This is a genomic window from Microbacterium panaciterrae, assembly GCF_039541635.1.
Taxonomy (GTDB): domain Bacteria; phylum Actinomycetota; class Actinomycetes; order Actinomycetales; family Microbacteriaceae; genus Microbacterium; species Microbacterium panaciterrae.
The window spans coordinates 111,773-167,811 of the sequence record NZ_BAABGP010000003.1 but is presented as its reverse complement, the minus strand read 5'-3'; the positions used below and the strand labels follow the sequence as shown (position 1 = coordinate 167,811).

At 71.3% G+C, this 56,039-nt stretch carries 53 protein-coding genes (2 of these 53 running past the window's edge); 25 read left to right on the top strand and 28 right to left on the bottom strand.

The features are described 5' to 3' along the window. A protein-coding gene (gene pdhA, locus ABD882_RS00830; RefSeq protein ID WP_425563306.1) for a pyruvate dehydrogenase (acetyl-transferring) E1 component subunit alpha crosses the window boundary here: on the bottom strand, positions 1-23 show its start. The gene continues 1,099 nt to the left of window position 1, outside the view; 23 of the gene's 1,122 nt are visible here — the first part of the coding sequence; it begins with the start codon at positions 21-23; its stop codon lies beyond the left edge, outside the window. A 152-nt stretch (positions 24-175) separates the two neighbouring features. Between pdhA and ABD882_RS00825 the strand changes: the two genes are divergently transcribed. Continuing rightward, positions 176-613, top strand: coding sequence for an Lrp/AsnC family transcriptional regulator (locus tag ABD882_RS00825; protein WP_345183389.1), 438 nt, complete (start codon positions 176-178; stop codon positions 611-613). A gap of 58 nt (positions 614-671) precedes the next feature. Next, positions 672-1,181, top strand: coding sequence for a phosphoribosyltransferase (locus ABD882_RS00820; protein ID WP_345183388.1), 510 nt, complete (start codon positions 672-674; stop codon positions 1,179-1,181). Between the two features lie 83 nt (positions 1,182-1,264). Here the strand turns inward: ABD882_RS00820 and ABD882_RS00815 are convergent, their stop codons facing one another. Further along, entirely contained in the window at positions 1,265-2,032 is a 768-nt protein-coding gene (locus ABD882_RS00815; protein WP_345183387.1) for an IclR family transcriptional regulator, read from the bottom strand. 242 nt (positions 2,033-2,274) lie between these two features. Between ABD882_RS00815 and dhaK the strand changes: the two genes are divergently transcribed. Genes dhaK through ptsP form a run of 3 tightly spaced genes read left to right on the top strand, consistent with a single transcriptional unit; the run spans position 2,275 to position 6,457 of the window. Then, positions 2,275-3,270, top strand: a complete 996-nt coding sequence (gene dhaK / locus ABD882_RS00810; protein WP_345183386.1) for a dihydroxyacetone kinase subunit DhaK — start codon at positions 2,275-2,277, stop codon at positions 3,268-3,270. A 52-nt stretch (positions 3,271-3,322) separates the two neighbouring features. Further along, complete coding sequence (dhaL, locus tag ABD882_RS00805) at positions 3,323-3,961, top strand: dihydroxyacetone kinase subunit DhaL (protein ID WP_345183384.1); 639 nt, start codon at positions 3,323-3,325, stop codon at positions 3,959-3,961. Positions 3,962-3,985: 24 nt separating this feature from the next. After that, entirely contained in the window at positions 3,986-6,457 is a 2,472-nt protein-coding gene (ptsP, locus tag ABD882_RS00800; protein WP_345183383.1) for a phosphoenolpyruvate--protein phosphotransferase, read from the top strand. 8 nt (positions 6,458-6,465) lie between these two features. On the opposite strand, the gene ABD882_RS00795 is transcribed toward ptsP, so the two are convergent. Then, entirely contained in the window at positions 6,466-7,116 is a 651-nt protein-coding gene (locus ABD882_RS00795) for an HAD-IA family hydrolase (RefSeq protein ID WP_345183381.1), read from the bottom strand. A gap of 89 nt (positions 7,117-7,205) precedes the next feature. Between ABD882_RS00795 and ABD882_RS00790 the strand changes: the two genes are divergently transcribed. From ABD882_RS00790 to ABD882_RS00780, 3 genes are all read left to right on the top strand, one after another. Continuing rightward, positions 7,206-8,357 (top strand): DUF998 domain-containing protein, encoded by a 1,152-nt coding sequence (locus ABD882_RS00790; RefSeq protein ID WP_345183379.1) that lies wholly within the window; start codon positions 7,206-7,208, stop codon positions 8,355-8,357. A 118-nt stretch (positions 8,358-8,475) separates the two neighbouring features. Next, a complete protein-coding gene (locus ABD882_RS00785; protein WP_345183377.1) occupies positions 8,476-9,909 on the top strand; it encodes an aldehyde dehydrogenase family protein in 1,434 nt (477 codons plus the stop codon). Positions 9,910-9,912: 3 nt separating this feature from the next. After that, a complete protein-coding gene (locus ABD882_RS00780) occupies positions 9,913-11,421 on the top strand; it encodes a GMC family oxidoreductase (RefSeq protein ID WP_345183376.1) in 1,509 nt (502 codons plus the stop codon). A 12-nt stretch (positions 11,422-11,433) separates the two neighbouring features. Here the strand turns inward: ABD882_RS00780 and ABD882_RS00775 are convergent, their stop codons facing one another. Then, positions 11,434-12,042 (bottom strand): TetR/AcrR family transcriptional regulator, encoded by a 609-nt coding sequence (locus ABD882_RS00775; protein ID WP_345183374.1) that lies wholly within the window; start codon positions 12,040-12,042, stop codon positions 11,434-11,436. 217 nt (positions 12,043-12,259) lie between these two features. On the opposite strand from ABD882_RS00775, the gene ABD882_RS00770 reads away from it, so the two are divergent. Genes ABD882_RS00770 through ABD882_RS00750 form a run of 5 tightly spaced genes read left to right on the top strand, consistent with a single transcriptional unit; the run spans position 12,260 to position 17,974 of the window. Beyond that, positions 12,260-13,264: an ABC transporter substrate-binding protein gene (locus ABD882_RS00770; RefSeq protein ID WP_345183372.1), complete on the top strand. Its 1,005-nt coding sequence runs from the start codon at positions 12,260-12,262 to the stop codon at positions 13,262-13,264. A 5-nt stretch (positions 13,265-13,269) separates the two neighbouring features. Further along, positions 13,270-14,052 carry an ABC transporter permease gene (locus ABD882_RS00765; RefSeq protein WP_345183935.1) on the top strand — a complete coding sequence of 261 codons (783 nt, stop codon included), beginning with the start codon at positions 13,270-13,272 and terminating at the stop codon, positions 14,050-14,052. Further along, positions 14,049-14,885: an ABC transporter permease gene (locus ABD882_RS00760; RefSeq protein WP_345183370.1), complete on the top strand. Its 837-nt coding sequence runs from the start codon at positions 14,049-14,051 to the stop codon at positions 14,883-14,885. Before ABD882_RS00765 ends, ABD882_RS00760 begins: the two co-directional genes overlap by 4 nt. After that, on the top strand, positions 14,882-15,664 hold the full coding sequence (locus tag ABD882_RS00755) for an ABC transporter ATP-binding protein (RefSeq protein WP_345183368.1): 783 nt from the start codon (positions 14,882-14,884) through the stop codon (positions 15,662-15,664). Before ABD882_RS00760 ends, ABD882_RS00755 begins: the two co-directional genes overlap by 4 nt. Continuing rightward, the gene (locus tag ABD882_RS00750; protein WP_345183366.1) at positions 15,665-17,974 is read left to right on the top strand and encodes a sulfatase-like hydrolase/transferase; all 2,310 of its coding nucleotides are present in this window, start codon (positions 15,665-15,667) and stop codon (positions 17,972-17,974) included. It abuts the gene before it with no gap. Between the two features lie 24 nt (positions 17,975-17,998). Here the strand turns inward: ABD882_RS00750 and ABD882_RS00745 are convergent, their stop codons facing one another. The 4 genes from ABD882_RS00745 to ABD882_RS00730 all read right to left on the bottom strand — a co-directional run bounded on the left by ABD882_RS00745 (position 17,999) and on the right by ABD882_RS00730 (position 22,760). Further along, positions 17,999-19,171, bottom strand: coding sequence for an acyl-CoA dehydrogenase family protein (locus ABD882_RS00745; protein WP_345183364.1), 1,173 nt, complete (start codon positions 19,169-19,171; stop codon positions 17,999-18,001). Next, on the bottom strand, positions 19,168-20,466 hold the full coding sequence (locus tag ABD882_RS00740) for a beta-ketoacyl-[acyl-carrier-protein] synthase family protein (protein WP_345183362.1): 1,299 nt from the start codon (positions 20,464-20,466) through the stop codon (positions 19,168-19,170). The genes ABD882_RS00745 and ABD882_RS00740 overlap by 4 nt, the downstream gene beginning before the upstream one ends. After that, positions 20,463-21,971, bottom strand: a complete 1,509-nt coding sequence (locus tag ABD882_RS00735; RefSeq protein WP_345183360.1) for a class I adenylate-forming enzyme family protein — start codon at positions 21,969-21,971, stop codon at positions 20,463-20,465. Before ABD882_RS00735 ends, ABD882_RS00740 begins: the two co-directional genes overlap by 4 nt. A gap of 207 nt (positions 21,972-22,178) precedes the next feature. After that, a complete protein-coding gene (locus tag ABD882_RS00730) occupies positions 22,179-22,760 on the bottom strand; it encodes a TetR/AcrR family transcriptional regulator (protein ID WP_345183357.1) in 582 nt (193 codons plus the stop codon). Between the two features lie 112 nt (positions 22,761-22,872). Here ABD882_RS00730 and ABD882_RS00725 point away from each other — a divergent pair, with 112 nt between their 5' ends. Further along, entirely contained in the window at positions 22,873-24,120 is a 1,248-nt protein-coding gene (locus ABD882_RS00725) for an FAD-dependent oxidoreductase (RefSeq protein ID WP_345183355.1), read from the top strand. Between the two features lie 359 nt (positions 24,121-24,479). Here the strand turns inward: ABD882_RS00725 and ABD882_RS00720 are convergent, their stop codons facing one another. The 3 genes from ABD882_RS00720 to ABD882_RS00710 all read right to left on the bottom strand — a co-directional run bounded on the left by ABD882_RS00720 (position 24,480) and on the right by ABD882_RS00710 (position 28,493). Continuing rightward, the gene (locus tag ABD882_RS00720; RefSeq protein ID WP_345183353.1) at positions 24,480-26,126 is read right to left on the bottom strand and encodes an amidohydrolase; all 1,647 of its coding nucleotides are present in this window, start codon (positions 26,124-26,126) and stop codon (positions 24,480-24,482) included. A 1-nt stretch (position 26,127) separates the two neighbouring features. Continuing rightward, positions 26,128-26,970, bottom strand: coding sequence for a molybdenum cofactor biosynthesis F family protein (locus ABD882_RS00715; RefSeq protein WP_345183351.1), 843 nt, complete (start codon positions 26,968-26,970; stop codon positions 26,128-26,130). Positions 26,971-27,050: 80 nt separating this feature from the next. Continuing rightward, positions 27,051-28,493, bottom strand: a complete 1,443-nt coding sequence (locus ABD882_RS00710) for an APC family permease (protein WP_345183349.1) — start codon at positions 28,491-28,493, stop codon at positions 27,051-27,053. A gap of 244 nt (positions 28,494-28,737) precedes the next feature. On the opposite strand from ABD882_RS00710, the gene ABD882_RS00705 reads away from it, so the two are divergent. Both ABD882_RS00705 and ABD882_RS00700 read left to right on the top strand, forming a co-directional pair. Continuing rightward, positions 28,738-29,484: an SDR family NAD(P)-dependent oxidoreductase gene (locus tag ABD882_RS00705; protein ID WP_345183347.1), complete on the top strand. Its 747-nt coding sequence runs from the start codon at positions 28,738-28,740 to the stop codon at positions 29,482-29,484. A 33-nt stretch (positions 29,485-29,517) separates the two neighbouring features. Then, positions 29,518-30,324 (top strand): SDR family NAD(P)-dependent oxidoreductase, encoded by an 807-nt coding sequence (locus ABD882_RS00700; RefSeq protein ID WP_345183345.1) that lies wholly within the window; start codon positions 29,518-29,520, stop codon positions 30,322-30,324. 74 nt (positions 30,325-30,398) lie between these two features. Here ABD882_RS00700 and ABD882_RS00695 read toward each other — a convergent pair whose 3' ends face one another. Further along, positions 30,399-31,175: a potassium channel family protein gene (locus ABD882_RS00695; protein WP_345183343.1), complete on the bottom strand. Its 777-nt coding sequence runs from the start codon at positions 31,173-31,175 to the stop codon at positions 30,399-30,401. A gap of 73 nt (positions 31,176-31,248) precedes the next feature. On the opposite strand from ABD882_RS00695, the gene ABD882_RS00690 reads away from it, so the two are divergent. Continuing rightward, positions 31,249-31,734, top strand: a complete 486-nt coding sequence (locus tag ABD882_RS00690; RefSeq protein ID WP_345183341.1) for a DUF3465 domain-containing protein — start codon at positions 31,249-31,251, stop codon at positions 31,732-31,734. A gap of 45 nt (positions 31,735-31,779) precedes the next feature. On the opposite strand, the gene ABD882_RS00685 is transcribed toward ABD882_RS00690, so the two are convergent. The 9 genes from ABD882_RS00685 to ABD882_RS00645 form a co-directional block, all read right to left on the bottom strand. Continuing rightward, positions 31,780-32,208 carry a VOC family protein gene (locus ABD882_RS00685; RefSeq protein WP_345183339.1) on the bottom strand — a complete coding sequence of 143 codons (429 nt, stop codon included), beginning with the start codon at positions 32,206-32,208 and terminating at the stop codon, positions 31,780-31,782. A 169-nt stretch (positions 32,209-32,377) separates the two neighbouring features. Next, a complete protein-coding gene (locus ABD882_RS00680; RefSeq protein ID WP_345183337.1) occupies positions 32,378-33,070 on the bottom strand; it encodes an ABC transporter ATP-binding protein in 693 nt (230 codons plus the stop codon). Beyond that, positions 33,067-34,881 (bottom strand): branched-chain amino acid ABC transporter ATP-binding protein/permease, encoded by a 1,815-nt coding sequence (locus tag ABD882_RS00675; protein WP_345183335.1) that lies wholly within the window; start codon positions 34,879-34,881, stop codon positions 33,067-33,069. Before ABD882_RS00675 ends, ABD882_RS00680 begins: the two co-directional genes overlap by 4 nt. Further along, positions 34,868-35,728 (bottom strand): ABC transporter permease subunit, encoded by an 861-nt coding sequence (locus tag ABD882_RS00670; protein ID WP_345183333.1) that lies wholly within the window; start codon positions 35,726-35,728, stop codon positions 34,868-34,870. Before ABD882_RS00670 ends, ABD882_RS00675 begins: the two co-directional genes overlap by 14 nt. Before the next feature lie 80 nt (positions 35,729-35,808). After that, complete coding sequence (locus ABD882_RS00665; protein ID WP_345183331.1) at positions 35,809-36,978, bottom strand: ABC transporter substrate-binding protein; 1,170 nt, start codon at positions 36,976-36,978, stop codon at positions 35,809-35,811. Between the two features lie 57 nt (positions 36,979-37,035). Further along, positions 37,036-37,425 carry a nuclear transport factor 2 family protein gene (locus ABD882_RS00660; RefSeq protein WP_345183329.1) on the bottom strand — a complete coding sequence of 130 codons (390 nt, stop codon included), beginning with the start codon at positions 37,423-37,425 and terminating at the stop codon, positions 37,036-37,038. Positions 37,426-37,462: 37 nt separating this feature from the next. After that, entirely contained in the window at positions 37,463-38,293 is an 831-nt protein-coding gene (locus ABD882_RS00655; protein WP_345183327.1) for a MoaF C-terminal domain-containing protein, read from the bottom strand. A 182-nt stretch (positions 38,294-38,475) separates the two neighbouring features. Further along, entirely contained in the window at positions 38,476-39,432 is a 957-nt protein-coding gene (locus tag ABD882_RS00650) for an AraC-like ligand-binding domain-containing protein (RefSeq protein ID WP_345183325.1), read from the bottom strand. Between the two features lie 135 nt (positions 39,433-39,567). Further along, positions 39,568-41,319, bottom strand: a complete 1,752-nt coding sequence (locus ABD882_RS00645) for an FAD-binding protein (RefSeq protein WP_345183323.1) — start codon at positions 41,317-41,319, stop codon at positions 39,568-39,570. Between the two features lie 77 nt (positions 41,320-41,396). Here ABD882_RS00645 and ABD882_RS00640 point away from each other — a divergent pair, with 77 nt between their 5' ends. Continuing rightward, positions 41,397-42,326: a LysR family transcriptional regulator gene (locus tag ABD882_RS00640; RefSeq protein ID WP_345183321.1), complete on the top strand. Its 930-nt coding sequence runs from the start codon at positions 41,397-41,399 to the stop codon at positions 42,324-42,326. Between the two features lie 98 nt (positions 42,327-42,424). Here the strand turns inward: ABD882_RS00640 and ABD882_RS00635 are convergent, their stop codons facing one another. After that, positions 42,425-44,437: a primary-amine oxidase gene (locus ABD882_RS00635; protein ID WP_345183319.1), complete on the bottom strand. Its 2,013-nt coding sequence runs from the start codon at positions 44,435-44,437 to the stop codon at positions 42,425-42,427. A 98-nt stretch (positions 44,438-44,535) separates the two neighbouring features. Beyond that, positions 44,536-45,120 carry a TetR/AcrR family transcriptional regulator gene (locus ABD882_RS00630; RefSeq protein ID WP_345183317.1) on the bottom strand — a complete coding sequence of 195 codons (585 nt, stop codon included), beginning with the start codon at positions 45,118-45,120 and terminating at the stop codon, positions 44,536-44,538. A gap of 68 nt (positions 45,121-45,188) precedes the next feature. On the opposite strand from ABD882_RS00630, the gene ABD882_RS00625 reads away from it, so the two are divergent. From ABD882_RS00625 to ABD882_RS00600, 6 genes are all read left to right on the top strand, one after another. Further along, positions 45,189-45,767 (top strand): hypothetical protein, encoded by a 579-nt coding sequence (locus ABD882_RS00625; protein ID WP_345183315.1) that lies wholly within the window; start codon positions 45,189-45,191, stop codon positions 45,765-45,767. Positions 45,768-45,809: 42 nt separating this feature from the next. Next, a complete protein-coding gene (locus tag ABD882_RS00620; RefSeq protein WP_345183312.1) occupies positions 45,810-46,712 on the top strand; it encodes an N-acetylglucosamine kinase in 903 nt (300 codons plus the stop codon). Continuing rightward, on the top strand, positions 46,702-47,682 hold the full coding sequence (gene murQ / locus ABD882_RS00615; protein ID WP_345183310.1) for an N-acetylmuramic acid 6-phosphate etherase: 981 nt from the start codon (positions 46,702-46,704) through the stop codon (positions 47,680-47,682). The genes ABD882_RS00620 and murQ overlap by 11 nt, the downstream gene beginning before the upstream one ends. 196 nt (positions 47,683-47,878) lie before the next feature. After that, on the top strand, positions 47,879-49,330 hold the full coding sequence (locus tag ABD882_RS00610; protein WP_345183308.1) for a glyceraldehyde-3-phosphate dehydrogenase: 1,452 nt from the start codon (positions 47,879-47,881) through the stop codon (positions 49,328-49,330). 78 nt (positions 49,331-49,408) lie between these two features. Continuing rightward, the gene (locus tag ABD882_RS00605) at positions 49,409-50,077 is read left to right on the top strand and encodes a response regulator transcription factor (protein ID WP_345183306.1); all 669 of its coding nucleotides are present in this window, start codon (positions 49,409-49,411) and stop codon (positions 50,075-50,077) included. After that, positions 50,074-51,069 carry a sensor histidine kinase gene (locus ABD882_RS00600; protein WP_345183303.1) on the top strand — a complete coding sequence of 332 codons (996 nt, stop codon included), beginning with the start codon at positions 50,074-50,076 and terminating at the stop codon, positions 51,067-51,069. The genes ABD882_RS00605 and ABD882_RS00600 overlap by 4 nt, the downstream gene beginning before the upstream one ends. Positions 51,070-51,099: 30 nt before the next feature. On the opposite strand, the gene ABD882_RS00595 is transcribed toward ABD882_RS00600, so the two are convergent. The 4 genes from ABD882_RS00595 to ABD882_RS00580 are packed head-to-tail and all read right to left on the bottom strand — an operon-like array spanning position 51,100 to position 53,682. Continuing rightward, the gene (locus ABD882_RS00595) at positions 51,100-51,933 is read right to left on the bottom strand and encodes an FAD:protein FMN transferase (RefSeq protein WP_345183301.1); all 834 of its coding nucleotides are present in this window, start codon (positions 51,931-51,933) and stop codon (positions 51,100-51,102) included. Continuing rightward, positions 51,930-52,448 carry an FMN-binding protein gene (locus ABD882_RS00590; protein WP_345183299.1) on the bottom strand — a complete coding sequence of 173 codons (519 nt, stop codon included), beginning with the start codon at positions 52,446-52,448 and terminating at the stop codon, positions 51,930-51,932. The genes ABD882_RS00595 and ABD882_RS00590 overlap by 4 nt, the downstream gene beginning before the upstream one ends. Positions 52,449-52,478: 30 nt before the next feature. Next, positions 52,479-52,991, bottom strand: a complete 513-nt coding sequence (locus ABD882_RS00585; protein WP_345183296.1) for a ferric reductase-like transmembrane domain-containing protein — start codon at positions 52,989-52,991, stop codon at positions 52,479-52,481. Between the two features lie 4 nt (positions 52,992-52,995). Continuing rightward, complete coding sequence (locus tag ABD882_RS00580) at positions 52,996-53,682, bottom strand: ferric reductase-like transmembrane domain-containing protein (protein WP_345183294.1); 687 nt, start codon at positions 53,680-53,682, stop codon at positions 52,996-52,998. Between the two features lie 163 nt (positions 53,683-53,845). Here ABD882_RS00580 and ABD882_RS00575 point away from each other — a divergent pair, with 163 nt between their 5' ends. Further along, positions 53,846-54,910: a winged helix DNA-binding domain-containing protein gene (locus tag ABD882_RS00575; RefSeq protein WP_345183291.1), complete on the top strand. Its 1,065-nt coding sequence runs from the start codon at positions 53,846-53,848 to the stop codon at positions 54,908-54,910. Between the two features lie 38 nt (positions 54,911-54,948). Here ABD882_RS00575 and ABD882_RS00570 read toward each other — a convergent pair whose 3' ends face one another. Continuing rightward, positions 54,949-56,039: the 3' portion of a helix-turn-helix domain-containing protein gene (locus ABD882_RS00570; protein WP_345183289.1), read on the bottom strand. Its footprint extends 349 nt past the window's final position; only the last 1,091 of its 1,440 coding nucleotides appear in the window; the start codon falls outside the window, past its right edge; the stop codon is at positions 54,949-54,951.

Sequence of the window (56,039 nt, the reverse complement as noted above, 5' to 3'; positions counted from 1 at the left end):
TCGCTCGGGGTCATCTGCTGCATCGGGTCCGCCTTCCTTGCCGAACGGGATGTATCCAGTGTGCGCGCGAGATCGCAGTCATCCAACAAAATGCAGCGGGATGTGGACGAATGCTCGTCAGGTGCGAGATGATCGCACGAAACGTCACTCAGAAGCACCGTCGGAAGGGGTGTCCATGAACGGTCTCGACGACGTCGACCACGCGATCCTGAACGAGCTCCGCCAGGACGCCCGCTCATCGATGACGGCCATCGCCGACGCCGTGCACATCTCCCGTGCGGGTGCGCACGCGCGCATCAAGCGCCTCACCGACGCGGGGATCATCACGGGTTACACGGTGCGCACGGATCCGGTGCTGCTCGGCCACCACGCCTCGGCGTACGTGATGCTGTCGCTCGAGCAGCCGGCCTGGCAGGACGTGCGCGATCGGCTGCAGCAGATCCCGGAGGTCGAGCACATGGCGCTCGTCGGCGGCGACTTCGACGTGATCCTGCTGGTGCGGGCGAGCGACGCCAGGGACCTGCGCCGGATCGTGCTGGAGGACATCCAGGCGATCCCGGCCGTCCGCTCCACGCGCACCACCTTGATCTTCGAGGACTTCCCGCAGCGCTGAACCCCGCGGCAATCGGATCGCGTCCCGCGGGATCGGATCCGCACGGCAGAATGAGTCCATGACGGATGCGGCGATCGAGCGCGAAGTGCTCACCTGGGACGGTTTCGGCGAGGCGACGCGGGATCTGGCCCGCAGGATCCTCGAATCCGGCTTCGAGACCGAGGTGGTCGTCGCGATCGCCCGCGGCGGGCTGCTGCCGGCCGGCGCGATCGCCTACGGGCTCGGCGCCAAGAACTGCGGGGCGATCAATGTCGAATTCTACACCGGCATCGGCACGGTGCTGGATGCTCCGGAGGTGCTGCCGCCGGCGCTCGACATGGACTATCTCAACGGGCGCCGCGTGCTGCTCGTCGACGACGTCGCCGACTCGGGACGCACCCTGGCCCTCGCCGTGCAGCTACTGCGCGACAAGGGCGCCGACGTTCGCTCGGTGACGATCTACACCAAGCCGACCACCATCATCCAGCCCGACTATGCGTTCAAGGACACCGACCGCTGGATCGACTTCCCGTGGTCCGCTCGGGGCACGGTCCGCGAAGAGGACCTGGGCCTGCCGCCGACCGCCTGAGCCCCACCCCCATCCCGAGTCGTCCCCGTGAGTGCACCCTCTGGGGTGCGCTCACGGGGACGACTCGGTAGTGGGAGGGCGCTTCAGTCGTCGGCGGGGGCGATGCGCGGCGGCCAGGTCGAGGCGCCGAGCTCGCGGGAGATGTTGCGCGCGGCGTCGCGCAGCGCATGCAGTACCGCGTCCGGGGCGGGACCGTCCGCCGTGGGGAACACGACCGCCACGGCCGCCACGATGTCGCCCCGCGCATCCGCCACCGGCGAGGCCAGCGAGGACTCGCCCAGCACGGCCTCGTCGACCTCGGTCGCGAACCCGTGCTCGGCGATCGCGGGAAGAGCGCCGGCGAGCACGGCGGCGTCCGTGACGGTCTCGCCGGTGAGGCTCGGCAGCGTCTCGGCGAACACCGCGCGCTGGAAGCCGAGGTCGTGGGCGAGCAGCACCTTGCCCAGCGCCGAGGCGTGTGCGGGCAGCGCCGCCCCCGTCTCCAGCATCTGCGGGCTGTCGTCGGGGCGGAGCACGTGGTGGATCACCAGCACCTCCGCGAAATGCGGGGCGCCCAGCCGCACGGCCATGCCGGTGCGGCGCGCGAGCTCCTGCGTCCAGCGCATCGACCGCGCTCGCACGTCGAGGGAGTCGAGGTAGACGCTCGAGAGCTTCAACAGCGTGGGCCCGAGCATGTAGCGCTGGCCGCCGCGCTCCTTGGCGACGAGGCCGTGCTCGCGCAGCGACGACACGATGCCGTGCACGGTGGAGGGCGGCAGCTGCAGCGCGGCCGCGAGATCCGTGATGCCGAGATGCCGAGAGCCCTGCAGCAGTTCGAGCACCTTGGCGGCACGATCGATCGCCTGGATCATCGGGTGCGGCTCCCTCCTCGACGGCTGTGACGGCGGTGGCGCGAATCCGGGACGGATCCCCTTGACAATCCGACATCCTCATCGCATATTCGACATTAACGAAATGTATTCCGATTCTGGAGTGCGACGGCGTGAGACGCAAGGGGTCCCGACCCGAACGCGGGTGCACGCCCTGGGATGCGGATCCGGCCCGGATCCGATCGAACGGCCACAAGATCGAACTGCAACAAGGAGGTCGCAGGATGAAGAAACTCATCAATGCCCCGGAGGACGTGCTCGCGGAGTCGCTGCGCGGGTTGGCGCTCGCGCATCCGGAGCTGTCGGTCGACTTCGCGAACCGGGTGATCCTGCGCGCGACGCCCAAGGCGCAGGGCAAGGTCGCGCTGCTGAGCGGCGGCGGCTCGGGCCACGAACCGCTGCACGGCGGCTTCGTCGGCACCGGCATGCTCGACGCCGCCTGCGCCGGGGAGATCTTCACCTCGCCCACGCCCGACCAGATGCAGGCGGCGACGCAGGCCGTGGATCGGGGCGCCGGGGTGCTGCACATCGTGAAGAACTACACCGGCGACGTGATGAACTTCGAGATGGGCGCCGAACTCGCCGCGGCCGACGGCATCGAGGTGCGTTCGGTCGTGGTGGACGACGACGTCGCCGTGCAGGACTCTCTGTACACGGCAGGACGCCGTGGAGTGGGCCTCACCGTGCTGCTCGAGAAGATCGTGGGCGCTGCCGCCGAGGAGGGGCAGGATCTCGCCGCGGTCGCCGATCTCGCCGCGCGCGTGAACGGGCAGGGGCGTTCGATGGGGATGGCGCTGACCAGCGGCACGGTGCCCGCAGCGGGCAAGCCGACGTTCGACCTGCCCGACGACCAGATGGAGATCGGCATCGGGATCCACGGTGAGCCCGGCAGGCACCGCGAGCCGCTGGCCCCCGCGAAGGACATCGCGGCGCAGCTGGTCGAGCCGATCCTCGCCGACATGGACTTCACCGGGTCGCCGACGATCGTGATGCTGAACGGCATGGGCGGAACGCCGCTCATCGAGCTGTACCTGATGTACGGCGAGGTCGCGGCCCTGCTGGAGAAGGCCGGAGTGACGATCGCACGCAACCTGGTCGGCAACTACATCACGTCGCTGGACATGGCGGGCTGCTCGGTCACCGTGCTGAAGGCCGACGACGAGCTGATCCGGCTCTGGGACGCCCCCGTCATCACGCCCGGCCTGCGCTGGGGCGCCTGAGCGCCGCCACCGCCTCACCCGCAGAGACAGGATTCGAAGGAGCATCACCCGCATGACGAACACCATCCCGCTCACCGCCCTCGTCGACTGGCTGCACCGGTTCCACGATGCGGCGGTCGAGAACCGCGACTGGCTCACCGAGCTGGACTCGGCGATCGGCGACGCCGATCACGGCGCGAACATGGCGCGCGGCATGACGGCGGTCGTCGAGAAGATCGACCAGACGACGCCGGCCACCGCCGGCGACCTGTTCAAGACCGTCGGCATGACGCTGGTCTCCACGGTTGGCGGGGCGAGCGGGCCGCTGTACGGCACGTTCTTCCTCCGCCTCGGCACGGCGCTCGGACCGGTGACCGAGGTCGAGCCGGCGGCGCTCGCGGCAGGGCTGCGGGCGGGCCTGGACGGCATCGTCGCGCGCGGCAAGGCCGAGGCGGGGGACAAGACCCTGTTCGATGCGGTCTCGCCCGCGCTCGCGGCGCTCGATGCGGCCCTCGCCGAGGGCGCCGATCCGGCGGCGGCGACCGCGCGGGCGGCGGTTGCGGCGGCGGCAGGTCGCGACGCCACGATCCCGCTGGTCGCGCACAAGGGGCGCGCGAGCTACCTCGGCGAACGCAGCGCCGGGCACATGGATCCCGGATCCGCATCCGCGACCCTGCTGCTCGAGACGCTCGCCGCGGCCGTCGCCGGCTGAGCGGCAGAGGACGAGCGGGATCCGATGAGCACGACGGGGATCGTCGTCGTCTCGCACAGCCTGCGGCTGGCGGAGGCGGCACTGGAGCTGGCCGAGCAGATGGTGCCGTCCGGATCCGCGCCGATCCGGCTCGCGGCAGGTGCGGGCATGGATCCGGACGGTGCGCCGATCCTCGGCACCGATGCCACCCGCGTGGCCGAGGCGATCGACGATCTGGCGGGAGTGTGCGACGGCGTCCTCGTGCTGATGGATCTCGGTTCCGCGGTGATGAGCGCCGAGTTCGCGCTCGAGCTGCGCGCCAGCGATGTGCCGGTGCGGCTGTCGTCCGCTCCGTTCGTGGAGGGGCTGCTTGCGGCCTCCGTCACCGCGGCCCAGGGGGCGCCGCTGGCGGAGGTCGCGGCCGAGGCGGACGGCGCGCTCGTCGCGAAGTCCGCCCAGCTGGGGGAGGGGAGCGCTCCCTCGGCGGAGCCCGGCACCGAGCCCGGCACCGAGCCCGGCACGGACCCCGGCACCGTACGCAGGGTCACCGTGCGCAATCCGGCGGGCATGCACGCGCGCCCGGCCGCGCTCATCGCACAGGCGGTACAGGGAGCCGACCTGCGCCTGCGCCGGCTTCCGGACGGCGATCCCGTCCCCGCATCCAGCATGATGCGGCTGCTCGCGTTCGGCGCGCGGCAGGGCGACGAGATCGAGCTGCAGGGGGAGCCGGCGGCCGTGGAACGTATCGCGGCGCTGTTCGACGACGGTTTCGGCGAGATGGATGCGACGTCGTCCGCGGCGCCGGACGAGGTCAGCGTGGCAGGCGTCGCTGCCGCGCCGACCACCCCGTCCCGTGCGGCGACGAGCATCGCACCCGGCGCGACCCTGCACGGACTCGGCGTGAGCCCCGGGCGGGCGGTCGCCGCCGTGGCGCAGCTCGGCGCCGCGATCGCGGAGCCCGACCCCGCGGCGCGGATCGCAGATGCGGGTCGCGCGGCCGAGGCGGCCAGGATCGGCTCGGCCGCGGCCGAGGTCGCCGCGGCGCTGCGGCAGCGGGCCACGCAGGCGGGCGGCGAGGCCGCGCAGATCCTCGAGGCGACCGCGCAACTGGCCGCCGATCCGGAGCTCGTCGCGGGGGCGGAGGCCCGGGTGCGCGAGACCGGGGCGACCGCGGCCCGCGCCGTCTGGGACGAGGCGGGCGCGCAGGAGCAACTGCTGCGGGGGCTCGGCGGACGGATGGCGGAGCGGGTCGCCGACGTGCGCGCCGTGCGCGACCGCATCGTCGCGCACCTGACCGGGCAGGAGGTCCCCGGGATCCCGGACCGGACGGATCCGTTCGTCCTGGTCGCTGCGGATCTCGCTCCCGCCGAGACGGCGACCCTGGGCCGCAGCGCCTGCGTCGCGCTGGTGACCCAGGAGGGCGGACCGACCTCGCACACCGCGATCCTGGCCCGCGCGCTGGGGATCCCCGCGGTGGTCGGGGTGGCGGGCGCGACCGGCATTGCGGAGGGGACGGTCGTGCTGGTCGACGGTGCGACGGGCACAGTACGGCTCGACCCTCCGGCCGAGGAACAGACCGTCGTCGTCGAGGACGTGCCCGCCTTCGACGGCACGGGCGTGCTCGCCGATGGCACCGGGGTCGCACTGCTGGCCAACGTCGGCGGTGCGGCGGATGCCGTCGCGGCCGCCGAGGCGGGGGCGCAGGGGATCGGCCTGTTCCGCACTGAGTTCTGCTTCCTGGACCGCGCCGAGGAGCCGACCGTAGCCGAGCAGGTGGCCGCCTACCGGGGCGTGCTGGCGCCGTTCGCGGGGCACAGGGTCGTGGTGCGCACCCTGGACGCCGGTTCGGACAAGCCGCTCCCGTTCGCGACCGCCGCGGCGGAGGAGAACCCGGCGCTCGGCGTGCGCGGGCTCCGCGTCGCGCGCGCCCATCCGGCCCTGCTCGCGCATCAGCTCGCCGCCATCGCGGAGGCGGCAGCGGCGGAGGACGCGCGCGTCGAGGTGATGGCGCCGATGGTGGCCACGATCGACGAGGCCCGTGACTTCGCGGCCGCGTGCCGGGCGGCGGGGATCCGGCGCGTGGGCATCATGATCGAGACGCCGGCCGCGGCGCTGATGGCGGCGTCGCTGCTCGCGGAGGTCGACTTCGTCAGCCTCGGCACCAACGATCTCGCCCAGTACACGATGGCGGCCGACCGGCTGTCCGCACCGCTCGGGGCGCTCAACGACCCCTGGCAGCCCGCAGTGCTGCGCCTGATCGGGATGGTCGGCGAGGCGGGCCGCGCGACCGGCAAGCCGGTGGGGGTGTGCGGCGAGGCCGGAGGGGATCCCGCGCTCGCGCCGGTGCTGGTCGGGCTCGGCGTGACCAGCCTGTCCATGACCGTGCGCTCGCTGGCACGGGTCGCGGCTGGGCTGCGCGCTGTCACGCCCGAGGACTGCCGGCGCGCGGCGGACGCGGCGCTCGCCGCCACGACCGCCGCCGAGGCGCGCGAGGCCGTCGCTGCGCTGCGGCGCTGAATCGGCGTTCAGTCGAGGGTCAGCAGGAACCCATCGCCGTCGGGCGCGACCGTCACGTGCGTGAGGTCGGCGACGACCGCATCGGGGGAGTGCGCAGCGGATCCGGCGCCCACGCCGATCACTCGCATGCCCGCAGCACGCGCGGCCTGGATCCCCGCCTCCGAGTCCTCGAAGACGATGCAGTCCGCCGGGTCGACGCCGAGGCGCCGGGCCCCGAGCAGGAACCCCTCCGGATCGGGCTTGGACGCCGAGACGTGCTCGGCGGTGACCGGGGAGTCCGGCACCTCCAGCGCGGCCGCGCCCATGCGCACCCGCAGCAGGCGGTCGTCGGCGGAGGTGACGATCCCGTGCGGGAAGGGCGCCAGCGCGGCGAGGAACCCGGCGGCCCCCGGCACCTCGACAACACCGTCCACGTCGCCGCTCTCTGTCGCGAGCATCACCGCGTTCTCGGCGAGGTTCACCTCGTGCGGGCGGTCGGGCAGCATGATCGCCATGCTCTGATGGCCCTGCCGGCCATGCACCACGCTGCGCACGAACGCGGGATCCAGCCCGTGCGGCGCGGCCCACGCCAGCCACAGCCGCTCCACGACGGCGGTCGAATCGACGAGGGTGCCGTCCATGTCGAGCAGGGCGGCGCGGGCGTGGAAGGTCTGGGTCACGGTCCCAGGCTATCCGGGCCGTGGATGCCCGGGATCCGCCGGCCGCCCGCCTAGGGTGGATGCGGAGGCGGGTGGATGCGGAGGCACGGATGAGAGCCGAGTGGGGCCGTCTGATCGACCGGCTGCGTCAGTCCCGCGCCACGGCATCGCCGCGGGCGGTGCAGGAGACCGATGCGCTGCTCACCGGCGCCGGCGCCTTCGTGCTCGGCTTCCTCGTCGCGCTGGTCCTGTTCTGGCATCGTACGCTCGCGATCTCGGGCCCGTGGTCCGTGGGCGCCGTCGCCGCGGTCGGCGGTGCGCTCGTGGCCGTGGTGGCATTCGCCCTGGGGCGGATCGCAGCACGCCGGGAGACGCGGGCCGCCGCGGAGCGGGAGGCGGCCGGCCTCAGAGACGGCTTCGCCACCCCCGGCCAGCGGTTGCGCTGGTACGAGCTGACCGCGATCGCGTGCGCGCACGGCGCCGTCGCGCTGCTCGCTCTGCTCGGCCTCGCGGCGCTGCTCGAGGCCGGATTCCGCGACGCTCCCGTGTTCCCCTTTCCGGGGGCGGTGCTCGTCGGCGTCTCGCTCGCCCTCACCGCCTACGTGTGCGCGCTCAGCGCGGTCGTGCTCAGCCCCTCGTCGATCTCGCTGATCCTGTCGATCTTCCTCGTGATCGGCGCCCTCACCGCGATGCTGGAGGCGACGGATCCGCACTGGTGGCGGGACAACCTGTCGGCGCTCGGCATGGCGAGCAATGCGTCCGCACCGGCGTTCAACGGCACGCTCATCGTCGCGGGCGTCATGGTCACCACCATCGCGCGCTACGCCACAGCGGCACTGCCCGTGCGGGAACCGCGCGATCGCCGCGGTCGCGACATCGTGCGGGTGGGGCTGGTGCTGATCGGCGTGCTCCTGGCCTGCGTCGGGATCTTCCCCGTCGACAGGTTCTTCCTGCTGCACAACACCGTCGCGACCGGCATGACCGTCGCGTTCACCGTGATCGTGGTCGGGCTGCCGTGGTTCCTGCGTCGCATCTCACGCGTGTTCGTCGTGCTGGGCTGGACGTACGTGCTGGTGATCGCGCTGCTCGGCGTCTTCTTCGCGACGGGCTACTACAACCTCACCGCGGTCGAGCTCATCGCGGCCGTGCTGATCTTCAGCTGGATCATCGTGTTCCTGCGCACCGCGAGCGTCGACCACGGGCCGTGGGATGCGGAGCGGGCCGAGCGGGTGGCGCGCACGCCCGAGGTCCTCGGCGGCTGAGCCGCCGGATCCTTCGCGCCACGACATGGGCGGCGCGCTCGGCGACAAGTCGGCGCCCGGTGTGCGGACCGAGAATGGACAGGACGCCTCGTCGACCGAACGCTCGAAGGAGAGACCGATGACCGACTCGTCTGCAGTGTCCGCGCTGCTCGACCGCATCCAGGCGCCCGAGGGTGCCGGCCGGGAGATCCCGGACGCCGCCACCCGCGAGATCATCGGCCGCGCGCCCGTGCAGACCGTGGCCGATCTGGACGACGCGATCGCACGCGCCAAGGCCGCGCAACCCGCCTGGGAGGCGCTCGGACACGAGAAGCGCAGCGACCTGCTGCTGGCCGCTGCCGACGCGATCGACGCGAACGCGGAGGCGCTCGCGCACCTGCTCTCCCGTGAGCAGGGCAAGCCCCTTAACGGCCCCAACGCGCGCTTCGAGCTGGGCGCGTGCTCGGCCTGGCTGCGCACGAATGCGACCACGATGCTCGAACCGCAGGTGCTGATCGACGACGAGACGCTGCACGCCGAGCTCGTCTACAAGGCGGCGGGCGTAGTCGGTGCGATCGGTCCGTGGAACTGGCCCCTGATGATCACGATCTGGCAGATCGGCCCCGCGCTGCGGATGGGCAACACCGCCGTCGTCAAGCCGAGCGAGTACACGCCGCTGAGCGTGCTGGTCATGCTGTCGATCATGAACGACGTGCTGCCCGCCGATGTGCTGATCGGGATCTCCGGCGACCGCGAGATCGGCGCCCGGCTGAGTGCGCACCCCGACATCGACAAGATCATGTTCACCGGATCCACCGCGACCGGCCGCAAGATCGTCGAGGCCTCGGCCGGCAACCTCGCCCGGCTCACGCTCGAGATGGGCGGCAATGACGCGGGCATCGTGCTGCCCGGGACGGATCCTGCCGCGATCGCCGAGGACCTGTTCTGGGGTGCGTTCATCAACACCGGTCAGACCTGTGCGGCATTGAAGCGGCTCTACGTGCACGACTCGGTCTACGACCAGGTCGTCGACGCGCTGGCGGGCATCGCCGCGAGCATGCCGATCGGCAATGGCCTGGACGAGGACAACGTGCTCGGCCCGCTGCAGAACAAGGCCCAGTTCGACATTGTCTCGCGTCTCGTCGAGGACGCGAAGGCGCGCGGCGCCCGCATCGTCACGGGTGGGGAGGCGGCCCCCGAGCTCGGCGAGCTGTTCTACCGCCCGACGATCGTCGCCGACATCGACAACGACGCCGCGCTGGTGCAGGAGGAGCAGTTCGGCCCCGCCCTGCCGGTGATCCGCTACTCGGATGTCGATGAGGCGTTCGCGCAGGCCAACGCGGTCGACGTGGGCCTCGGCGCCTCGGTGTGGTCGAGCGATCCGGAGGCGGCGCGTCAGGCCGCGACCCGGATGCAGGCGGGAACGGTGTGGATCAACTCGCACGGCGGCCTGCACCCGATGGTGCCGTTCGGCGGGGTGAAGAGCTCGGGCTACGGCCTGGAGTTCGGCGTCGAGGGCCTCAAGTCCGTCTCGGTGACGCAGGTCGTCTCCGGTCCCGGCCGGAAGGCCTGAGCGGTGTCAGACGCGACCGTGGCCCGCTCCGCCATCGTCGTCGGGGCCGGCACCTCGGGCAGCATCGTCACCCGCCGTCTCGTCGACGCCGGGTGGGATGTGACGCTCGTCGAGGCCGGCGGGTACGACAGCAATCCCGCGATCCACGACCCGTCCCGCGCGGGCGAGCTCTGGCACGCCGCCGAGGACTGGGACTACTTCACCGTCCCGCAGGAACACGCGGCAGGACGTCGGCTGCACCTGCCGCGCGGCAAGGTCACCGGCGGATCCCACGCACTGAACGCCATGATCTGGGTGCGCGGCGCCGCGAGCGACTACGACGGCTGGGAACGCTCGGGCGCGACCGGCTGGGGCTGGTCGGCCGTCCAGCCCGTCTTCGAGGGCATCGAGAACGACCTGCTGCCCGTCACGGACGACTACCCGCTCGTGCCGATCCAGCGGTCGATCGTCGCCGCCGCCGCCGAGGAAGGGCTGGAGCACAACCCCGACTACAACGGCGGCACGCTCGACGGGGTCTCCCAGGAGCAGGTCACGATGCGAGACGGGCGCCGCGTCAACACGTGGATGGCCTACGTGCGCCCGGTCGAGCACGCGCCGAATCTGCGCGTCGTCACGGACGCCGAGGTGCACTCGGTGATCGTCGAGGATGGCGCGTCGGTAGGGGTGCGGCTCGCGGAGGACTCCGAGCTGCGCGCCGACGAGGTGATCCTGGCCGCCGGCGCCCTCGGCAGCCCCGCGATCCTGCTGCGCAGCGGGATCGGCCCGCGCGCCGACCTGGAGGAGCTGGGGATCGACGTCGTGCACGATGCGCCCGAGGTCGGAGCGAACCTGCACGATCACCTGCTCTCGCCCGTCATCTTCACGACGGACCGGCCCGTGGGCCCGCCGCAGCCGGGAGTCTCGGTGACGCAGACGCACCTGTTCTGGCGCTCCCGCGAGGACCTCGCCGAACCCGACACCCAGCCGATCCACTTCTCCGTGCCGATGTGGGGCGAACTCGAACCGCGCCCCGGGGTCAACGGGCCCGGCGACGGCTTCACCCTCATGGCCGGCCTCGTCACGCCGCACAGCCGCGGATCCCTGCGCATCTCCGGGCCGGACGTGCAGGATCCGCTGCGCATCGACCTCGGCGCCCTCGCCGACGAGCGGGACGTCGCGGCCCTCGCCGCCTCGGTGCGTCAGGCGCGCCGGATCGGCGCGCGGCCCGCGCTCGCCGAGGAATGGGGTGCAGCCGAGGCCTATCCCGGCCCGGAGGTGGCCGACGCCGACGTCGAGGACTGGGTGCGCCGCACCGCGATCACGTACCACCACCAGGTCGGGACCTGCCGGATGGGCGCGGATCCTGCCGCCGTCGTCGATCCGCGACTGCGCGTGAGCGGCATCGCCGGCCTGCGGGTGATCGACGCCTCGGTCATGCCGACGATCACCACGGGCAACACCAACGCCCCGGCCGCGGTGATTGGCGAGCTCGGTGCGCGGTTCGTGCTCGAGGACTCCGCGCCTGCGCTCTGATCCGGCCGGGAGCTAGGGACGGCCTGCGTGATCTCCGCGCAGGTCGGCCAGCAGCGCCTGCAAGCCGGACTCGATGCGTTCGTCTCCGGCGGATTCGGGCAGCAGCACCGAGACCATCTGCCAGCCGGCGTTGCGCGAGGCGACCTCGCCCGCCGCCGTGTCGACGTCGATGTGCGTGGCGAGTTCCCCGTCCTCCCTGGCCTCCAGCAGAAACCTGCGGAACTGGTCTCGCCAGTGCTGGTTGTTCTCCCGGTGGATCGCGGCGACGGTGGCGTCCTGTGAGGCGTGGTCCCAGAACGCGATGACCACTCGGGCGTACTTCGGACCGAGTTCGCCGAACGGCAGCACCTCGCGGCACATGCGCTCGAGGGCGTCGAGTCCGCGCCGGCCGGCGACTCCCGCGAGGATTCGTCCGTTCGCCTGCGTGTAGAGCCGCAGGAAGGACGCGGTGAGCAGGCTCTCCTTGGTGGGGAAGTACCGGGCGATCGCGCCGTGGCTGTAGCCCGCTTCCGCCGCGATCTGGCGCATCGTGAGTCGGTCGAATCCGTCTCGGATGATCACCTTGGTCGCCGCATCGGCGATGTGCTCCCTGCGCTCGTTGTGATCGACGATCTTGGGCACGTGTGTCCTCTCCTGGTTCTGAAGATCCTAAACGCGCGGTCAGCGCATGGTTGCAGTCTATGCGTAACCGATTGGTGACGATAGATGCTGAGTCTCTTGACAAGAACAGTCGGTTGGGTAATTCTTAGCTGACCACGTGGTGATTAAAGACGATGACGTCGCACCGAAGCGGCCCATCCGATCTGATCCCCCTCTCCAGGCCAGACAGGAAGCACACATGGCAATCACCCGTACACTCCGTGCCGTAGCCGCCGTCCTCGCGGTCGGCGCCGCCGTCGCCCTCGCCGGCTGCTCGTCCTCGTCCGGGAGCTCCGAACCCGGCAAGAACGGCTCGCTCACGACCATCAAGGTCGCCACCATCGGGCTGACCTCGGATGGAAGCCTGCTCACCGGGATGGCGAAGGGCTTCTTCGCCGCCGAGGGGCTGAAGGTCGAGACCTCCATCGTCGCCAATCCGCCTGCCGGCCTCGCCGCCGCGCAGAGCGGCCAGGTCGACGTCGCCTACTCGCCCAGCATTCCGCTGCTGAACGCGCTGAGCCAGGGGGTCAAGATGAAGGTCATCGGCGCCGCGGACGGCTACCCCGCCGCCTCGGTCTCGGCCTCCGACCCTGCCAAGTACGACGACACCGGCCTGTTCGCCAGCGCGTCCAGCGGCATCCACTCGATCAAGGAACTCGCCGGCAAGACCATCGCCGTGCCTGCGCGCAAGGCGCAGCTCGAGGTCGTCATCTCCGAGGCGCTGAAGAAGGACGGCATCGACCCGTCGACAGGCGTGAAATGGGTCGTGCTGGACTTCACCTCGGCCGTCGCCGCGCTGAAGAGCGGCAACGTCGACGCCGCCGCACTCGTCAGCCCGTTCACCGCTCAGGCGCTCGCCGCCGGCAACCCGCAGCTCTCGGCCCCCTCGATCGGCTTCTTCGAGACCGGCGCGACCGGCCTGTGGACCTCGGGCGATTCGACCGTGCAGTCCAAGAAGGACATCATCAGTGCGTTCCAGCGTGCGATCGTGAAGTCGAACGAGTACGCCACCGCGCACCCCGAAGAGGCGATCAAGGCCGGGCTCGCATACACGAAGTCGACCCTGACCCTCGATCAGGTCAAGGTTCCGGTGTGGCCGACGACGGTCGCCGAGGAAGACCTGCAGCGCCCCGACGACAAGATGGTCACACTCGGATTCCTCACAAAGCCGGTCGACCTCACGGGCGTCATCCTCTCGAAGTGATCGCCATGACCCGTTCCCGGATCCTCTCGACGCTGCTCGGCGCGGCGGGCGCGCTGACCGCACTCGCCGTGTGGCAGCTCGCCGCGACCGTGGGGCCCCTCGCACACGCTCCGCTGCCTTCCGCGCTTCAGGCGCTGGGGGCGGCGGGGCAGCTGCTCGGCACCGCCGAGCTGTGGCAGGCGACGGCCGACACCCTGGTCATGGCGTTCGTCGGCCTCGTCGCTGCGGCGATCGTCGGCGTCGGGCTCGGCGTCGCGATCGGAACCTCGCCGCTGGCGATGCACGCGACAAGAGGCCCGCTCGAGTTCCTGAAGCCCATCCCGCCGATCGTGATCCTGCCCGTCGTCGTCCTGGTCCTCGGGCCGACCTCCGGAATGGGCACGTTCCTGGTGTTCTTCGGATCCTTCATCGCCATCGCCGTGCAGTCCTCCGCGGGCGTCTTCGACACCGATCCGGTGACCCGGGCGACCGGCGCCTCCTACGGCATGGGGCGTGCCGAGATCCTGGGCAGGATCGTGCTCCCGAGCGCCCTGCCGTACATCGGGACCTCGCTGCGCGTCGCCGCGCCGACCTCCCTGGTGATCGCCGTCGTCGCGGGCCTGCTCGGGGGCGGACCGGGGCTCGGCCAGAGCCTGCTGATGTCGCAGATCTCCGGGAATCAGCCGCGGCTGTTCGGCTACGTGCTGATCCTCGGCGCGCTCGGGCTCCTGATCCAGTGGCTGAGCCAGTGGGGCGAGCGCCGGCTGCTGCACTGGCACCCGCAGTACCGGAAGGCGGATCACGCATGACCCTGACCACGTCGGTCCAGACCCGGGCGCGTCTGCGTCGCGGCCGTCGGACCAGCAGCGCCCCGAAGTGGCTGCTCATCGCCACCGAGGTCGCCGTTCCGGTCGTCCTGATCGCGCTCTGGTGGATCGTGTCCGCGGGATCGACCAACACGTTCTTCCCGCCGTTGTCGGGGATCGTGACGCGTCTCGGCGACCTGCTCGCGACGCCTGCGTTCCTCGGTGACATCGGGATCTCGGTGCTGAACCTGGTGCTGTCCTTCGTGATCGCCACGGTCGTGGGCGTCCTGCTCGGCTGCGCGCTCGGACTGATCGCGCCACTGAGCTGGTTCGTGGAGCCGACGATCCACTTCTTCCGGGCCATCCCGCCGGTCGCGCTGGTGCCGATCTTCGTGTCGCTGATCGGGTTCGGCAACGAGACCCGCATCCTGTCCATCTCGCTGGCGTCGCTCTTCCCGATCCTGATCTCCACGATCGACGGCGTCCGTGCCGGCGAGCCCACGCTGGAGATGGTCGGCCGGGTGTACCGCCTCACCCGGTCCGAGCGGCTGTTCCAGGTGGTCCTTCCCGCGGCGAGCCCGCGGATCCTGTCGGGCATGCAGGTGAGCCTCATCACCGCATTCGTCGTCATGATCGCCAGCGAGATGATGGGCTCCTCCGTGGGGCTGGGAGCGGCCACCCTGCTCGCGCAGCAGTCCTTCGCGATCACCGACATGTGGGCCGGCATCCTCGTCCTCGGCGTGATCGGCTACGTCTCGACCGCCCTGTTCACCCTGTTCCGCCGCGCGATCCTGCGCTGGTACATCGCCTCGCAACAATTGGAGAAGAGCGAATGAGCATCGCAACGCCCGTGCGACTGAGTGTTCGGGGGCTCGCCAAGACCTACCGGACCAAGACCGGCGACGTCCCGGTCATCGCCGACCTCACCTTCGACGTGCACGTGGGCGAAGTGGCCTGCATCGTCGGTCCGTCCGGCATCGGCAAGACGACCCTGCTGAAGTGCCTGACCGGGTTGCAGCCGATGTCCGCCGGCGTCGCTGAGATCGACGGTGTCGCGATCGATGGTCCGCCCGAGGAGATGGCTCTCGTGTTCCAGGAGTACACGCGCTCGCTGATGCCGTGGCTCACCGTGGCGAAGAACGTGCGCCTGCCGTTGCGGCACCTGCATCTGCCCGTCGCTGAGCGTGAGGAGCGCATCACCGCCGCCCTCGCCGCGGTGGGACTCTCCGGCGCCGAGGCGAAGTACCCGTGGCAGCTCTCCGGAGGCATGCAGCAGCGCGTCGCCATCGCCCGTGCGATCGCCTACCGGCCCGAGGTGCTCGTGATGGACGAGCCGTTCGCCTCCGTGGACGCGCAGACCCGCTTCGAGCTCGAGGACCTGTGCCTGCGGATCCGCGAGCAGTTCGGCATGACGATCCTCATCGTCACGCACGACATCGACGAGGCCGTGTACCTGTCCGACCAGGTCATCGTGCTGGGCGAGCGGCCTGCGCGGGTCACCGAGGTGATCGAGATCGACTTCGGCGGTCCCCGAGATCAGCTGCGCACCCGCGCTCTCGCGGAGTTCGCGGAGCTGCGCACCCGGATCTTCGGGCTCATCCGGAAGGCCGGCTGAATGGAGCCCGGAGCGCGCGGTTACGAAGGGTTCCGTGGCAGGGTCGGCGAGTTCGCGTCCGACTCCGAGCCCTCGTGGTCGCCGCGCGCCGCGCCAGGCGACGATGCGCCGAACATCGTGGTCATGCTCATCGACGACCTCGGGTTCAGCGATCTGGGTCCGTTTGGCGGTGAGATCGAGACGCCGCACATCGACGGCCTCGCCGACGGCGGATGGGTGTTCACGAACTACCGCACCGCGCCGATGTGCTCGCCCGCCCGGGCCGCGCTGATGACCGGGCTCAACCCGCACCGCGCCGGCTTCGGCTTCGTCGCGCACATCGACCCCGGTTACCCCGGGTACGCATGCGAGCTGCCCGCCGCGGCGCCGACGCTCGCGGAGTCGCTGCGTGCCGGCGGATACGCGACGTTCATGGTCGGCAAATGGCACCTCACCCTCGAGTCACGGCTGCACGACGGGGCGGACCGATCGTCCTGGCCGCTGCAGCGCGGCTTCGACCGCTACTACGGTGCGATGGACGGGTTCACGTCACTGCATCACCCGCACCGGCTCGTACAGGACAACTCGGTCGTCGACATGCCCGAGTACCCGGACGGGTTCTTCCTCACCGATGAGCTGACCGATCGTGCGATCGGGATGATCGACGAGCTGCGGGTGAACGACCGGCGCAAGCCCTTCTTCCTCTACTACGCGCACACTTCTGTGCACGGGCCGATCCAGGCCAAGGACGTCGACATCGACAAGTACAAGGGCCACTACGAGCGGGGCTGGAACGCCCTCCGCGAGGAGCGGTTCGCCCGCCAGCAGGCGCGCGGGATCGTGCCCGCGCACGCGATGCTGCCGGAGGATCCGATCGCGGACGGCGACCGCATCCCGGACTGGGACGGCCTCGAGCCTGCGGAGCGGGAGCTGTTCGCCCGGCACATGGAGGTGTACGCCGCCGCGGTGGACGAGATCGACCAGAGCGTCGGACGGCTGCTGACCCGGCTCGAGGAGCTCGGCGAGCGCGAGAACACCATCATCGTCATCGCGAGCGACAACGGCGGCACGGCTGAAGGCGGGCCGACCGGCACGCGCAGCTACTTCTCGCAGTTCGGCCTGCACGGCGGTGTGCCGGACGGCTGGGTCACCGACGTGCCGCGAGACATCGCGGACATCGGCGGGCCACGGCTGTTCGGGCAGTATCCGACCGGCTGGGCCCGGATGTCGAACACGCCGTTCCGCTCGTTCAAGTCGAGCACCTACGAGGGGGGAGTGCACGCCCCGCTCGTCGTCTCCTGGCCCGCGGGGGCGCACGCGCCGGGGCTGCGCGACCAGTTCGTGTTCGTCTCGGATCTCGCGCCGACGCTGCTGGAACTCGCCGGCGTCGATCGTCCGGCCCGATGGAACGGCGTCGCGGCGCCGGAGATCGACGGCGGGAGCATTGCGGAGATCCTCGCGGATCCGGCAGCGCCGGGGCGGGAGCAGCAGTACTTCGAGTGCATCGGTCGGCGCGCCATGATCGAGGGCGACTGGAAGGCGGTCTCACCCGTCGCGCCGTCGCCTGCGGAGGGTGCGTCCGGAGGATCCTGGGAGCTCTATCACCTGGCGAGCGACCCCACCGAGAGAGTGGATCGCGCGGACGAGCATCCCGAGCGCGTGCGCGATCTCGCCGAGCGCTGGAGGCAGGAGGCCTGGCGGAACACGGTCTTCCCGCTCGACGACGACGGCACGCTGCACACGGTCAGGCCCAGCACCGAAGCCCTGCTGTCCGAGCCGGTGCGGCTGGTGCCGTTCCGTCCGCCGCTGGAGCGCTACCGCTCGGCCCGACTCACCGTGCTCCGGTCCTTCGAGGTGCAAGCGGAGCTGGAACTCGGCGCCGGCGCGGCGGGAGTGATCGTCGCCCATGGCGATCAGGGCGGGGGATACCTGCTCGCCCTGGAGGGCGGGGAGCTTCAGCTCAGCTACAACGCCTACGGCGCGATGCGGCGTTGTCGCGTTCCCGGACCGGGGGCGGGGCGGCACAGCGTCGCGCTGAGCGTGCGTGCGGACGTCGGACTGCGCTGGAGCTTCGCCGTCGTCGTGGACGGGGTCGAGCGGATCCGCATGGACGACCTGCCGATGCTGGTGGGCATGGCGCCGTTCACGGGGATCAGCGTCGGACACGACTATGGCGGTCCGGTCGACTGGGAGCTCTACGAGCGGTACCGGTCGTTCCGCTTCCGCGACGGGCGGATCCTGGCGCTGGACTACGTGCCGGGCGAGCGATCCCCCGAGGACCCGACCGTGCTGCGCGCGATCGACCTCGAGATGCGCGACCTCGTCGACTGAGTCCGGGGTCGGGATCCCCGCCGATCAGTCGTCCAGCAGCGCCGCAGCGAACATCGGGCGCGCGGCGTCGACGCTCGGCGGGTGGAAGAGACCCGCGGTGGCGTCGCGGTACAGGCGGCTCAGCTCGTGGCCGTTGTCGAAGCCCGATCCGCCGGTGCACATGAGGGCGGCCTCCGCGCTGCGCCGGGCGGCCGTCGACGCGTTCAGTCGTGCGCTCACGAGCAGCAGCGGCCAGCGTGCGCCATGGTCGGCCAGCTCATCGAAGTCGCGGCAGTACGCCTCGAGCTGCGCCGGGACCGCGAGGTACTCGAGATGCGCGTCGGCGAGCCGAGTGCGGGACTCGGGCACCTCGGCGTAGGTCGCGCCGGCCTTGGCTGAGCGGCGCTTCTTCAGGCCCGCAGCGCCCAGCTCGAGCGCGCGGCGCGCGACGCCGGCGTAGACGGATCCGATCAGCAGCTGGAAATTGCTCGTGATCGCGAAGGTGAGCAGGTCCGGGACCCGGCCCACGGCGATCCGCCGGTTCACGCGTTCCGGGCGCATGCGCACGTCGGTCAGGATCGTGGCGCGGCTCTGCGACGCGCGCATGCCCATCACATCCCACTGGTCCGAGACGGTGATGCCTGCGGCGTCGCGCTCCAGGAATCCATACACGAGCATCGGGTTGTCCGGATCCGTGTCGTCACGGCCGTGCGTGATCAGCCGGGTCCAGACGGGGGAGAGCGAGGTGAAGATCTTCACGCCGCTGAGCAGGTAGCCGCCGTCTTCCTGCGGCGTCGCGATGGTGCGCGAATCCTGCATGACCCAGTCGTTCGATGGCTCGCTGATGCCGAACGCGAAGATCTCCCCGGCCATGGCCTCGGCGAATATGCCGTCGAGGGAATGATCGCCGCGATCCGCCATCGCCTTCGCGACCCCGAGGCACATGAGATGCATGTTCACGGCCAGGGCCGTCGCCGGGGCGGCCGTCGCCAGGCGCTGCTGCAGGTGCGAGACCTCCTCGAGATTCAGCCCTGGACCTCCGTGCTGCTGTGGCACGAACAGGTGCAGGTAACCGCGTGCGACGAGCTCGGCGAGGTCGTCGTCGAAGAACCGGTTCTGGAGGTCGTAGACGGCCGCGCGCTCGCGGAACCGCTCCAGCAGCTCGTCCGGCAGGTAGCGCTCGGCGAGCTCGGCATGGCGGGTGAGACGGTCGGTCATCGTGCCTCCTGAGAGTCGGTCGCGGCGAAGACGACGGCGCCGTTGTGGCCGCCGAAGCCGAACGAGGGGGAGAGGATCCGGCGGATCGGGCCTGCATCGCGCGCGGCGCCGCGCACGATGTCCCAATCGTCGAACTCCGGCTCGTCGAGGTTGATCGTGGGCGGGATCAATCCGGTGCGCAGGGTCTGGATCGAGATGATCGCCTCGACCGCCCCGGACGCGCCCAGCAGGTGGCCGGTGCTGGACTTCGTGGCGGTGATCGGGATCCGCCGGGCTCGGGCGCCGAAGACGGCGTCGTAGGCGGCGAGTTCGGCCGCGTCGCCCGCGGGCGTGCCGGTGCCGTGCGCGTTGATGTGGTCGACGGCGGTCGGGTCAGCCGGGTCCAGGCCCGCGTCGGCGAGGGCGGCGGCGACGGCCTGGGCCGCGCCGCGGCCATGCGGGTGCGGCGCGGTGGGGTGGTGGGCGTCGCTGGACTCGCCGAAACCCGCCATCACGGCCAGGGGCTCGGCGCCGCGGGAGCGGGCGCCGTCCTCGGCCTCGAGCAGCAGTGCGGCGGCCCCCTGGGACATCACGAACCCGCGGCGTGCGCGGTCGAACGGGCGGCTGGCGGCGGCCGGATCCGTCTCGTATCCGGTGGCGAGCGCCCGCAGGTTCGTGTTCGCGGCGAGGTTGACCGGGTTCAGGCAGTCCTCCATGCCGACGACGAGCACGGCGTCGGCATAGCCGTGCCGGATCCGGCGCAGCCCCTCGCCGAGCGCGATAGCGCTGGACGCGCAGGTCGCCGTCACGCCATGCGCGGTGCCGCGTGCGCCGTAGCGCTCGCTGAGCAGGGCGGCGGCGGCATCCGGGGCGCCGTGCACGACGACGCTCAGCGGCACGCCACGGGGTCCGCGGGCATCGAGGGCGCGCGTGGCGGCCTGCATCTGATCGATCGGACCGGATCCGGTCGCGGCGAGGATCGCGGTGCGGATCGCGTCCCAGGGGAGGTCCCGGCCCTGGCGGAGCGCGGCGGGGTCGACGCCGGCCTGCGCGAGCGCCTGGTCGGCGGCGGCGATCGCCCACAGCTGCACGGGGCTGAGCCGACGGATCAGCGGCGGATCGACGAGGCCGGCTGCATCGAAGCCGCGGATCCGCCCGCCGATCCGGACCGGGAGGGCGTCGAATGGCGGATCATCCAGGGTGGTGATGGCGCTCTGCCCCTGGACGACGGCGTTCCAGAGCGTGGTCACGTCGAGTCCGCTCGGCGTGATCGCGCCGAGTCCCGTGACGACGACGCGGCGTTCTGCGCCGGTCACAGCCGCACCGCCTCGCCCGATTCGACCAGCGCGGCCGTCGCAGCGCGGCGGATCTTCCCCCCGGCCGTACGCGGCAGCTCGTCGATGCGGTACCAGCGTCGCGGCACGAACTGCGGAGCGAGCCGCTCCCGCGCCCAGGTGCGCAGGGAGGCCTTCGTGGGCTCGGATCCCTCGAACACCAGGGCGACGATGCTGCCGAGCCGCGGATCCGGCAGCGCCACCGCACACACCGCACCGAGCCCCGGTAACCGGTCGAAGGCGCGCTCGACCTCGGGCAGTGACACCTTGTGCCCGCCCGTCGCGACGATGTCGCCCGTGCGCCCGGCGAGCTGCAGGCGACCGTCGAGGATCCGCCCCACATCGTGCACGGTCGCCCAGCCGTCGGGGCCGCGCAGCACCGCGTCGGTGGTGGCTGCGAGGTAGCCGTCTGAGCATGCCGCGGCGCGGATCCACAGCGTGCCGAGCTCGCCATCGGGAAGCGCGCGGCCCTCGTCGTCGCGGATCTCGGCGCCGATGCCGTCGTAGACGTCGAGCAGTGTCCCGTCGCCGCCGCAGCTGTCGCCGATGAACCCGATCTCGGCGGCGCCGTAATAGCTGATCAGCCGCACGTGCGGCAGCACGTCGGCGAGCCCGTCCCGCAGGGCGGCGGGCAGGTTGGCGCCGCCGGTGATGACGAGCTCGAGTGCGGCGAAGGACCGCGGATCCCGGCGTGCGGCGTCGATGAGCGTCTGCACCACGGCGGGCACGGCGACGACGCGGGTGATGCCCTCCGTCGCGATCCGGTGTGCGAACTGCGCCGGATCGAAGGCGTCCGCGAGGTGCGCGCCACCGCCCGTCGCGAGGCACTCGATGAGGGCATACAGGGTGAGGCTGTACGAGAGCGGCCCGGGGGCGAGCGTCTCCACGCCGGGCAGCGGCTCCAGGTGCGCGCTCGAGACGGCGACGTTCTCGCGGTACTGGCGGCGCGTCTTCAGGAACGCCTTCGGATCGCTCGTGGTGCCGGAGGAGAAGAGCAGCAGGAACGCCTCATCCCCGTCGCGCACCGCCGGCGGAGCGGCAGGCGTGGCCGCGGTCTCGCGGATCCGGAAGTCCTCGAGCGTGAGCACGGTGCCGGTCCACCCCACGGTGCGGAGAGCCTCGGCGAAGGCGCTGTCGTCGCTGATCACGAGCCCGATCCCGGCGGTCGTGACGACGCGGACCCGATGCGCGAGCGGCCAGTGCGGGTCGATCGTGGCCGACACGGAACGGTATCCGGCGAGGCCCGCGACGATCCGCGCGGCGTGGAACGCGCTGGCGATGCTGACCGCGGTGATCGGGATGCCGCCCGTCTCCGGGGCGGGAGCCGGGGGAGCGGGCTGCGCGCGATGCGCGGCGTCGACCACGGCGAACACGCGACGGGAATCCTCGACGAGCCCCGCGCAGCTCAGGGCGCCGTCCGCGCCGACGATCGCGGGCTGATCCGGATGCTGCGCCGCCGTCTGCAGCACCATCCCCGTGATCGGCATCGCGCACCCTTCCGTGGCGCCGACGCGCCCGATCCAGTCTAGGACGGGGGCGGCGTCGCCGGCCCGGCCGAGGGGTGCGCCGGGCCGGGTCCCTGCCGTGCCCCACGCTCGCCGTGCCCCACGGCACCTGCCGCGAGACTCCACTTTCTGCATGAGACACCACGTCTGCCGTGGTGTCTCATGCAAGAACAGGAGTCTCGCGAGGGCTTAGCCTGGCCCCGGTTCGTCGTGCAGCACCGCAACGGCGGCGGCGAGGGTGTCGCCATCGGGGATCCGCCCGTCCGGGCTGAGCAGCCAGAGCACGCCGAGGCCCTGGGAGAGCACGAAATCCAGTTTCGCGAGCGCGAGGGCCTGCTCGGGGGAGAGGTCGGGGTGAGTCTCGGCGAGATCCTCCGCGACACCGCGATACCCCTCCTCGATCGCGTCCTGCATGCGGGTCAGCGCCACAGGATCGCGCATCATGCGCACGGCGTTCTCCATGCTCGCCAGAAGGGTCTCCCGGTTCTCGGCGAAGACGGCGGGGATCCGGTTCCACAGCGCGGCGAAACCGTCGAGCAGGGCGAGATCCTTCGCCTCCCGGATCGCGGATCCCATGCCGTCGCCGATCCCGGTCCCGAGCGTGTCGAGGAGGGCCTCGGTGACCAGCTGCTCCTTCGAGCCGAAGTGGTAGCCGATCGCGGCGAGGCTCACTCCGGCCTCCCACGCGATGTCGCGCGCGGTGACGTTCGCGACTCCGTGCTCGATGATGACGCGACGTGCTCCGGCCAGCAGGTCTTCGCGATTGCCCATGTCCACATCCTAGACCGTGTCTTAGACGCTCGTGCTAGACATCCGTCTGAGAAGGGTGTAGACAAGCGTCTTAGACAAACGTCTGATTTCGATCACGACCCGAGGAGCCCTCATGTCCGCACCCCACGTCCTCATCTCCGGCGCCGGCATCGCCGGAATCGCCGCCGCACTGCAGCTGGTCCGTCGCGGCGTGCGCATCACCGTCGTCGAACGCGCGCCCGAAGCGCGCCCGGGCGGCCAGGCCGTCGATCTGCGCGGCGCGAGCCGTGAGGCCGCCGAGCGCATGGGCCTGATGCCTGGGATCCGCGCATATCAGCTGCACGAGAAGGGACTGGTCTACCTCGACGGCCGCGGGCGTCCGTACGGGCGCATGCCGGTCGAGCTGTTCGACGGGCGCGGGGCGGTCGCCGACGTGGAGATCGCACGCGGCGACCTCAACCAGGTCCTGCTCGACGCCCTCGCGGCCGCGGCGGAGCAGGCGCCGGGGCTCCTCGAGCTCCGGTACGGCGACGGGATCGACGCGTTGGCGCAGGATCCCGACGGGGTCGACGTCCGCTTCGCCTCGGGCGCTGCGCAGCGGTTCGACGCGGTCCTCGGCGCCGATGGCGTCCACTCGGTCACGCGCCGCCTGGCCTTCGGCGCGGAGGAGCAGTTCGCCATGCGCCTGGGCGGCTACGCGGCTTTCTTCACCATGCCGACGCCTGCGGGCCTCGAGGACGGCTGGTTCGCGATGCGGATCGTGCCGGGCGCCATGCTCGGGATCCGCCCGGATCGCGATCCTGCCACCTCCAAGGCGATGCTCACCCTGCGGGTGGACCACGACCCCGCGCTGCGCGGGGACCGGGACGCGCAGGAGGCACTGATCCGTCGGATCCTCGCGGGCGCCGGCTGGCAAGCCCCGGCGGTGCTCGCAGCGATGAGCGCGGCGCAGGACTTCTACTTCGACGAGCTCGCCAGGGTCGATGTGCCGGATGTCGCCCGCGGACGCATCGCGCTCGTCGGCGACGCGGGATACTGCGGATCCCCCCTCAGCGGCATGGGCACGGCGATGGCGCTGGTGGGCGCGTTCGTGCTCGCCGGCGAGCTGGCCGGCTCCGGTGCGGAGAGCGTTTCGTCGGCGCTGGAACGCTATGCACGGCGGATCGATCCGTTCATCGCCGACGGCAAGAGGATCCCCTTCGGCAGCCTCGAGCGCGCGGTCCCGAAGACGCGCGCGGCGGCGGCGCTCGGAACGCTCACGACCCGCGTGATGCTGTCGAAGCCGTTCCTGCCGCTGGTCAAGCGCGCTTTCGCGAAGAACGCGACGGACGAGCTGCCGCTGCCGCTTCCGTTGCCCGCGCCGACCACCGCCGCGAGGTGAGGCCCCATCACCACCTCCGTCTCCGTCGCCCAGTCTCGAAAAACCAGATTCTGCATGAAACACCACGCCAGGAATGGTGTCTCATGCAGGAAGTGGTTTCTCGCGTCGGGGTGGAGGCCGTTGATGATCCTGGTCCCCGTGGGCGCACTCCGGCTGGTCTGGCATCCGCGTGGGCGGGATATTCCGCGGCGCTGAGCGAAGGAGCCCTCGCGAGTCGCGCGGCCTGAGCGAGGGGGCCTCGCCGGTGTGCGCCTGGCGCGGAGATGTGCCGCTTCCTCGGACGGATCCGGCGAAAGCATCCGAAGATGCCGTACTTCTCCGAGCCAAGCGCACACATCCCGCGCGTGCGCCAACGGCGGCTACTCCGCCGCATACACCTCGCGCCCGGCGAACCAGGTCGACAGCACGCGGGCGTCGATGATCTCCTCGGCGGGGCCGGCGATCGCGTCGCGGTCGAGCACCACGAAGTCCGCCGACTTGCCGACCTCCAGCGAACCGGTCTCGGCGCCGAGTCCCATGGCGACCGCGGCATTGCGTGTGAACACCTGCAGCGCCTCCTCGGCCGTGATCGCCTGCTCGGGCCACAGGGTCCCGGGCGCGCGGCGCAGCGGATCCGCGCGGGTCACGAGGCCCTGGATCCCCTCCAGCGGGTTCGGCGATTCGCTCACCGGCCAGTCGGATCCGCCCGCGACGAGCGCCCCGGCATCGATGAGCGCGCGATTCGGCTGCGAGTGCTCCGCCCGATCGCCGAGCACCTCGGCGAGCATCTGCGGGATGATCCCGGGGAACCAGATGAACGGGGAGATGTCGGCGGTGACGTCGAGCGCCGCGAAGCGGGGGATGTCGCTGTCGGCGAGGAACTGTCCGTGCGCGATCTGGATCGGGGTCGTGAAGCCCTCCGCCCGCAACTGTTCGGCGACGTCGAGGACGAGCCGGGCGGATCCGTCGCCGGTGCAATGCACCTTGGCGCCCAGTCCTCGCTCGGCGACCTGGCGCAGCCAGCCGTGCAGCTCGTCGAAGGTCATCGTCGTCTCGCCGTGGAAGTGCGCGCCGTGCGCGGCGTCGGCGAGGTACGGCGCGAGGAACGAGGCCGTGCGTGCGGGCGGCACGCCGTCGAGGAAGATCTTCACGAAGTCGGGGCGGTGGTGCGCGGTGCGGAACTCCTCGCCGCGGGCGATCAGGGCGGATCCGACGGGGTCGAATCCGAAGATCTCGTCGTTCACGAGCAGCGACGACACGACCCAGGCGTCGAGCGCGCCGTCGCCATCCAGCGCCGCAAGGGCCCCGAGGATGTCGGTGGAGACCCCCGCGTCCTGGAACGCGGTGATGCCGTACGAGTTCGCGAGCTGCACACCCCGGGCCGACGCCGCGCGGTGCTGCACGGCAGACAGCCCGCCGGAGCGATCGTAGGCCTCCTGCACCGGGATCCCGGCGGCCTCCAGCAGCACGCCGGTGGGGGTGCCGTCCTGCTCGTCGAGGAGCGTGATACCGCCCGTCGGGATCGCGTCGGTGCGGATCCCGGCGAGCTCCAACGCCCGCGTGTTCGCCCAGCGGTTGTGCCGGGAGTCCTCCACGAGCATCACCGGGCGACCACCCGCGGCCTCGTCCAGCCGCTGCCGGGAGACGGTGTTCGCGAGCGTCGGGAGCATCGTCGAGGCGATCGCGCCGCCGATGATCCAGGCGTCCGCGGGCAGCGTCGCCGCCTTCTCGTGCACCCGGTCGAGGATCTCGTCCAGGCGCAGCGTGGGCGACAGCGTCAGTTCGAACAGATCGGTGCGTCCGGCCAGGGCGTGGTGGTTGTGCACGTCCGCGAAGCCGGGGTAGACCGCCGCCCCGCCGAGCTCGAGCACCCGCGTCCCCGGCCCGCGCAGCGCCTCGACCTCGGCGCGGTCGCCGATCGCGGCGATCCGCCCGTCGCGCACCGCGAAGGCTTCGGCCGTCGGGTGCGCGGGGTCGACGGTGCGGATCGCGGCCGCGATGACGATGAGCTCGGCGGGAGCGGTCACGTCAGGCTCCGGCGCCGAAGGACGCGGGCTCGAGCTCGGGCGTGTGGTGCGTGACCGAGATCAGCCGCCCCCAGGCGCCGAACGTGAAGTGCGTGGGCACCTCACCCGACTCGTCCAGCCCGAACAGCACGCCGTGCGAGCGGATCCGGCTGACGTCGCGGTGGTCGGCGATCGTGACCGACGCGCACGGGATGACCTTCTCGCGCCACGCGAACACGTAGATGCCGGGGCGCACCTCCCACACGCTGTTCTCGTCGGTGTCGGCCAGTCCCCGCTCGGGGCCGGCGAGGCACTGCCAGCTGTACCAGCGCTCGGAGAGATAGACGTGCTCGTACGCGTGCACGGGGCTGTACACCCACTCCACGCGGCGGCCGATCAGGGCCGTCGTGGGCGCCGGCTCGTGGCCCACCACGGTCGCGCCGTCGATGGTCGCGGTGCCGAAGTGATGCTGCACCCGGGTGCGGCCCTTCTCGAGCGCCGGCAGGATCTCGCTGATGATCGACAGCACGCGCCCGGCGCGCAGGTCGATGACGAGCGAGACGGCCTCGTTCGGCAGGTAGTCGTGGTGGAACTGCACGTAGAACAGGTCGTCGTCGACCTCGATCGCCTCATAGGCATCGGTGTCGCTGGCGGGCGCGGTCGGGTCGCCCTCGCCGGGTGTGTAGGTCCAGGTCACCTTGTTCTCGGCGAAGCGGTGCGCGATGCGGGTGCCGTTCGGGGCGGTCACGTCGATCTGCCGGCCGGCGAGCGCCGTCGTGTGCGGCGCCTTGTTGGCGTCGAAGCCGGGGGCGAGACCGTCCAGCGGCAGCCAGGTCGAGGTGTCGGCGGGGTTCATGGTGCTCATGATGCTCCTTGGGTGTAGTTCGGGGTCGGGCCCTTCGACGGGCTCAGGGACCGGGGTCGGCTCAGGGGCGGAGGCGGGGCTCAGCGGCCGCTGATCCGCTCCAGGTCGGTGGAGAGGCCGTCGTAGACCTCCGGCTTCGACCGCTTCAGGTAGCCGGCGTAGATGATGCCGCCGATCAGGGCGAGCACGAGCAGCAGCGGCAGCAGGTTGATCCAGAGCTCCTCGGATCCGGCGACGATGCTGAAGTTGAAGATCGCGAGGATCGAGATCGCCGCGATCCCGAGGAAGCCGATGCCCGGCGCGATGAAGGTGCTCCACCAGCGCGTGTCGCGCTGCCGGCGGAAGTACACCACGATCGACAGGGCGGCGAGCCCCTGCAGGATCAGCACGCTGAGCGTGCCGAAGCCGAGCATCGCCGGAACGACCTGCACGATCGGATCCGCGCCGGCGACGAAGAAGATCACGGCGACGATCGCGGCGAAGCCGGCCTGCACGATGCCGGCGATGGCGGGGGATCCGCTGGCGCGGGTGCGGGCGAGTGCGCGGGGCAGGATGCGGGCGCGGCCGAGCGCGTACAGGTAGCGGCTGGCGGAGTTGTGGAACGCGAGCATCGCGGCGAACAGGCTGACCAGCAGCAGGATCATCATGATCGTGGTGAGCGGCCCGCCCAGGTACTGCTGCGCCAGCACGAAGATGAGGTCTCCGGTGGGCAGGTGCTTGACGGCCACGGCCTGCGCGTCGGGGACCCCGATCGCGCTGACGACCGCCCAGGTGGTGACGCCGAGGATGATGCCGATCGCGATGATCGCGGTGTAGGTGGCGCGGGGGATCGTGCGCAGCGGCTGCTTGGCCTCCTCGCTGAACAGCGCGGTCGCCTCGAAGCCGAGGAACCCGGTCGCGGCGAGCAGCATGCCGATCGGGAGGGATCCGGAGAACACCCATTCGGGGCTGAACGCGGCGAACGAGAATCCCTTCTGCACGAACACGGAGACGTCGAAGACGAGCAGCATCGTCGTCTCGAGCACGAGGCAGACGCCGAGCACCTTGGAGGAGAAGTCGACGCCGATGCGGGCGAGCACGAAGCAGACGGCGATCGAGAGCAGGCCCCAGAGGATCCAGCTCATGTCGAAGCCGGTGAGCTGTTTGATGATCGACTGCATGAAGAAGCCGCTGGTGCCGATGGTGCCGACCACGAAGAAGTTGTAGCCGAGCGTGGCGATGAGGCCGGCGATCAGCCCGCCGGTGCGGCCGAGGCCCTTCACGACGAAGGCATAGAAGCCGCCCGCGTTCACGAGCTGCTTCGACATCTGCGCGTAGCCGACGGCGAACAGCAGCAGGATCGCGGCGACGAGGAAGAACGACATGGGTGCGCCGCCGCCGTTGCCGAGTGCGATCGCGAGGGAGGCGACCACCACGATGCCGGTGAGGGGCGCGACGGCGGCGAGGACGAGGAAGACGATCCCCGCGACGCCGAGCGCGCCGGGGCGCAGGGTGGTGTGGGAGTTCTCTGTTGCGGTGGTCACGTCGGCTCCTTCGCTCGGGTGACGGCACGGGCCTTCGCCGTGAAGCGGCGTTGTGGTGGGCACGTGCAATGGCGGACTTCTGCGAGTCTGCCCGCTCACGCCGGGCGCGGCTTGCCCGTCAGCGAAGGACGATGGTGTCAGCGTGCACAGCCGCCCCGGTCGCCCGCGCCGCGGCCGATCCGCGGAGCAGGATGGCGGGACGGGCGGGTCTCGCAGACACCGCCCGCGATCGGAGGAAGCGGCGATGGAGCTGCACCTGCAGGGCAGGACCGCCCTGATCACCGGGGCCGCCGGCGGGATCGGCCGTGCGGTCGCGCGGGCGCTCGCCGCTGAAGGGGTCAGGGTGGCGCTGCTGGACCGCGATGCGGTGGCGCTCGCGGAGACGGCGGAATCGTGCCCCGGATCCGTCGCCGTCGTCGCCGATGTGACGGATGAGGAGGCGGTCGCCGATGCCGTCGCTCACGCGGTCACGGCGCTCGGCGCGCTGCACACCGTGGTCTGCTGCGCCGGGATCTCGGGCCCGGTCGGATCCGGCATCGAGCAGACCTCGCTCGCGCAGTGGCAGGCCGTGTTCGCCGTCAACGTGACCGGCGCGTTCCTCGTGCTCCGGGCGGCGCTGCCCGCGCTGCGTGCGACACCTGCGGCCTCGGTGGTGCTGCTCGCGAGCGACTCGGCGTTCGTGGCGTCGCCCGGGATGGCGCCGTACGGCGCATCGAAGGCCGCTCTCGTGCAGTTCGGGCGGGCGCTCAGCGTCGATCTCGCCGCCGATGACGTGCGCGTGGTGACGGTCTCGCCGTCGATCGTGGACACGCCGATGAGCCGCGGCGACCTCGGCGACGACGCGTTCGCGTCCCCGTCGTTCCCGGTGCAGAGCGCGGATCAGATCGCCGCGCACGTCGTCTACCTCGCCTCGCCGCGCGCCGCCGCGGTGAACGGATCCGGGATCCTCAGCGACTTCGGTTTCAGCGCGCGATCCGGCTTCCCGGCCTGAACCACACATGACCCACCCACGACAGGAGACCCCATGACCAGCGCAGGATCCACCGGACGCGTCGTCGTCATCACCGGGGGCGGGACCGGCATCGGTGCCGCGATCGCCGCCCGCTACGCCGCGGAGGGTGCGCATGTCGTCGTCGTCGGCCGCCGCGAGGAGCCTCTGCGCGAGGTCGAGCGGGCGGTCGGCGCCTATCCGGTCGTCGCCGACGCCGCCTCGACTCCCGACGCGAAGCGCGCGGTCGTCGAGGTGCTCGCGACGTTCGGCCGCATCGACGTGCTCGTCGCGAACGCGGGCGGGCACGGCTTCGCCCCGGTGGGGGAGACGGACGACGCGGGCTGGGACGCCGCGATCCGCGCGAACCTCACCACCGCGTTCGTGATGGCGCGCGAGGCGCTGCCCGCGCTCATCGAGGCGAAGGGCCAGATCGTCGTGATCTCGTCGCTGGCCGGGCTGTTCGCCGGTCCGTCGGTGGCCGGCTACACGGTCGGCAAGCACGCGCTGATCGGCCTGACCCACACGCTCGCCCGCGACTACGGCAAGCACGGCGTGCGCGTGAACGCGGTCTGTCCTGGCTGGGTGCAGACGCCGATGGCCGACGAGGAGATGGACGAGTTCGCCGCGCACGCCGGCCTCTCCGGCCGCGAGGAGGGCTACGCCACGGTCACCGCCGATGTGCCGCTGCACCGTCCCGCCCAGCCCAGCGAGATCGCGGCGGTGGTGCGTTTCCTCGGCTCGTCCGAGTCGTCGTACATGACCGGATCCGTGCTCGTCGTCGACGGCGGGGCGCACATCGTCGACCTGCCCACGACCGCGTTCGAGCACGCCGGGATGTAGCTCCACATCCACGTCGTCCCCGCCAGCGGGGGCCATAGGGTGCGCTGGCGGGGACGACTGCGGCCGTGAAAGGGTCAGGAGGGGGCGGGGTCCGCGCTCGGGGCCTCGGGGTCTTCGAGAGGGGCGGGGTCGGCGACGTGCAGGCCCGGGTTCATCGCGAGGAGCACGGCGCGCAGCTCGGCGATCTCGGATCGCAGCGCATCGACGTGCGCGACGGTCGCGGCCTGCCGGCTGGTGTTCTCCGCGGACACCTTCTCGACGATCCAGGAGGCGAAGGTCGCCGTGACGACACCGAGCAGGGCGATGCCGCTGAGCATGAGCCCGACCGCGATCACCCTTCCCTGCAGCGTGATCGGGGCGAGGTCGCCGTACCCGACGGTCGTGATGGTCGTGAACGCCCACCAGATCGCGTCCCCGAACGTGGAGATGCTGCCGCCGCCCGCGCGCTCCGCGTCGAGGACGGCGAGCGAGGCGACATAGACGAGCAGCAGCGTCGCGCCGGTGACGTAGATGACGATCTGACCGCGTACGGCCCGGCCCGCCGTGCGCTGCAGGACCGTGAGCAGGGTGACGACGCGCAGAACCCGCAGGGGGCGGATCATCGGCAGTACGACGGTCGCGAGATTGAACAGGTGGGTCAGGAACCACCGCCACCGCTGCGGGGCGAGTACGAGACTCACGACGTAGTCGACGAGGAACGTGCCCCAGGACACCCAGAGCAGATCTTCGAGCAGCGCTCCGAGATCGCCCCGAGGATCCACGATCACCTGGATCGAGTACGCGACGAGGAACAGCAGGGACGCGACGACCAGCGGCCAGTCCGTGATCCGCCGCCAGCGCTCCAGAGTCATGCGCGCATCGTAGCCCCGCTGCGGCCTCGGCGGCAGGCCCCGCCGAGTCTGAGCCCGGGTCTAGTCTGGGGCCGTGACGCGAAAGGCGCAGTGGGGAGCGATCGTGGCGGTCTGCGCGCTGGGCGCGCTGGCCGTGTTCGGTTATTCGCAGGGATGGATCGGCGGCTCGGGCTCGCCTGCGGGAACGTCGATCGCCTCGTCCGCACCGGGTTCCGAGCCCGCGGCCGGCGATGATCCGATCCGGCCCCTGTTCGATGGTCGCAGAAGCGGTGTCGAAGTGCAGGGCACCGGCGTCGTCTCGCGGATCCTGCCGGACGACGACCAGGGATCCCGGCATCAGAAGTTCCTCCTCACCACACCTGGCGGAGTCTCGATCCTCATTGCCCACAACATCGACATCGCGCCGCGACTCGACGGCCTGGCCGTCGGCGACCGGGTCGGCTTCCTCGGCGACTACGAGTGGAGCGACAAGGGCGGCACCGTGCACTGGACGCACCACGATCCGTCCGGCCAGCACCAGAACGGCTGGCTGAGCTGGAAGGGGCGGACCTTCTCCTGAGGGTCGGAACCCGGGCCCTGAGCTCCCTTCGCGGGCCGCGTCGGGTCAGGCCGCCGCGCCGGCGCGGACCCTCTTCGCCATCTCGATCATCTCGGGCGCCGGCTGGCTGAGCGCGATGATGTTCCCCTCGCTGTCATCGAACCAGGCGCCGCGCAGAGTTCCGAGCTGAGCGATGCCGTCCACCGTCTTCAGCCCGGGGAAGTCGTAGTCGTGGAACACGACCCCGTGGGTGCGCAGAGCCGTCACGTCGCGATCGATGTCGTCGGTCGCGAGGTTGAACGCGGTGTTCTTGGCGGTGCCCGCGAAGTCGGTGCGGTACACCATCACCATGGTTCCGCCGACGTCGTAGAACAGGGTGCCGGACTCGACGTCGAAGGAGATCGGATCCCGGCCCAGCACGTCGTGCCACCACCCCTTCGCGCGATCGATGTCGGCTGCCGGGAGGACGGCTGTCGCCATGAGGTTCTCGAACATGATGATCCCCAGTCCGGGGGCGTCGTCATCCTCGCGCCGGCCCAGCACAGCGCCGCGGCGATCAGGGCGTGCGAATGCCGTCCCCGAGCGATTTTATCGCCGCCGGGCGCTTCGCGGAAGGGCCGGGACTGCTTCGGTGACCGGCTTTCGGAAGGCTCAGGGATGGGGGTCAGCCGCCCAGATACGCGCGATGCAGCAGTTGCGGGTCGGCCTGCAGCTCCTCCGCGGTGCCCTGGAACGACACGCGCCCGCCGGCGACGACGACGGCCTCGCGGGCGATGCCGAGGGCGAGCTGGGTGAACTGCTCGACCAGGAGCACGCCCACCCCCGATTCGGCGATCGACTGCACGATCGGCACGAGTCGCATGAACACGACCGGGGCGAGACCGAGCGACATCTCGTCGATGAGCAGGATCCGAGGCTTCGCGGCGAAGGCGCGGGCGAGCACCACCATCTGCTGCTCGCCGCCGCTCAGGAGCGCGGTGGGGGAGTCGATCCTCTTCTCCAGCTCGGGGAATGGCGCGAGCGCTGCCTCGAGCTCGGCCGGAGTGCGGGCGGTGAGCGACAGGTTCTCGCGCACGGTGAGCGAGGGGAACACCGCGCGACCCTGCTCGATGTGCACGATGCCCTGGCGTGCCCGAACGACGCGGGAAAGCTTGTCGATTCGTTCGCCGTCGAGCGTGAGGGATCCGGCGGAATGCGCGGTCACGCCCGAGATCGATTCGATCAGGCTGGTCTTTCCCGCGCCGTTCGGCCCGACCAGCGCCAGCACCTCGCCGCCGTGCACGGCCAGCGACACGTCCGAGATCACGGGGCCCGCCCCGCGGCGCACGGTGACGCCGTCCAGCACCAGTTCGCTCACGACAGCAGCTCCGTCTCTCCCATGTACGCCCGGACGACGTCGGGGTCGCCCAGCACCTCGTCCTGCGGCCCGCTGGCGAGCACGGTGCCGAAGTTCAGCACCGTCAGCATCGGGCACACCGAGCGCACCAGATCCAGGTCGTGCTCGATGATGATGAGCGCCGTGCCATAGCGGTCCGGCAGCTCGCGCAGCCGTGCGGCCAGGGCGAGGTGCTCGTCATGGGACAGGCCGGCGGCGGGCTCGTCCAGGATCAGTAGCCGCGGCCGCGAGAGCACGGCGGCAGCCACCTCGACCAGCCGCCGGGTGCCGACGTCGACGCCGGACAGCCGCGCCCGCGCGGGCGGGCAGCCGAAGAACGCGAGCGTCTCCGCGATGTCGGCGCCGCCCAGTCGGCGGCGCGCCACGAACCGCACATACGCGCCCACCGTGAGCAGCGGCGGCACCCGGTCCTGCTGGAACGTGCGGCGCAGCCCCAGCCGCGCGCGGCGCGTGGGGGACAGGCCGGCGAGATCCTGCCCGCCCAGCAGAACCCGGCCGCCGTGCTGCGGCAGGAAACCGCTGATCGCGTCGACGAAGGTCGACTTCCCGGCGCCGTTCGGCCCGATGAGCCCCATGATGGAGCCCGCGGGCACGGAGAAAGACACGTCGTCCAGGGCCTTCAGCGCGCCGAACTGCACGGTCAGCCCGTCCACGGTGAGTACGGGTTCGCCGGTGAGGATCGCCGGATCCAGCGCCGCGGTGGTCGTGGTGCGGATCTCCTCCGCGCCGTCCTGCGCGTCCGGGGGCAGCGCGGTCAGCGCGGCCTTCGCGGTCTTCCGATCCTGCCGCCGCCAGATGAGCGAGCGGATCGCCTGGCCGAGGTTCGACCCGCCGGTGAGCGCCTGCACGCCCAGCACGCCGAACACCACGAAACCCCAGTCCTGCGGGATCCCCCAGCGCTTCAGCAGCTCGGGCACGAGCACCCAGAGGATGCCGCCGAGCACGGCCATGTCGATGAGGTGCGCGCCCGACATGATCGCCAGCACGTAGAGCGCGAGCGACTGCAGCGGGGTGAAGCTCGAGGCGAACGGCAGCTGCACCTGGCCGGCGAGCAGGCCGCCGGAGATGCCGCCGAGCGCGGCCGAGACCGCGAACGCGGTGAGCTTGGCGCTCTGCACGCTCTGCCCGGCCGCGGCGGTGCCGCGCTCGGAGAACGCGACGGCCTTCCAGCTCGCGCCCCAGCGTCCGCGCTGCAGGAAGAACACGCCGAGGGCGCAGACCACGAGCACGATGATCGACAGGAAGAAGAACTGCTTGTCGCTGGTGAACCCGGTGGGCCGGTCCACCGAGATGCCGGTCGCGGATCCGGGGAACTGGATCTGCACGAGCGTCACATCGGCCGCCGCCGCGAACCCGAGCGTGACGACGGCGAGGTTCACGCCGCGCAGGCGCAGGGCGGGCAGTCCCACGAGGATCCCGGCGAGTCCGGCCGCGATCCCTCCGGCGACCAGCCAGACCAGGAAGCCCCCGCCGACGTGCCACACGTTGAACAGCGAGACCACCCAGGCGCCGATCGCGGCGAAGGTGAGCTGGCAGAGCGCGATCATGCCGGCGGATCCGGTCACGATCCCGAGCCCGAGGATCGCGATCGCGGCGGTGACGGCGCTGATCGCGAGGAAGACGAAGTAGCCGGACAGCGTGTTCGAGAGCACGAGCCCGACGAGCACGGCGGCGATGCCGACCGCGAACGGCCAGGCGGTGCGGAACACGGGATTCTGCGTGAGCGGGCGGGTGGCGCCGGTCATGTCGAGCGAGCGGTCAGCGCGCGGCATCCCACACCTCCTTGCGCTGCGTCCAGAGCAGCAGGATGACGATGAACAGGAAAGGCAGGAAGTTGCGCACCAGCGCGACCTCGTCGATCTGCGCGACCAGGCCGCCGAGCACCCCCAGCACCAGACCGCCGATCACGGCGAGATCCAGGCGTTTGAACCCGCCGAGCAGGGCGGCGGCCGCAGCGGGGATGATCAGCATCGCCAGGCTGGTGGCGTCGTTGGACTGCGAGGGCGCGACGATGATGATCGCGATCGCGCTGATCACGCCGGTCACGAACCACACCGCGATCGACAGCGGGCGGGAGCGGATCCCGAGCAGCTCGGCCGTGGTGGGCCGCTCGGACAGCGCACGCAACTGGATGCCCACGCGGGTGCGGCTCAGCATGAGCTTCACCAGCACGGCGGTGAGGACCGCCATGAGCACGGTGGCGACCGTGACCTGGCTCACGACGACGCCGCCGACCGAGAACGCGGGGCCGGCGATGATCGGGGCGAACGGCTGCGGCTTGTTGCCGAACAGGATGAACGACAGCGAGATGAGCAGCAGCAGCGGCCCCACCGTCATGGCCGAGCGGGTCGTGGTGGACGCCTCGGACAGCCAGGTCGCGGCGATCCAGCCGATCACGACCGCGAGCAGGCCGGCGATGAGCACCCCGAGCACGGATCCGAGCCAGACCGGGAGCCCGGCCTGCCGCACCAGCCAGACGGCGGCGAACGCGCCGAACATGGCGGTGGCGGCCTGCGCGAAGTTCACCACCCGCACCAGCCGCGACATCAGGGTGAGGCACACGCCCAGCACCGCGTAGAGGCCGCCGGCGGCGAGGCCGGCGATGGCGCCCTGCAACATGGTGTCGTCCTTTCGAGGAGGGAGAGGACCCGGTCTCTCGATCCCCTCGACAGGCTCAGGGACCGGGAGACCGGATCGGGTCACTTCGTGATGCGGAACCAGTCGTCCGCGACCTTCTCCCACTTGTGCGTGCCGCTCTTGAGCTCGATCGGCCAGCCGGCGTTGTTGTCGACGCCGAACGTGTACGGCGTGCCGATCATCTTGTCGTCGATCGGCTTCATGCTCTTCAGCGCCTGCGTGACGCTGTCGCGGGTGACGTCGCCCTTGATCCCCTTCAGAACCGTGAGGAAGTGCGTCGCGGCGAGGTAACCGCCCTGGCTGAACGCGGTCAGCGGGATCTTGTTCTTCGCCATCAGGTCCCGCCAGTCCTTGGTGATGGCGTTGTCGTCGGTGAACGGGTAGAACTCGGCGGGCACGTAGACCCCGGCGCCCGCGTTGTCGACGGCCTGCGCGAAGTTCTCGCTGTAGACGCTGGTCAGGTACAGCCAGGTGACGTCGTTCCAGCCCTGCGCGTTGGCGGCCTTGACCTGCCCGATCGCGTCGGGCTCGACCGGGTTCACGGCGAGGGCCTTGCAGCCGGCCTGGCGGGCCTTGACGATGTACGGCGTGTAGTCGCTGGCGCCGTACGGCACCGTGTCATCGATGTACTTCGGCTTCTGGCCCGTGACCTTGGTCCACTTGTCGATCGCGGCCTGGTAGGTCGGGCGGGTGGATCCGGCGATCTCGAGCAGCACGCAGATGTCCTGCAGGTGCAGCACCTCCGAGCCGTACATGAGCGTCAGGGTCATGTCGTTGAAGGGGCCGACGTTGGCGGGGGAGATGTTCTTGCTGTTGAAGCATCCGGTGTCGACGCCGATGCCGGGGATCGACAGGATCCCCTCCTGCTCGTAATACTTCTTGTTCAGGTCGCATTCGATCAGGCTCGCGGAGCCGACCATGGCGACCGCGTTGTCGGATCCGACGAGCTCGCGGGCGTTCGCGGTCGCTGTGGCCGGGTCGCCCTTGTCGTCGAGCGCCTTGTAGTCGATCTTGCGGCCGTTCAGGCCGCCGGAGGCGTTGAACTGGTCGAACACGGCCTTCGCGGCCTGCGACGCCTCGGGGAAGGTCGCGGGTCCGGAGATGGTGTTGACGGATCCGACGACGATCGGATCCGTCGATGCGGAGCCTCCCGATCCGGCTCCGGAGCAGCCGGCCAGGGCCAGCACGCCCGCGGCGAGCAGCGCTGCTGTGGCGGTGATGCGCTTCTTCATGTGATTTCCTGTCTTCTCGGGTGCGGGGCGTGCCCCGCGATCTGGTGCAGGTCTGAGTCAGTCGCGGACGGCTCGCTGGACCATCTCGGTGTCGGTGAACTGCTCGAACGCGACGACCTCGCCGTCCTCGAGCCGCCACACGTGGGCGACGCGGGCGGCGAAGAACCGCCCGGTGCGGCTGTTCGTGCCGGAGTACGTGCCGATGCCGACGACCGTGTCCCCGCCGTCGATGACCTCGTCGATCGCGAGCGTGTAGTCGTCCCAGTCCTCCTGGATCCGGGCGAACACGTTCGCGCTCACGGCGGCGGGCCCGACGTACGTGCCCGCATAGGGGAATCCGGCGGCCTCGGTCCAGCGCACGTCGGCGGCGAGCGGGGCGAGCATGCCGTCGAGGTCGCCGCGGTCGCTCGCGTCGTAGTGCGCCCGGATGATGTCGGCGTTGGTCATCGTGCTCCGTGGGGTCGTGGTCTGAGGTCGGTCGGGGTCAGACGGGCTGGGCGTCGGGGTAGGCGACCGCACCGAGCGGATAGATGTGGCCACCCGCGCGGGAGTGCTCCGACGCCCCCTCGCCGTTCAGGCCGAGGAAGATCCCGGTCGTCCTGAGCTGGTAACCGAGGTCGTGCAGCCAGACGCTCGCGACCGCGATCCGGAACTCCCGGAAGCAGAACAGGTAGAGGCCGTCGGCGAACTTCCAGACCGTGGAGAGGTCCGTGTCGCCGTGGCCGCGCTGCAATCCCTCGAGGCATTGCCAGCTGTAGCGCCGGCTCGACAGGTAGACGTGCTCGTAGAGATGGTGCGGGCTGTACCGGTAGATGTTGCGCTTGCCGATGAGGTCGCGGCTCGGGCCGGGGACCTCGCCGCTCGGCTCGCCGCCGTCCGAGGTGGCCGCCCAGAACTCCTGGCCGACCTGCGGGACGCCCTCGACCGCCTCCGCGGCGATGCGTGAGCGGATCACGGTCGCGCGGTGCGTCGTCGTCGAGTACACGACGGTGAGGGCCTCGCGCTCGCGACTTTCCAGCGGCAGGTTCACGAACACGACGTCGTCCCGCACGGCGACCGCGTCGTAGGGATCGGTGCCCGAGGCGCCGAGGCCCGCCCACGTCACGGTCCCTGAGCCTGTCGAAGGGCCGAACGTCAGCGACAGCGACTCGCCATCGTCGAGTGTGAGCGTCAGCGTGGTGCCGTCGAGATCGACGTTCGGCAGACGGTACGTGTCGATCCCCGCGGCGAATTCGTCATAGGTGCGCCATTCGTCGAGCGCAGGATCCGCAGCGGGAATCGGATCGGCGACGGATGAGGTGACTTCGTCGGACACAGCGGGACTCCTTCGACCCACGCCCCGCCGAGCTGCGGGGCATGAGCCCATGCTGTGCCGCGGCCGATCCGCCGCTCAACGCTCCCGGGCGGATCGCGCGCCGACAGACAACCGGCGTGCCCGCAGGGGCAAGAGGGCCGGGGCTGGGGGAGGCGTCGAGGCCGGCGAAGTACGGCCGCGCCTCAGCGCGCGCTGCGGTACTCGCTCGGGGAGACGCCGTAGGCGGACTTGAAGGCGCGGCTGAAGTGCGCGGCGTCGACGAAGCCCCAGCGTGCGGCGATCGCCGCCACGGGGCGGTCGGCGAGCATCGGATCCAGCAGGTCGCGTCGGCACTGCTCGAGCCGGCGGGTGCGGATCCAGGTCGACACGGTCGCGCCCTGCTCCTGGAACAGCCCGTGCAGGTGCCGTGTCGAGATGAAATGCGCCGCGGCGATCGACGCCGGTCCCAGGTCGGTCGAGGCGAGGTTGCGGTCGATGTGCCCGCGGATCCGCTGCATGAGCGCCCGGTGCGGATCGGCGGAGGCATCGTCGAGACCGAGCTCGCGGGTGAAGACCGTGGAGACCAGATCGAGCGCACTGTGCGCGAGCCGGGCCCCGGTCGCGCCCGCGAGCTGATCGAGGTTGGTGGCGAGCTGGCGCAGATACGGCACGACCATGCCGCCGAGGCCCTCCTGGCCGGAGATCCGCACGGCGGTGAGCTGTCCGACCATCTCCGGCGGCAGGCTCAGCAGATGCTTCGGGAACATCACGACCATCGTGCGGAAGTCCTCGTCGAAGACGAGCGAGTAGGGCCGGTCGGTGTCGTAGACGGCCAGATCGCCCGGGGTCAGCACCGCCTCGCGGTCGTCCTGGATGAGCAGTCCGGTGCCGGCCAGCATGAGGCTGACCTTGAAGTACGAGCGGTCGCCGCGGGCGATGAGCTCGGGGGTGCGCTCGACGACGTGCCGGGTCGCGCGCAGGTCGGTGACATGCACCTCGTCGACCGCGGCGCCGCGGATCAGGCCGCGGAACGGATCCGTCCCTTCGCCGGTCACCTGCAACGGCACGAACGAATCGGACACGGCCGAACGGAACTCGCTGATGTTCCGCGCGACGAGCGTCGAGACGGACTCTGCGGGGGAGACGGGTACTCCTGCCACGGCTGATCACCTCGGGAAGTCGAAGGGAGGGATCGACGACTTTGTATACGATCCGTTCCGCCACCTTACCACCGGCCCTCCCGCCCTGGCCTTCATATCTCGCGGCCAGGAGGGCGGGGGCGGGGCCGGGGCGGGTTACTCGACGAGCTTGCCGGTCGTGTCGACGTCGCGGATCAGGGCGGCGATCTCGGCGGGGACGGGAGGGATCGGCTCTCGCACGATCCCGGCGGTCGGCGACCAGACCAGGTTCACCTGCAGGGCGGGATCAGTCTCCGGGTAGTCGCTGCGGTTGTGGCAGCCGCGGGTCTCGCGTCGTTCGAGCGCGGCCTGCATCGTCGCCCGGGCTGCCAGGGCGGAGGAGCGCAGGTCGAACGCATGCGCGAGATCCTGGAATCCGGCGATGTCCGGGTGGATCCCGATCCGCGCCATCCGCTCCTCGATCGCATCGAGTTCGGCGAGCCCCGCCCGCAGGCCCTCTTCGTCGCGCACCACTCCGGCATGCACGGTCATGGTGTCGCGGATCGCGCGCTGCAGGGCGCGCACGTTCTCCGGGCCGTCGGCCGCGAGCAGCTCGTCGATCTCGGCCCTGGCTCGCGTCACGGCCTCGGACGAGCGGCGCTGGGTGTCGAGCCCGCGCGCATGCGCGACCGCGGCACGACCGGTGAGACGGCCGAACACGAGCAGCTCGATGAGCGAGTTTCCGCCGAGCCGGTTCGCGCCGTGCAGGCCGCTGGCGGCCTCGCCGATCGCGTACAGCCCGTCCACGTCGGTGCGGTGATCCTCCGGGCGCACCCAGACGCCGCCCATCGAGTAGTGCGCGGTCGGCGCGATCTCGATCGGCTCGCGTGTGATGTCCAGCATCTGCAGCTCGAGCATGGTCTGGTAGACGCGCGGCAGGCGGGTCATGATCGTCTCGCGGGGCAGGTGCGAGACGTCGAGCCAGACGCCGCCGTTCGGGGTTCCGCGGCCCTCCGCGATCTCCGTGTAGGCGGCCAGCGCCACCCGGTCGCGCGTGGACAGCTCCATCCTGGCCGGGTCGTAGCGCTGCATGAAGCGCTCGCCCCGCGCATTGCGCAGGACCCCTCCTTCTCCGCGCGCCGCCTCTGAGACGAGAGTGCCGGCGGCGTTCTCCGGCTCGATGATGCCGGAGGGGTGGAACTGCACCAGCTCCGGATCGCGCAGCCGGCCGCCGGCCTCCACCGCGAGGCGGAACGAGTCGCCCGTGTTCTCGTCGCGGCGTGACGAGGTGCGCCGCCAGATCCGGGTGTGCCCGCCGGCCGCGAGGATCACCGCATCGGCGTGGATGAGGTAGCGCGTGCCGTCGACGAGGTCGAACCCGTAGGCGCCGAAGATCCGCCCGCCCTCGACGCTGTCGTCGACGAGCAGCCGGGTGATGTAGACGGTATCGAGGATCGGGATCTCGAGGTGCTCGGCCCGGTCGACGAGCGCGCGCTGGATTTCGAGGCCGGTGTAGTCGCCGGCGAACGCGGTGCGGCGGAACGTGTGCGCGCCGAAGAAGCGCTGCGAGATCCGTCCGTCGTCCTCGCGGGCGAAGCCCATGCCGTAGCGCTCCAGGTCGCGGATCCCCTCCTCGGCGCCGCGCGTGACGATCTCGACCGTGCGCGGATCGGCGAGCAGATAGCTCTCCGTGATCGTGTCGGCGGCGTGCTGCTGCCAGCTGTCCTGCGGATCCATCGTGCCGAGCGCGGCGTTGATGCCGCCCGCCGCGAGCGACGTGTGCGCGTCGCTGCGCGGGCGCTTGCCGACGGCGACCACATCCACGCCCTGCTCCGCGACCTCGATCGCCGCGCGCAGCCCCGATCCGCCGGTTCCGATCACGAGCACCGTCGTGGACACCAGGCGCTCGCGGGTTGTGCTGTTGTTCATGTCTTCCACGCTACGAACCTGCTGACGATTACTCCAATGCATTATCGTGGTCGTCTGCATGCGCGTAATCTATGACCATGAACCTCGAGCAGCTGCGCGGATTCGTCGAGATCGCCCGCATCGGGAACTTCACCCGCGCGGCGGAGGAGCTGCACCTCGCGCAGCCGTCGCTGAGCCGGCAGATCTCCACGCTGGAGCGGGAGCTCGGCTCCGAGCTGTTCCATCGCGCGCGTGGCAACATCTCGCTGACCGCGGCCGGCGAGGTGCTGCTGCCGTACGCGCGGCGGATGCTCGCGGACGCCGCCTCGGTGCGGCGCGAGATGGCCGAGATCGCCGGTCTGCGCCGGGGGAGGGTGCGCCTGGGGGCCCCGCCCTCGCTGTGCGGAAGCATCGTGCCCGATGTCGTGAGCACGTTCCGCGCCGCCCACCCGGGCATCGAGCTGGAGATCACGGAGCGCGGATCGCGGGGGCTCGTCGCCGCGCTCGCCGAGGGGGTGCTCGACCTCGCGCTGCTCGCCTCGTCCGATGCCGCCGCCGCATCCCCGGTGAGCCTGACGCGCACGGCTCTGCTCGCCGAGGATCTCGTGGTGATCTCCTCGGCAGAGCGTCCGGAGATTTGCTCCGGCCGGGCGATCGCGCTCGCCGCAGTGGCCGATCTGCCGCTCATCGCGTTCCCGCGCAGCTACGAGCTGCGGGCCGCGACCGACGCCGCCTTCGCCGCCGCGGGACTGACCGCGGAGGTCGTCGTGGAGGGGCCCGAGATGGACACCGTGCTGCGCTTCGTCGAGCGGGGCGTGGGCGTCGCCGTGGTCCCGGCGATGGTCGCACTCGGGCACCCAGGTCTGCGCGCGACCCCGATGGCCGCGCCGAAGCTGACCCGCACCGTGAGTCTCGCGCATCGGGCGGACATGATGCCGACCCGCGCCGCGGCGGCCCTCCGCGACACGATCATCGCGACCGCCGACGCGCTCGTCGGATCCGGAGGCTTCATCACGAAGGCGGAGTAGCTCGCCCTACCCCTCCGGGGGGCCTCCCAGTTCCGAGTCGTCCGCGCCACCGCAGGCTATGGGGTGCGCTGGCGGGGACGACTCGGATTGAAGGGGAGTCAGTGGCTGCAGATGCAGGCCTCGCCGCCACCGCAGCAGGCAGCACCGGAGGCACCGGTGCCGGCGCTCACGTGCGCCTGCGACGACTCGGGCACGTCCATCGCCGGGTTCTGGTCGAGGAAGCCGTATGGGCGGAACGCGAAGCCGGCGGTGTCGACGGGCATGATCGGCCAGTCCTCGGGGCGGGGGAAGTGCGTGAGGCCGAACGTGTGCCAGAGCACGAGGTCGGCGCCCTCCGGGCCGTCGAGTGGCGCATCGCCGGCCGAATACCCGGGCAGCCCGGATCCGCCCTGGTGCGCGTTCGGGTAGCGTCCGGCGGGCCACAGCTCGCCGTCGCGGTGCGCCGTCGCCCACAGGTGCTTGGTCGCGAAGGTGGCGCGCGCGGCCACGGACGACTCGGGATCCGCCATCAGCAGCGCGGTCGGCTGCGGCACGAGCTGGTAGGCGGTCGGCCGGCCCACCGCGTTCGTGTGCGATGCGCTCTGCACCTCCCACACCCGCGCGACCGCGGTGTCGGCGTCGCGCTGTGCGGCCGATTCCGACCCGAGCACGGTCTCGGTCCAGCTGAACGCGTTGCCGAACGGATTCTCCGGCCCCATGGGCACGCGGGCGGCGTCGACCTCGACGAGGCGGTTGTCGGATCCGTCGACCGCGACGTCGAGCCGCGCGCAGAACAGGTGCTGATGCACGGGGGCGAACACCCCGGGGGCGAGTTCGGTCGCGTGCCGCTGCCGGATCCCCGGCTCACCGGCCCCGACGAACACGATTCCGGTGGCCTTGGCGACCACCTCGATCGTGCCGTCCAGGCCGAAGTTCCAGTAGAAGCCGTAGTCGTAGTTGCCGATCGTGGAGAAGTACGACACCACGAAACGACGAGCGCGGCGCACCTCGGAGCGGCCCTGCAGATCGGTGTGCTTCCAGAGGATCCCTGTGTCCTCCTCGTGCATGCAGATCACGTTCGGGATCCTTACCGGATGCCCCTGGTCGTCGGCGACGTAGCCGTCCAGGTAGCGGATCACGCCCAGGCAGTCGCAGCCCAGTTCGAGGTGGTTCGCGTTCTTGCCGAGCAGGTACTCACCGGCGTCGAAGTAGCTGATCCAGAAGCGTCCCGGCGCGGTGTCGCCGTAGGGGACCACCATCTCGGGCACGCTCGCGCGGTTGAGCACGAGGCGGCCGTCGAAGCGCACCTCATGCAGCACCAGGCCTTCGCGGGCGTTGAAGCTCACCCGCATCGACCAGTTCTCCCACTCCACGAGGGATCCCGCGACCGAGAAGCTCGGCCCCTCGGGCTGGACGATCTCGATCGGCTTGAGCGACGTGCGCGCCTCGCCCTGCACCTCGGGGTAGTAGTTGCCATGCCCGGCGGGCACCGGCACATCGCCTTCGTCCTCGACGCGGATCACGCTGTTCGAGGTCAGGTCGATATGCACCACGAGGCCCTCGACCGGGTGCGCCCAGGGGGAGTCGTTCTCGTCGTATCGGAGGAAGGTGAGGGAGCGGATCACGCGGCGTCCGACCTCATCGGCGCGGCCCGTATAGCCGGGGGCGAGCGGCCCGCAGAAGGCGAGGTCGATATGCGCGGCGAGTCCGCGGCGCTGCATCGCGGCCCGCCATTCGGGGGAGGCCTTGACGATCGCCTCGGCGCGCTCGTATTCCTCGAACAGGTACTGCGGCTGGCCGTAGGGCGGGGCGTCGTTCAGCACGCGCTCGGCGCGGATGACCTCTCCCCGGGTGATGGAGACGACGACCTCGGTGGCGACGCCGGTCGCGGTGTCGAGCAGGGTGGCGTCGATGCGCCGGTCCATCGGGGCGCCCGGCTGCCAGGCGGCGAGTTCCTGCCGCGTCGGCTCGTCCGGAAGCAGCATCGGCACTCGCACCGTCTCGCCGAGCAGGCCGGCGGAGACCAGGATCGCGCGGGCGGCGGCGATCTCCGGCCCGCTGAGCGGATCCAGCGGGTGCGGCGCAGGGATCTTCTCGAGCGTGAGCGGTTGCGGCGCGGGGTGGGGCATCATCGACCTCTGTGGTTTAGTTGAGCAACTGCTCAAGAAACGGGTTGCGATGATGCTACGCGCCGCCGCGCTCCTCCGCAATCCCCCGGGGCGAGGGGAGGTCAGGGGTGCCAGGGGGCGAGGATCGCGGCGAGCACGCGCAGGTGGGCGGCCGGATCCGCGGGCTCGGTGACCTCGACGATCTGCTGGCCGTAGCTGATGGCGCGCAACAGCGCGAGCACGCCGTCGCGGGGCGTCTCGGGGCGCAGCTCGCCGGCGGCGACCGCCTCGTCGAGCGCCTCGGCGAGTGCGGTCCGCCACGGCGGGAGCGTCGGCATCCCGGACTCCTCCGTCGAGGCGAGCGACGCCAGGCGGCCCCAGAAGCCGACCACGACGTGGGCCTCGGTACGGGTGGTGGCGTCGACGGGGAGCACTTCACGCATGATCGCGTGCAGCCGGGCGAGCCCGTGCAGGCCCTCGGTGGCCGCCTGGATGCGGCTCTCCGTGCGCCGGGTGACCTCGGCGGCGGCGGCGCGGATCACGTCGTCGAAGCCGTCGAAGTAGTGCCAGAGTGATCCGACCGCGACGCCGAGCTCGCGAGCGACGGCGCGGGAGTTCACGCCCTCATGACCGTCGCGGGCGGCGACGGTCAGCAGCGCCGCAGCGATGTCGCGGCGGCGGGCGTCATGATCCACGACCCGGGGCATGCGTCCATCCTGGCGCAGATCCGGCCGCATCTCTTGTTTTTGAGCGTCCGATCAATAAAACTGGCCGGATGCTGGTCTTCCACGAGGTGGCGATGGGGCTGATGATCGGATCTGCGATCGCGGCCGCGCTGTGCTGTCTCGGTGCGGCCGGTCTGTCCGCGGGGCGCGCGGTGCCATGGCAGAGCGGGCAGGCCGCGATCGTGATGGCCCTCGGCATGGTCGCGCTGTGCGCGGACCGGAGCGACGCGGGTGTCGCACTGCTGGTGTCTGCCGTCGGCCTCGGATCCGCAATGGTCGGCGCGATCGGCGTTCGCGGGCGCTCGCACGCGGGCGCCTGCTTCCACCGGGCGCTCGGCTGCGTCGCGATGGCGCTGTGCGCGATGGCGATGCTGGGGGCGCAGGTGTCCCGGGGGCCGCTGGGGCGCACCGGCGCTGCCGCCGCGGGGCATGCCGGCCACGGCTCGGTGGTGCCGCTCGGAGTGCTCGCGGCCGCGGGTGTCGGGCTGGTGCTCGTGCTGATGCTGGTGGATCGCGTCCGGCATCGCCCGGCCGCGCGGGGCGGCACGCGCGTGCTGCTGGCGGCGGAAGGCGGTGCGATGGCGCTGTCGCTCGCCGTCATGGGAGCGATGGCCGTCGCCGGTCTCTGACCGCGATATCCACGATTGCCACCTTTCGTGTAAATTACTTTCATGACTTCTCTGGGGACCGTCGCCGTCGACCTCGGGAAGTCCCTGTGCCGTGTGCGCATCAGCATCGCCGGGCGCGTCGTGCATCGCGAGGGTCCCGGGGCCCCCGGTCTCGCCGCCCGTGACGGGGACCGGCTCGCGCTCGACGCGATCCTCGCGCTCCTCGAGCCGCGGGATCCGCGTGCCGCCGTGCGGATCGGCGTCGGCGCGGCGGGCGTGCTGTTCGCACCCGACGCCGGCGCGGCGTTCGCTACCGCCCTGTCCGAGGCTGCGGAGGCGCCCGTCGCCGTCGCGAGTGACGTCGTCACCGCGCACGCGGGCGCGCTGGGCGGCGAAGGCGGGGTGCTGCTCGTCGCGGGCACCGGTGCGGTCGCGCTCGGCGTCGATCGGGACGGATATCGCAGTGTCGACGGCTGGGGGCCGGAACTCGGCGATCTGGGCAGCGGATCCTGGATCGGCCGCGAGGGCGTGCGGGCCGTGCTCCGCGCCCGCGACGGCCTCGCCGGACCCACCGCGCTCGCCGAGGCGCTCGCCCGGCTCATCGGCGGCGACGAAACGCCGATCGCGTGGGTCGGGCGCTCCGCGGCCGTTCCGCGCCTGCTCGCCACCTTCGCTCCGGCGGTGCTCGACAGCGCCGACCGCGAGGATCCGGCCGCGCTCGCGATCCGGGACCGCGCCGCCGAACTGCTCGCTGACACCGCTCGCGCGGCCGCGCGGCCGCACGGCGCCGTCGCCCTGCATGGCGGCCTGATGTCGCACCCGGGCTTCCGGTCGGCGGTGACCGCGGCCCTGGCGGCGCGCGGTCTCGAGGCCCGAGAATCACGGGGGGACGCACTCGACGGCGCCGCCATGATCGCCGAGGGGCGCGCCCCACTCCATGAAAGGTTCGTGCACCGTGCAGGATGACCGCATTCCCGAGCAGGCCGCGTCCGAGCGTGACACCTCGGAAGAGACCGCGCGCCTGGCCGGGCTGATCTCCGAACTCGCCGGCCTCTCTACCGAACAGGCGAACCCGGAGCGCGGAGACCTGGACCTGCTGCCGACGCTCGACCTGGTGCATGCCATGAACGCGGAGGACCGGCGGCCCGCCGAGGCCGTCGCCGCACAGGCCGAGCGGATCGCCGAGGCGGTCGACGGCATCACCGCGCGCTTCCGCCAGGGCGGCCGCCTCATCTACATCGGCGCCGGCACGGCCGGCCGGGTCGGCGTGCTCGACGCCTCGGAGTGCCCGCCCACGTTCGGCACGGATCCGGGCATGGTCGTCGGGCTCATCGCCGGCGGCGACGTCGCGATCCGTTCCGCTGTCGAGGACGCCGAGGACGACGACCGCGCGGCCGCGGAGTCGCTGCGAGCCCTCGACCTGGGTGCGGATGACACGGTCGTCGGCATCTCCGCCTCCGGGCGGACCCCGTACGTGCTGGGCGGTCTGGCCTACGCGCGCTCGGTCGGAGCGCTCACGGTCGCTCTCGCCGCGAACCCCGGATCCGCGATCGGCGCCGCCGCGGACATCCCGATCGAGGTCGTCGTCGGTCCCGAGTTCGTCACCGGATCCACCCGGCTGAAGGCCGGCACGGCGCAGAAGCTCGTGGTGAACATGCTCTCCACGCTGTCGATGATCCGGCTCGGCAAGACCTACCGCGGCGTGATGGTCGACCTGCGCGCGACGAACGAGAAACTCCGCGCGCGATCGGTGCGCACCCTGATCCAGCTCACCGGCGCAGCGCAGGACGACGCGGTGCGCGCGCTCACCGAGGCGGACGGATCCGTCAAGCTCGCCCTGCTGATGCTGTTCACCGGCGCCTCTGCCGACGCCGCTGCGCCGGCCCTGCGGGCGGCGAACGGCATCCTCCGCGAGGCCGTCACGGGCCTGAGCTGACGCGATTACCTCCCTTCTTGCCTGTTGGTCGCACCGGAGGCAGGTCAGACCTTTGCCATTGAGGCAAGATCCGATGATCTTGTACCTCGGATCGGCCGGGCGGCGATCGCGTGCGCGCCTACCCTGGAGACAGGGCTGATCCGCCCTCCCGATTCCGCGCCGTCATCCCCCGGGCGCGCCGCACGCTAGGACCCTGATGAACGACTTCGCCGCGCGCCGCGACGACTGGAAGGCCAGAGAAGAACTCGCCGAGCGGATGATCCCGCTGATCGGCGGACTGAACCGGGATCGCGACGTGGTCACGTCGCTGCACGGGCACCGCCTGCTGGGGTTGTCCACCACGGAGATCATCGAGGTGCACGAGCGCGTGGCCGGGCTCGGTCACGCCGAGCTCGCACTGGAGGACACGCTCGCGGTGCTCGAGGCGCTGCGCGAGCTGGCGCCCTCGGCGTCCTCGCTGGACGTGGGCCGCCTGGTCGAGGGTGCGCCGGGCGACGGCACGCTGCTCGAGCACCTCCGCACCGAGCTCGCCCCGGCGCTCGGCGAGGCCGGCGAGACCGCGGAGCCCACGGACGTCGTGCTCTACGGCTTCGGCCGCATCGGGCGCCTGCTCGCCCGCATCCTCATCGCGCACACCGGCGGCGGCAGCGGTCTGCGCCTGCGCGCGATCGTGGTGCGCAAGGGGGCGGAGAACGACCTCGTCAAGCGCGCGTCACTGCTGCTGCGAGACTCCGTGCACGGCCGCTTCGAGGGCACCGTCGACGTCGACGAGGAGAACTCGCAGCTCGTCGCGAACGGCACGCGGATCCAGGTCATCTACTCGAACGACCCCGCCACGATCGACTACACCGCCTACGGCATTCACGACGCGATCGTCGTCGACAACACGGGCCGCTGGCGCGACGAGGCGGGCCTCAGCCGTCACCTCGAGTCCCCCGGCGTCGCCCGCGTCCTGCTCACGGCGCCCGGCAAGGGCGAGCTCAAGAACATCGTGCACGGCATCAACCACACCACGATCGAGCCGGGCGACCGGATCCTGTCCGCCGCCTCCTGCACGACCAACGCGATCACCCCGGTGCTCAAGGCGGTCGGCGAGGCGTACGGCATCGTGCGCGGGCATGTCGAGACCGTGCACTCGTTCACGAACGACCAGAACCTGATCGACAACTTCCACGCCGGCGATCGCCGGGGTCGTTCCGCGGTGCTGAACATGGTCATCACCGAGACCGGCGCCGCGAAGGCCGTGGCTCGCGCGCTTCCCGAGCTCGCCGGCAAGCTCACCGGATCCTCGATCCGCGTGCCCACTCCTGACGTGTCGCTCGCCGTGCTGCACCTGACGCTGGAGCGCCCGGCCGAGAAGGGCGAGATCAACGACTACCTGCGCCGGGTCTCGCTGCACTCGCGGCTGCGTCAGCAGATCGACTACGTCGAGTCGCCCGAGGTGGTCTCCACCGATTTCGTCGGATCGCATCGGGCCGGCATCGTGGACGGCCTGGCCACGATCGCCAACGGCACCGACGTCATCCTCTACGTCTGGTACGACAACGAGTTCGGCTACTCGAGCCAGGTCATCCGGGTGCTCGAGGTCATGGCCGGATCGCACCCGGTCGTGCTGCCGGTGCGCCGCGAGGTGACACTGCACGGCTGAGCTGCCTTCCTCGTCCGGCTTCTTGGTCTCGTCTGGGAACCCGCATGGTGAGATCGTGGGGGAGGACAGGAGGCCCGCATGATCGACGCCCGCCCGCGGCTGCTGTACGTGGAAGACGACGCCGACATCGCCGAGATGACCCTCGAGGTGCTCGGCGAGTCGTACGACGTCGACCACGTGGCCGACGGAGCGACGGCCTTGCGCCGCGCGCTCGATGAGCGCTACGACGTGATGGTGCTGGACCGGCGCCTGCCCGGCCTCGACGGCGCGAGCCTGGTCGAGGCGATCCGCACCGCCCGGATCACGACGCCGGTGCTCATGCTGACCGCGCTCGGCGCCGTTCCGGATCGCATCGAGGGGCTGGACGCGGGGGCCAACGACTACCTCACCAAGCCGTTCGATTTCGACGAGCTGCTCGCCCGGCTCCGTGCGCTGCGCCGGGGCTTCCAGGCCGAGGGGCGGCGCCGGGCGATCGGGGATTGGGTGTTCGTCCCGGACTCGTGGGCGCTGCATTCCCCGACCGGGCTGCGGGTGGCGCTCACGGCGACCGAGGCGGCCTTCCTGGAGTTCCTGTCGGCCAGCCCCGAGCGCGTGTTCAGCCGTGAGGAGATCCTGAGGGCCGTGTTCACCTCGGCCGACGGGGTCGGCACGGTCGACACCTACGTGCACTACATCCGCCGCAAGACCACGCCGGAGATGATCGACACCGTGCGCGGGCGCGGCTACCGGGCCGGTGTCCCGTCATGAGCGGATCCGCGGATCGCGAGCGGGTGCGCCGGTCGGCCCGGCAGATCGGGCTGTGGACGGGCGTCGCGTCGGCGGTCGTGATCGCGGCGGGCGTCGGGATCCTGATCGCCATCATCCTGATCACGTCGCATCCGCTGGGAGACCTCGGTCGGCCGCGGGGCGGTCCGGTCGGACCGGACACGGGCGGAAATCCCGATCACGTCTACGTCGACGTGGACCGGGTCGTGCCCTGGGTGATCGTGCTCGGCATCGTCGGCGTCGCCCTGCTCGGGCTGATCGCGTGGTTCGCCGCACGGCGCGCCGTCGCCCCGCTCGAGGTGGCGCTGCGCGCGCAGCGCGACTTCGTCGCCGACGCCAGCCATGAGCTGCGTACCCCGCTCACCGCGCTGTCGAGCCGGGTGCAGATCCTGCAGCGCCGCGTCGCCCGCGGCGAGCCCGTCGATGACGCGCTGGAGCGTCTGCGCGGCGACACCGCGACGATGGACGACATCCTCACCGAGCTGCTGCTGGCGGCCCAGGCGGATCAGGGGCCGGTCGAGGCCGCGGTCTCCGACGCTGCAGGGTCGGTGCGCGCTGCCATGGAGCTGCTGCAGCCGATCGCCGAGAGCGCGGGGGTGGTGCTGCATGCGGACGTCGATACCGAGATCACCGTGGCGGTGCCCGCGGTGACCCTGACCCGGCTCTGCACGGCGCTGCTCGACAACGCCGTGCAGCATGCGCCGCGGGGGACCACGGTGACGGCGGGCGTCCGTGCGGACGGCGGCTTCGCCGAGATCCGCGTCACGGACCGCGGGCCCGGCGTCCGAGGGGAGGACCGCGAGCGGATCTTCACCCGCTTCGCGCGCGGGCCGGAGACCGGTCGGCGGCGCGGATTCGGGCTCGGGCTCGCCCTCGTCCGCGGCATGGCGACGCGGTACGGCGGATCCGTCGGCATCGAGAGCACCTCGGAGTCCGGGACCACGTTCCTGCTGCGCCTGCCCCGCGGCCGCTGAGCGAGGGTCCCGACGGGGGACGCTGTTCGCTCAACGATCGCGAGAAGCCGCGGCGATCTCCACGCCGTGCGTCCAGCGGCGCACTGCGCCGTCCACGGCGATCAGCATCCCCGACGTGTCCGGAGCGCCGCGCAGCCAGGTCAGGTCGTCGAACCCGGCGACCACCGCGACGGTGGCCCAGGCGTCGGCGTCGCTGAGCCGGGGAGCGATGACCGTCGCCGTCGGCGCGTCGGCCACGGCGCGGCTGGAGCGGGGATCCACGATGTGCGCACCGCGCTCCGCCGGGCCGGACGTCGCCACGGCGCCCTCGCGCACCGGCACCTGCGCCCGCAGCACGCCGGGGCGCAGCGGATCCGCGATCCCGACGTTCCAGGTCCAGTCCGCACCCGGCGCGGTGAGCAGCTGCATGTCGCCGCCTGCCGAGAGGCCGGCGGCGACCACTCCGTCCTCATCGAGCAACGGCGCGAGTTGCCGAAACGCCGCATGCTCGACGGCCCAGCCCTTGACGTAGCCGGTCGGATCGAACCAGCCCTGCAGGTTCGCGTCGAACCGCCCGCCGCTGGCAGCGAAGAGTCGCACGCAGGCCTCGGAGACCTCGAGGATCCGCGGATGCGCCTGCTCGGGATGCAGCGCGCCGTCCCGCAGCCGCGAAATCTGCGAGTCCGGACGGAACGGAGAGAACAGGGCGTCCATCTCCTGCAGCTCGTCCAGTGCGGCGACCTGTGCGGCCGCGATCCGTGCGGCGAGGGCAGGTCCAGGATCCGAGACAGTGGTCAGCACGTGCACGCTCGCGACCGTCCCCATGAGCTCGGCGGTGCGCACATGCCGGTGCGCGGCGCCGGTCGTCGCCGCGGCGACGCTCATGCCTTGGCCTGGTCGATCGCGCTCTGCAGCGACTGCGTGTAGCCGTCCGAGGTGTAGGTGGCGCCGGAGACCATGTCGACCTGTGCCGACTGCGCGCTCTTCGTCTCGGAGATCAGCTGCGGGATCGCCTGCGCGTTGATCTGCTGGTCGCGCCGCTCGGTGTTCGGGTACTGCGGCACCGAGACGTCGGTGATCTGCCCGCCCGAGACCGTGATCTGCACCTGCACCGGGCCATACTGCGTGTCTACGGCCTGACCGGTGAAGGTGCCGTCCTTCAGGCCGCTCGCCGCGGTCGAGGAGGACGAGGATGCCCCGGTGCCCGACGACGTCGAGGTTCCCGATCCGGCGGACGTCTCGGTGCCCGAGGACGTTCCGGTGGTGGTCTTCGTGGTGGTCTTCGTCGCGGCGGGGGTGCCGATCGCGGCGGGCGCGACCACGTCCAGCGAGGTGCGGTAGCTGAACAGCAGGACCAGGCCGGTGACCGTGGCGAGCACGGCGTAGACGATCTTCTTCATGGTTCTCTCGCTCTCTGGATCCGGCGCCGTTCAGACGGCGAACGCCTCGCTGTGGATGCGGTCGGAGGGGACGCCCGCGGTGCGCAGGTCTCGGCGCAGGCTCTGCATCCACCGGATCGGCCCGCACAGGTACACGTCGTACAGCGTGAGGTCGCCGGCGATGCGGCGCAGAAGCTCTGCACCGTCCCATTCGGCGTGGCTCGCGGGCACCCAGCTCGTGCCGGATGTGCCCCGACGGCCGTGCAGCTTGTAGTGCACCAGCCCGCGCGACACCGCCAGCCGGTCGATGTCCGCCCGACGCAGGGCGTGCGCGGCGGCATGATCACGGGTGACCAGGATCGCCTCGCCCGGCGCGTAGGACTCGGACTGCAGCAGCGCGACGAGGGGTGCGACGCCCGCTCCTGCGCCGAGCATGAGGAGGCGGGATCCGGTCCGGCGCTCACCAGTCATGTGGCCGTACGGCCCCTCGACCATGACCCGCGTGCCCGGGCGCAGCTCGGCGAGGCGGTCGGTGCCGTCGCCGACGCGGCGGGCTGAGATCACGAACTCATCCCCGGTCGGGGCGGCCGCCAGCGAGAACGGGTGTCCGCGCGACCATCCCGGCCCGTCCAGGAACCGCCAGATGAAGAACTGCCCGGCTCGTGCGCCGAGGCGGTGCACCCGGCGCCCGGCGATGCGGACGGCGATCCCGTCCTCCCCGTCGCGCTCCACGGCGACGCAGCCGGCGCCGCGAACGCCGGATCGAGGTCACGACGACGAGGATCAGCAGGCCGGTTCCCGCGGTCGCCAGCAGCATCCCCGGGTAGTTCCAGACGAAGTCCCACGCCTGCACGAGCACGTTCGTGGACGAGGTGATCGCATAGCCGAACGTGATGAGCACGAGATGCGCCATCAGCAGCCAGAACGACCAGAATCCGACCAGACGGTGCAGCCGGGTGATCCCGTCCCGCCCGAAGCCGCGTTCGAACACCGGCACGCGCGCCATCAGCAGCACCTGATAGAGCAGCAGATTCGCCGACACCAGCCCGGTGAGACGGCCGAGCGTCGTGAGCGAATCGCCGTCGAACGCCAGCAGCGACTGGATGCCGGCCCCGCTCACCCAGAGCGCGAGCACGAACAGGCTCGTCGCCCAGATCAGCGTCACCGCGGCCAGGCGCCAGAGCGCCGGACGCGCCCGGCGGGCCGGTGCCGCGACGAGCGGGGTGCCCGGAGCGAGGGAGGTGAGCGTTGCCATGACACCATCGTCCGCGCCGGTTTGACAGAGAAGTCCAAGAATCGGCCCTCTTGAGCGGGATCATAGGGAACTCATCGGATCCTCGGTCCCCGATCTGTCGAAGGGACGTGGTTCTCGGTGGGGGCCGCTCCGCGATGTCCCCGGTGCGCGCCATCATGGATCCATGACGGCACTGATCGGGGAACGGCTTCGCTCGCACCGGCTCACGGCGCCCGCGCGTACCCCCGTCGGCGCGGCGCGGCACATGCTCGCGGTGCAGGGCCAGGAGTTCCTCGCCGGACGCTGGGCGCTGGGGATCCGTTCGGCGGGCACGCCGACGCTCGCCGCCGTCGATGCCGCGTTCGACCGCGGCGAGCTCGTGCGCACCCACACCATGCGCGGCACGCTGCACATCATCCCCGCGGAGGATCTGCGCTGGGTGCTGTCGGTGACCGGCGACCGGCAGCTCCGCCAGGCGGCGTCGCGGCAGCGGCAGCTCGGCATCGACGCCGCCCTGATCGCCCGCGTCGAATCGGCGTTCCGCGAGCGCCTCGCCGAGGGAGGGCGCACACGCGCGCAGCTCTTCGACGACCTCGTCGAGCTCGGCATCGATCCGTCCGGGCAGCGCGGCGTGCACCTCATCTATGCGCTGAACGTGCGCGGGATCCTCGTGCAGGGTCCGGTGGTGCACCGCGACGATGCCGTCTCGCGGGAGCAGCTCTTCGTGCTCGCCGAGCAGTGGATCCCCGAGTCCCCGGCGCCGGAGGATCCGCTGGCCGAGTTCTTCGTCCGGTACGTCGACGGGCACGGTCCCGCGACGGCCGAGGATTTCGCGTGGTGGTCGGGACTGCCCGTCACCGCCGCGCGAGAGGCCGCGGAGCGCGGTCGGTCACGTGTCACCCAGATCGGCGAGGGCGTGTTCGTCGGCAGCTCGCGCCCGCGCCGCGCCGCCGGATCCGATGACGCGGCGGTCCTGGCGCTGCCCATGTTCGACGAGTACTACATCTCCTACGCCGACCGTTCGGCGGTGGCGTCCCAGAAGAGCATGGCGCTGATCGGCCCGGGCAAGAACGGCATGGTGCGCGCGAGCCTCCTCGCCGCGGGGCGGATCGCCGGCGCCTGGACGCATTCGGCTGCCGTCGGCCGACACCGGGAGGACGCCATCGCCGAGCCCTTCGATGAGGCGCTCGACCCCGACGCGGTCGCCGCGGCGCTGCGCCGCTACGCGGCTTTCGTCTCGACGCACTGAGCCGTCGGCGCGTCAGCGGATCCTGAACCGGCTCCCGTCTACTGGGCGGCGTGCCTGTCGAGGAACGCGTACACCTCGTTGTCGTCGACGCCGGGGAAGGCGCCGCGGGGGAGCGGCGAGAACATGTGCGTGTGCACGCGCGCGCTCGGCCACGCCTTGTTGCTCCAGCGCTCGGCGATGCCGGCCGGAGGGCGACGGCAGCAGGCCTCGTCGGGGCACGTCGACTGCGCGCGATCGGTGGTCTCGCGCCCGCGCCACCAGCGCGCATCGTCGAACGGCACGCCGACGGTGATCGAGAATCCGCCGCCGTCGGTCGATCCGGTCTGCGTCGAGCACCAGAACGTGCCCGAGGGGGTGTCGGTGTACTGGTAGTGCTCCGTGGTGCGGTTGCGCTGGCTGAACGCCTCGCGCGCCGAGAACTTGCGGCACACCGTGAGCCCCTCGACGGATCCGGTCACGTCCATCGGCAGCGGCAGGTCGTCGTTCTCGTACACGCGGGTGAGCGCGCCCGACTCATCGACGCGCAGGAAGTGCAGCCGCATGTCGAGGTGCACCGTCATCAGGTTGGTCATCCGCATGCCGGCGGCCTCGTGCGTGACGCCGAACGCGTCGCGGAAGTCCTCCACGGCGAGGTTGCGGTCCTTCTTCGCCTGCTGCAGGAACGCGACCCCGGCCGTCTCCGGGATGAGGCAGCACGCGGCGAAGTAGTTGATCTCCAGGCGCTGCTGCAGGAAGTCTGCATAGTCGGTGGGCGGGGTGTGCCCGAGCATCCGATGCGCCATGGCCTGCAGCGCCATCGAGCGCAGGCCGTGCCCGCCGGGGATCGAGGCCGGCGGCAGGTAGATCCGCCCGTGCTCGAGGTCGGTGACGGATCGCGTGGAGTGCGGCAGGTCGTCGACGTACAGCAGCTCGAAGCCGAGCTGCTCGGCCATGATGCTCACGGTGCGGTGCGTGAGCGCCCCCGAGGAGTGCCCCGCGGCCTTGAGCTGCTTCTCCGCGAGGGCCTCGATGTCGGGGAGGTGGTTGTGCAGCTCGCGCATCTTCAGGCGCAGCTCGGTGTTGGCGCGGCGCGCCTCCTCCGGTGTCGCGATCGCCTCGCGCTCGCGACGGTACAGCTCGCGGTGCAGGC

What these genes read in the sequence shown, in the direction of transcription:
- ABD882_RS00765 (WP_345183935.1), top strand. Translation starts at nt 13,270, where the DNA reads ATGACCCGTTCCCGGATCCTCTCGACGCTGCTCGGCGCGGCGGGCGCG.
- ABD882_RS00700 (WP_345183345.1), top strand. Translation starts at nt 29,518, where the DNA reads ATGACCAGCGCAGGATCCACCGGACGCGTCGTCGTCATCACCGGGGGC.
- ABD882_RS00595 (WP_345183301.1), bottom strand. Translation starts at nt 51,933, where the DNA reads ATGAGCGTCGCCGCGGCGACGACCGGCGCCGCGCACCGGCATGTGCGC.
- ABD882_RS00685 (WP_345183339.1), bottom strand. Translation starts at nt 32,208, where the DNA reads ATGTTCGAGAACCTCATGGCGACAGCCGTCCTCCCGGCAGCCGACATC.
- ABD882_RS00725 (WP_345183355.1), top strand. Translation starts at nt 22,873, where the DNA reads ATGTCCGCACCCCACGTCCTCATCTCCGGCGCCGGCATCGCCGGAATC.
- ABD882_RS00600 (WP_345183303.1), top strand. Translation starts at nt 50,074, where the DNA reads ATGAGCGGATCCGCGGATCGCGAGCGGGTGCGCCGGTCGGCCCGGCAG.
- ABD882_RS00750 (WP_345183366.1), top strand. Translation starts at nt 15,665, where the DNA reads ATGGAGCCCGGAGCGCGCGGTTACGAAGGGTTCCGTGGCAGGGTCGGC.
- dhaK (WP_345183386.1), top strand. Translation starts at nt 2,275, where the DNA reads ATGAAGAAACTCATCAATGCCCCGGAGGACGTGCTCGCGGAGTCGCTG.
- ABD882_RS00580 (WP_345183294.1), bottom strand. Translation starts at nt 53,682, where the DNA reads ATGGCAACGCTCACCTCCCTCGCTCCGGGCACCCCGCTCGTCGCGGCA.
- ABD882_RS00815 (WP_345183387.1), bottom strand. Translation starts at nt 2,032, where the DNA reads ATGATCCAGGCGATCGATCGTGCCGCCAAGGTGCTCGAACTGCTGCAG.
- ABD882_RS00630 (WP_345183317.1), bottom strand. Translation starts at nt 45,120, where the DNA reads ATGCCCCGGGTCGTGGATCATGACGCCCGCCGCCGCGACATCGCTGCG.
- ABD882_RS00760 (WP_345183370.1), top strand. Translation starts at nt 14,049, where the DNA reads ATGACCCTGACCACGTCGGTCCAGACCCGGGCGCGTCTGCGTCGCGGC.
- ptsP (WP_345183383.1), top strand. Translation starts at nt 3,986, where the DNA reads ATGAGCACGACGGGGATCGTCGTCGTCTCGCACAGCCTGCGGCTGGCG.
- ABD882_RS00745 (WP_345183364.1), bottom strand. Translation starts at nt 19,171, where the DNA reads ATGACCGACCGTCTCACCCGCCATGCCGAGCTCGCCGAGCGCTACCTG.
- ABD882_RS00755 (WP_345183368.1), top strand. Translation starts at nt 14,882, where the DNA reads ATGAGCATCGCAACGCCCGTGCGACTGAGTGTTCGGGGGCTCGCCAAG.
- dhaL (WP_345183384.1), top strand. Translation starts at nt 3,323, where the DNA reads ATGACGAACACCATCCCGCTCACCGCCCTCGTCGACTGGCTGCACCGG.
- ABD882_RS00620 (WP_345183312.1), top strand. Translation starts at nt 45,810, where the DNA reads ATGACTTCTCTGGGGACCGTCGCCGTCGACCTCGGGAAGTCCCTGTGC.
- ABD882_RS00825 (WP_345183389.1), top strand. Translation starts at nt 176, where the DNA reads ATGAACGGTCTCGACGACGTCGACCACGCGATCCTGAACGAGCTCCGC.
- ABD882_RS00610 (WP_345183308.1), top strand. Translation starts at nt 47,879, where the DNA reads ATGAACGACTTCGCCGCGCGCCGCGACGACTGGAAGGCCAGAGAAGAA.
- ABD882_RS00715 (WP_345183351.1), bottom strand. Translation starts at nt 26,970, where the DNA reads ATGAGCACCATGAACCCCGCCGACACCTCGACCTGGCTGCCGCTGGAC.
- ABD882_RS00660 (WP_345183329.1), bottom strand. Translation starts at nt 37,425, where the DNA reads ATGACCAACGCCGACATCATCCGGGCGCACTACGACGCGAGCGACCGC.
- ABD882_RS00770 (WP_345183372.1), top strand. Translation starts at nt 12,260, where the DNA reads ATGGCAATCACCCGTACACTCCGTGCCGTAGCCGCCGTCCTCGCGGTC.
- ABD882_RS00670 (WP_345183333.1), bottom strand. Translation starts at nt 35,728, where the DNA reads ATGTTGCAGGGCGCCATCGCCGGCCTCGCCGCCGGCGGCCTCTACGCG.
- ABD882_RS00625 (WP_345183315.1), top strand. Translation starts at nt 45,189, where the DNA reads ATGCTGGTCTTCCACGAGGTGGCGATGGGGCTGATGATCGGATCTGCG.
- ABD882_RS00665 (WP_345183331.1), bottom strand. Translation starts at nt 36,978, where the DNA reads ATGAAGAAGCGCATCACCGCCACAGCAGCGCTGCTCGCCGCGGGCGTG.
- ABD882_RS00675 (WP_345183335.1), bottom strand. Translation starts at nt 34,881, where the DNA reads ATGCCGCGCGCTGACCGCTCGCTCGACATGACCGGCGCCACCCGCCCG.
- ABD882_RS00590 (WP_345183299.1), bottom strand. Translation starts at nt 52,448, where the DNA reads ATGAAGAAGATCGTCTACGCCGTGCTCGCCACGGTCACCGGCCTGGTC.
- ABD882_RS00695 (WP_345183343.1), bottom strand. Translation starts at nt 31,175, where the DNA reads ATGACTCTGGAGCGCTGGCGGCGGATCACGGACTGGCCGCTGGTCGTC.
- ABD882_RS00735 (WP_345183360.1), bottom strand. Translation starts at nt 21,971, where the DNA reads ATGCCGATCACGGGGATGGTGCTGCAGACGGCGGCGCAGCATCCGGAT.
- ABD882_RS00705 (WP_345183347.1), top strand. Translation starts at nt 28,738, where the DNA reads ATGGAGCTGCACCTGCAGGGCAGGACCGCCCTGATCACCGGGGCCGCC.
- ABD882_RS00790 (WP_345183379.1), top strand. Translation starts at nt 7,206, where the DNA reads ATGAGAGCCGAGTGGGGCCGTCTGATCGACCGGCTGCGTCAGTCCCGC.
- ABD882_RS00575 (WP_345183291.1), top strand. Translation starts at nt 53,846, where the DNA reads ATGACGGCACTGATCGGGGAACGGCTTCGCTCGCACCGGCTCACGGCG.
- ABD882_RS00605 (WP_345183306.1), top strand. Translation starts at nt 49,409, where the DNA reads ATGATCGACGCCCGCCCGCGGCTGCTGTACGTGGAAGACGACGCCGAC.
- ABD882_RS00635 (WP_345183319.1), bottom strand. Translation starts at nt 44,437, where the DNA reads ATGATGCCCCACCCCGCGCCGCAACCGCTCACGCTCGAGAAGATCCCT.
- ABD882_RS00820 (WP_345183388.1), top strand. Translation starts at nt 672, where the DNA reads ATGACGGATGCGGCGATCGAGCGCGAAGTGCTCACCTGGGACGGTTTC.
- ABD882_RS00785 (WP_345183377.1), top strand. Translation starts at nt 8,476, where the DNA reads ATGACCGACTCGTCTGCAGTGTCCGCGCTGCTCGACCGCATCCAGGCG.
- ABD882_RS00645 (WP_345183323.1), bottom strand. Translation starts at nt 41,319, where the DNA reads ATGAACAACAGCACAACCCGCGAGCGCCTGGTGTCCACGACGGTGCTC.
- ABD882_RS00730 (WP_345183357.1), bottom strand. Translation starts at nt 22,760, where the DNA reads ATGGGCAATCGCGAAGACCTGCTGGCCGGAGCACGTCGCGTCATCATC.
- ABD882_RS00640 (WP_345183321.1), top strand. Translation starts at nt 41,397, where the DNA reads ATGAACCTCGAGCAGCTGCGCGGATTCGTCGAGATCGCCCGCATCGGG.